The organism is Streptomyces sp. NPDC059247 (assembly GCF_042754005.1).
Lineage (GTDB): Bacteria > Actinomycetota > Actinomycetes > Streptomycetales > Streptomycetaceae > Streptomyces.
On the sequence record NZ_JBHYZW010000012.1, the window covers coordinates 54894 to 112564 of the forward strand.

General features: G+C 73.6%; 47 protein-coding genes, 4 tRNA genes and 1 pseudogene (2 of these 52 cut by a window edge). 26 read left to right on the top strand and 26 right to left on the bottom strand.

Annotated features, from left to right (window positions below; all coding sequences use genetic code 11):
- The 9 genes from ACFXGN_RS21730 to ACFXGN_RS21770 all read left to right on the top strand — a co-directional run.
- Positions 1–142 carry the final stretch of an ABC transporter ATP-binding protein gene (locus tag ACFXGN_RS21730; protein WP_384861579.1) on the top strand. It extends 911 nt beyond the left edge of the window, so the window shows 142 of its 1053 coding nt (coding positions 912–1053); its start codon lies off the left edge, out of view; it ends in the stop codon at positions 140–142.
- Positions 135–1097 carry a 2-aminoethylphosphonate ABC transporter permease subunit gene (locus ACFXGN_RS21735; protein WP_384861582.1) on the top strand — a complete coding sequence of 321 codons (963 nt, stop codon included), beginning with the start codon at positions 135–137 and terminating at the stop codon, positions 1095–1097. Before ACFXGN_RS21730 ends, ACFXGN_RS21735 begins: the two co-directional genes overlap by 8 nt.
- Positions 1084–1881: an ABC transporter permease gene (locus tag ACFXGN_RS21740; RefSeq protein WP_384861585.1), complete on the top strand. Its 798-nt coding sequence runs from the start codon at positions 1084–1086 to the stop codon at positions 1879–1881. The genes ACFXGN_RS21735 and ACFXGN_RS21740 overlap by 14 nt, the downstream gene beginning before the upstream one ends.
- Positions 1882–2006: 125 nt before the next feature.
- The gene (locus ACFXGN_RS21745; protein WP_384861588.1) at positions 2007–3065 is read left to right on the top strand and encodes a 2-aminoethylphosphonate ABC transporter substrate-binding protein; all 1059 of its coding nucleotides are present in this window, start codon (positions 2007–2009) and stop codon (positions 3063–3065) included.
- A gap of 249 nt (positions 3066–3314) precedes the next feature.
- A complete protein-coding gene (locus tag ACFXGN_RS21750; protein ID WP_384861590.1) occupies positions 3315–4853 on the top strand; it encodes an alkaline phosphatase family protein in 1539 nt (512 codons plus the stop codon).
- A gap of 143 nt (positions 4854–4996) precedes the next feature.
- Positions 4997–5776: an HAD-IIA family hydrolase gene (locus ACFXGN_RS21755; RefSeq protein WP_351782623.1), complete on the top strand. Its 780-nt coding sequence runs from the start codon at positions 4997–4999 to the stop codon at positions 5774–5776.
- A gap of 73 nt (positions 5777–5849) precedes the next feature.
- On the top strand, positions 5850–6449 hold the full coding sequence (locus ACFXGN_RS21760; protein WP_384861593.1) for a hypothetical protein: 600 nt from the start codon (positions 5850–5852) through the stop codon (positions 6447–6449).
- Positions 6446–7129 carry a class F sortase gene (locus ACFXGN_RS21765; protein ID WP_384861596.1) on the top strand — a complete coding sequence of 228 codons (684 nt, stop codon included), beginning with the start codon at positions 6446–6448 and terminating at the stop codon, positions 7127–7129. The genes ACFXGN_RS21760 and ACFXGN_RS21765 overlap by 4 nt, the downstream gene beginning before the upstream one ends.
- Positions 7130–7433: 304 nt before the next feature.
- Positions 7434–8474, top strand: a complete 1041-nt coding sequence (locus tag ACFXGN_RS21770; RefSeq protein ID WP_384861598.1) for a glycoside hydrolase family 6 protein — start codon at positions 7434–7436, stop codon at positions 8472–8474.
- 70 nt (positions 8475–8544) lie between these two features.
- Here the strand turns inward: ACFXGN_RS21770 and ACFXGN_RS21775 are convergent.
- Positions 8545–8618, bottom strand: a tRNA-Lys gene (locus tag ACFXGN_RS21775).
- Positions 8619–8801: 183 nt separating this feature from the next.
- Here ACFXGN_RS21775 and ACFXGN_RS21780 point away from each other — a divergent pair.
- The 6 genes and pseudogenes from ACFXGN_RS21780 (at position 8802) to ACFXGN_RS21805 (ending at position 18787) form a co-directional block, all read left to right on the top strand.
- Positions 8802–10316, top strand: a complete 1515-nt coding sequence (locus ACFXGN_RS21780; protein ID WP_384861601.1) for a peptidoglycan-binding protein — start codon at positions 8802–8804, stop codon at positions 10314–10316.
- Between the two features lie 2323 nt (positions 10317–12639).
- A pseudogene (locus tag ACFXGN_RS21785) lies at positions 12640–14049 on the top strand (SPFH domain-containing protein); the annotation flags it as partial.
- A gap of 151 nt (positions 14050–14200) precedes the next feature.
- The gene (locus ACFXGN_RS21790; protein WP_366441093.1) at positions 14201–14794 is read left to right on the top strand and encodes a lytic polysaccharide monooxygenase; all 594 of its coding nucleotides are present in this window, start codon (positions 14201–14203) and stop codon (positions 14792–14794) included.
- Between the two features lie 63 nt (positions 14795–14857).
- A complete protein-coding gene (locus ACFXGN_RS21795) occupies positions 14858–16522 on the top strand; it encodes an AMP-binding protein (RefSeq protein WP_384861604.1) in 1665 nt (554 codons plus the stop codon).
- 370 nt (positions 16523–16892) lie between these two features.
- On the top strand, positions 16893–18194 hold the full coding sequence (locus ACFXGN_RS21800; protein WP_384861607.1) for a sensor domain-containing protein: 1302 nt from the start codon (positions 16893–16895) through the stop codon (positions 18192–18194).
- Entirely contained in the window at positions 18125–18787 is a 663-nt protein-coding gene (locus tag ACFXGN_RS21805; protein ID WP_384861610.1) for a response regulator, read from the top strand. Before ACFXGN_RS21800 ends, ACFXGN_RS21805 begins: the two co-directional genes overlap by 70 nt.
- A gap of 80 nt (positions 18788–18867) precedes the next feature.
- On the opposite strand, the gene ACFXGN_RS21810 is transcribed toward ACFXGN_RS21805, so the two are convergent.
- Positions 18868–18941: transfer RNA gene (locus ACFXGN_RS21810), tRNA-Lys, on the bottom strand.
- A 107-nt stretch (positions 18942–19048) separates the two neighbouring features.
- Positions 19049–19807: an IclR family transcriptional regulator gene (locus tag ACFXGN_RS21815; RefSeq protein WP_384861613.1), complete on the bottom strand. Its 759-nt coding sequence runs from the start codon at positions 19805–19807 to the stop codon at positions 19049–19051.
- A gap of 346 nt (positions 19808–20153) precedes the next feature.
- Between ACFXGN_RS21815 and ACFXGN_RS21820 the strand changes: the two genes are divergently transcribed.
- Both ACFXGN_RS21820 and ACFXGN_RS21825 read left to right on the top strand, forming a co-directional pair.
- Positions 20154–21248 (top strand): LLM class flavin-dependent oxidoreductase, encoded by a 1095-nt coding sequence (locus ACFXGN_RS21820; protein ID WP_384861616.1) that lies wholly within the window; start codon positions 20154–20156, stop codon positions 21246–21248.
- A 298-nt stretch (positions 21249–21546) separates the two neighbouring features.
- Positions 21547–23217, top strand: coding sequence for a glycosyl hydrolase family 18 protein (locus tag ACFXGN_RS21825; RefSeq protein ID WP_384861619.1), 1671 nt, complete (start codon positions 21547–21549; stop codon positions 23215–23217).
- Between the two features lie 134 nt (positions 23218–23351).
- Here the strand turns inward: ACFXGN_RS21825 and ACFXGN_RS21830 are convergent, their stop codons facing one another.
- On the bottom strand, positions 23352–25292 hold the full coding sequence (locus ACFXGN_RS21830) for a putative bifunctional diguanylate cyclase/phosphodiesterase (protein WP_384861622.1): 1941 nt from the start codon (positions 25290–25292) through the stop codon (positions 23352–23354).
- A 356-nt stretch (positions 25293–25648) separates the two neighbouring features.
- Here ACFXGN_RS21830 and ACFXGN_RS21835 point away from each other — a divergent pair, with 356 nt between their 5' ends.
- Positions 25649–26899, top strand: coding sequence for a M6 family metalloprotease domain-containing protein (locus tag ACFXGN_RS21835; protein WP_384861624.1), 1251 nt, complete (start codon positions 25649–25651; stop codon positions 26897–26899).
- Positions 26900–27043: 144 nt separating this feature from the next.
- Here the strand turns inward: ACFXGN_RS21835 and ACFXGN_RS21840 are convergent.
- From ACFXGN_RS21840 to ACFXGN_RS21870, 7 genes are all read right to left on the bottom strand, one after another.
- Positions 27044–27117, bottom strand: a tRNA-Lys gene (locus tag ACFXGN_RS21840).
- Positions 27108–27725, bottom strand: coding sequence for a bifunctional DNA primase/polymerase (locus ACFXGN_RS21845; protein ID WP_384861626.1), 618 nt, complete (start codon positions 27723–27725; stop codon positions 27108–27110). Before ACFXGN_RS21845 ends, ACFXGN_RS21840 begins: the two co-directional genes overlap by 10 nt.
- A gap of 543 nt (positions 27726–28268) precedes the next feature.
- The gene (locus ACFXGN_RS21850; protein ID WP_384861628.1) at positions 28269–28625 is read right to left on the bottom strand and encodes a hypothetical protein; all 357 of its coding nucleotides are present in this window, start codon (positions 28623–28625) and stop codon (positions 28269–28271) included.
- 113 nt (positions 28626–28738) lie between these two features.
- Positions 28739–30106: an AAA family ATPase gene (locus ACFXGN_RS21855; RefSeq protein WP_384861630.1), complete on the bottom strand. Its 1368-nt coding sequence runs from the start codon at positions 30104–30106 to the stop codon at positions 28739–28741.
- Positions 30103–31692, bottom strand: coding sequence for a hypothetical protein (locus ACFXGN_RS21860; protein WP_384861633.1), 1590 nt, complete (start codon positions 31690–31692; stop codon positions 30103–30105). The genes ACFXGN_RS21855 and ACFXGN_RS21860 overlap by 4 nt, the downstream gene beginning before the upstream one ends.
- Positions 31692–32906 carry a hypothetical protein gene (locus ACFXGN_RS21865; RefSeq protein WP_384861636.1) on the bottom strand — a complete coding sequence of 405 codons (1215 nt, stop codon included), beginning with the start codon at positions 32904–32906 and terminating at the stop codon, positions 31692–31694. The genes ACFXGN_RS21860 and ACFXGN_RS21865 overlap by 1 nt, the downstream gene beginning before the upstream one ends.
- Positions 32803–33678 carry a phosphatase PAP2 family protein gene (locus ACFXGN_RS21870; RefSeq protein ID WP_384861638.1) on the bottom strand — a complete coding sequence of 292 codons (876 nt, stop codon included), beginning with the start codon at positions 33676–33678 and terminating at the stop codon, positions 32803–32805. Before ACFXGN_RS21870 ends, ACFXGN_RS21865 begins: the two co-directional genes overlap by 104 nt.
- A 142-nt stretch (positions 33679–33820) precedes the next feature.
- Between ACFXGN_RS21870 and ACFXGN_RS21875 the strand changes: the two genes are divergently transcribed.
- Positions 33821–34417, top strand: coding sequence for a histidine phosphatase family protein (locus tag ACFXGN_RS21875; RefSeq protein WP_384861641.1), 597 nt, complete (start codon positions 33821–33823; stop codon positions 34415–34417).
- A 287-nt stretch (positions 34418–34704) separates the two neighbouring features.
- Here the strand turns inward: ACFXGN_RS21875 and ACFXGN_RS21880 are convergent, their stop codons facing one another.
- Positions 34705–36006, bottom strand: coding sequence for a tetratricopeptide repeat protein (locus tag ACFXGN_RS21880; protein ID WP_384861642.1), 1302 nt, complete (start codon positions 36004–36006; stop codon positions 34705–34707).
- 225 nt (positions 36007–36231) lie between these two features.
- Here ACFXGN_RS21880 and ACFXGN_RS21885 point away from each other — a divergent pair, with 225 nt between their 5' ends.
- Positions 36232–36675 carry a hypothetical protein gene (locus ACFXGN_RS21885; protein WP_384861645.1) on the top strand — a complete coding sequence of 148 codons (444 nt, stop codon included), beginning with the start codon at positions 36232–36234 and terminating at the stop codon, positions 36673–36675.
- Between the two features lie 204 nt (positions 36676–36879).
- Positions 36880–37749 (top strand): spermidine synthase, encoded by an 870-nt coding sequence (locus ACFXGN_RS21890; RefSeq protein WP_384861647.1) that lies wholly within the window; start codon positions 36880–36882, stop codon positions 37747–37749.
- A gap of 21 nt (positions 37750–37770) precedes the next feature.
- Here ACFXGN_RS21890 and ACFXGN_RS21895 read toward each other — a convergent pair whose 3' ends face one another.
- Positions 37771–38340, bottom strand: coding sequence for a hypothetical protein (locus tag ACFXGN_RS21895; RefSeq protein ID WP_384861649.1), 570 nt, complete (start codon positions 38338–38340; stop codon positions 37771–37773).
- Between the two features lie 87 nt (positions 38341–38427).
- Between ACFXGN_RS21895 and ACFXGN_RS21900 the strand changes: the two genes are divergently transcribed.
- On the top strand, positions 38428–39129 hold the full coding sequence (locus ACFXGN_RS21900; RefSeq protein WP_384861652.1) for a response regulator transcription factor: 702 nt from the start codon (positions 38428–38430) through the stop codon (positions 39127–39129).
- Positions 39126–40529, top strand: a complete 1404-nt coding sequence (locus tag ACFXGN_RS21905; RefSeq protein ID WP_384861654.1) for an ATP-binding protein — start codon at positions 39126–39128, stop codon at positions 40527–40529. Before ACFXGN_RS21900 ends, ACFXGN_RS21905 begins: the two co-directional genes overlap by 4 nt.
- Before the next feature lie 222 nt (positions 40530–40751).
- On the opposite strand, the gene ACFXGN_RS21910 is transcribed toward ACFXGN_RS21905, so the two are convergent.
- The 11 genes from ACFXGN_RS21910 to ACFXGN_RS21960 all read right to left on the bottom strand — a co-directional run bounded on the left by ACFXGN_RS21910 (position 40752) and on the right by ACFXGN_RS21960 (position 53276).
- Positions 40752–42401: a bifunctional aspartate transaminase/aspartate 4-decarboxylase gene (locus ACFXGN_RS21910; RefSeq protein WP_384861657.1), complete on the bottom strand. Its 1650-nt coding sequence runs from the start codon at positions 42399–42401 to the stop codon at positions 40752–40754.
- Between the two features lie 44 nt (positions 42402–42445).
- The gene (gene aspT, locus ACFXGN_RS21915; RefSeq protein WP_384861659.1) at positions 42446–44149 is read right to left on the bottom strand and encodes an aspartate-alanine antiporter; all 1704 of its coding nucleotides are present in this window, start codon (positions 44147–44149) and stop codon (positions 42446–42448) included.
- A gap of 4 nt (positions 44150–44153) precedes the next feature.
- Positions 44154–45836 carry an aspartate-alanine antiporter gene (gene aspT / locus ACFXGN_RS21920; protein ID WP_384861661.1) on the bottom strand — a complete coding sequence of 561 codons (1683 nt, stop codon included), beginning with the start codon at positions 45834–45836 and terminating at the stop codon, positions 44154–44156.
- A gap of 348 nt (positions 45837–46184) precedes the next feature.
- On the bottom strand, positions 46185–47009 hold the full coding sequence (locus tag ACFXGN_RS21925) for a carbohydrate ABC transporter permease (protein WP_384861663.1): 825 nt from the start codon (positions 47007–47009) through the stop codon (positions 46185–46187).
- Positions 47009–48004 carry a carbohydrate ABC transporter permease gene (locus ACFXGN_RS21930; protein WP_384861880.1) on the bottom strand — a complete coding sequence of 332 codons (996 nt, stop codon included), beginning with the start codon at positions 48002–48004 and terminating at the stop codon, positions 47009–47011. Before ACFXGN_RS21930 ends, ACFXGN_RS21925 begins: the two co-directional genes overlap by 1 nt.
- Positions 48005–48195: 191 nt before the next feature.
- Complete coding sequence (locus ACFXGN_RS21935; RefSeq protein ID WP_384861665.1) at positions 48196–49533, bottom strand: ABC transporter substrate-binding protein; 1338 nt, start codon at positions 49531–49533, stop codon at positions 48196–48198.
- A gap of 269 nt (positions 49534–49802) precedes the next feature.
- On the bottom strand, positions 49803–50243 hold the full coding sequence (locus ACFXGN_RS21940; RefSeq protein ID WP_384861667.1) for a hypothetical protein: 441 nt from the start codon (positions 50241–50243) through the stop codon (positions 49803–49805).
- A gap of 113 nt (positions 50244–50356) precedes the next feature.
- Positions 50357–50429, bottom strand: a tRNA-His gene (locus tag ACFXGN_RS21945).
- Positions 50430–50558: 129 nt separating this feature from the next.
- Positions 50559–51161: an oligoribonuclease gene (orn, locus tag ACFXGN_RS21950; protein WP_384861670.1), complete on the bottom strand. Its 603-nt coding sequence runs from the start codon at positions 51159–51161 to the stop codon at positions 50559–50561.
- 116 nt (positions 51162–51277) lie between these two features.
- On the bottom strand, positions 51278–52441 hold the full coding sequence (locus ACFXGN_RS21955) for a helix-turn-helix domain-containing protein (RefSeq protein WP_384861672.1): 1164 nt from the start codon (positions 52439–52441) through the stop codon (positions 51278–51280).
- Between the two features lie 451 nt (positions 52442–52892).
- Positions 52893–53276, bottom strand: a complete 384-nt coding sequence (locus tag ACFXGN_RS21960) for a hypothetical protein (protein ID WP_384861675.1) — start codon at positions 53274–53276, stop codon at positions 52893–52895.
- A 340-nt stretch (positions 53277–53616) separates the two neighbouring features.
- On the opposite strand from ACFXGN_RS21960, the gene ACFXGN_RS21965 reads away from it, so the two are divergent.
- A complete protein-coding gene (locus ACFXGN_RS21965; RefSeq protein WP_384861677.1) occupies positions 53617–54138 on the top strand; it encodes a universal stress protein in 522 nt (173 codons plus the stop codon).
- A gap of 178 nt (positions 54139–54316) precedes the next feature.
- Complete coding sequence (locus tag ACFXGN_RS21970; RefSeq protein ID WP_384861680.1) at positions 54317–54880, top strand: GPR1/FUN34/YaaH family transporter; 564 nt, start codon at positions 54317–54319, stop codon at positions 54878–54880.
- 122 nt (positions 54881–55002) lie between these two features.
- On the opposite strand, the gene glmS is transcribed toward ACFXGN_RS21970, so the two are convergent.
- Both glmS and ACFXGN_RS21980 read right to left on the bottom strand, forming a co-directional pair.
- Complete coding sequence (glmS, locus tag ACFXGN_RS21975) at positions 55003–56820, bottom strand: glutamine--fructose-6-phosphate transaminase (isomerizing) (protein ID WP_384861683.1); 1818 nt, start codon at positions 56818–56820, stop codon at positions 55003–55005.
- A 33-nt stretch (positions 56821–56853) separates the two neighbouring features.
- Positions 56854–57129: a hypothetical protein gene (locus ACFXGN_RS21980; RefSeq protein ID WP_384861686.1), complete on the bottom strand. Its 276-nt coding sequence runs from the start codon at positions 57127–57129 to the stop codon at positions 56854–56856.
- 193 nt (positions 57130–57322) lie between these two features.
- On the opposite strand from ACFXGN_RS21980, the gene ACFXGN_RS21985 reads away from it, so the two are divergent.
- Positions 57323–57671, top strand: partial view of a beta-N-acetylhexosaminidase gene (locus ACFXGN_RS21985; RefSeq protein WP_384861688.1) — the start only. Its footprint extends 1292 nt past the window's final position; the window shows 349 of its 1641 coding nt (coding positions 1–349); it begins with the start codon at positions 57323–57325; the stop codon falls past the right edge of the window.

Below are 57671 nucleotides of genomic sequence, written 5' to 3' on the forward strand. Positions count from 1 at the left end.
CCTGTACGCGGAGGTGGCCGGGCACCGGATCAAGGCGGACGTCCGCGAACTGCGGGAGACCCCGCCGCCGGGCACCGAGGTCACCCTGCACTTCGCGCCCGAGGACGCGGTGCTGCTGGGCGCGGGGGTGTCCGATGGCTAGCCGCACGGGCCTGACCGGGAACCGGACCCCGGCGACGGCGCCGACACCCGTACACGCCCCGGCCCCGGAACCCGTACCCACCCCGGCCCCGGCGTCCGGGTCCGGGTCCGGCCCCGCACCGGGGTCCGGATCCGCGCCCGCCCCCGGAGCGCGGCGGGCGGTCCCCGGCTGGGTCTGGGCCCTGCCGCCCGTCGCCGTGCTCGCCGTCGCCTTCCTCTACCCGCTGGCCCTGGTCGTCCGGGAGTCGCTGGCCCCGGGGGCGTACGCCGACGTCCTCGCCTCGGCGTCCTTCCGCGAGGCGCTGGTCACCACGGTCTGGCTGGCCGTCGCCTCGACCGCGGGCTGTCTCGTCCTCGGCTTCGTCCTCGCGGTGGTGATCGCGTTCGTGCCGTTCCCCGGCGGGAGGGCGGTGGCCAGGTCCATCGACGTCTTCCTCTCCTTCCCCTCGTTCCTGATCACCCTCGCCCTGCTGTTCCTCTACGGCAGGGTCGGCATGGCCAACGGCCTCTGGACGGACGTCACCGGCGAACCCACCGGGCCCTTCCGGTTCCTCACCACCCCGTGGGGCGTCCTCCTCGCCGAGATCACGTACTTCACCCCGTTCGTGATGCGGCCCCTGCTCGCCGCCTTCTCCCAACTGGAGACCGCGCAACTGGAGGTGGCGTCCTCGCTGGGCGCCCGCCCGTCGAGGATCGTCCGGCAGGTGATCCTGCCCGAGGCGCTGCCCGCGCTCGCGGCGGGCGGCAGCCTCGTCCTCGTCCTTTGCCTCAACGAGTTCGGCATCGTCCTCTTCACCGGGGCCAAGGGCGTCACGACCCTCCCGACGCTCGTCTACGGCAAGGCGATCCTGGAGTCCGACTACGCCGCCGCCTGTGTCGTCGCCGTCGTCAACATCGCCCTCTCCGTCGGCCTGTACACCCTCTACCGGGGGGTGAGCCGCCGTGCTGGTGCATAGCCGCACGGGCCGCCGGGCGGTCTGGGCCGTCTTCGCGGTCCTCTTCGTCCCGCTCTTCGCCCTGCCCCTCCTCGTCATCCTCACCGCCTCCTTCGCCACCCACTGGTCCGGCGCCCTCCCCTCGGGACCCACCACCGCCCACTACGCGGCGGCCGTCCGGGGCGAATCCCTCCGGGCGCTCACCACCAGCCTGGTCACGGCCGTCACCGCCAGCCTGGTCGCGCTGACCGTCGGCACCTGGGCCGCGCTCGCCGGAGCCGCCCTCGGCAGGAAGGGCCGCAAGGTCCTCGACGCCCTGTTCATGCTGCCGGTGGCGGTGCCCTCGGTGGTCGTCGGCCTCGCCGTCCTCGTCGCCTTCTCCCAGCCGCCGGTGCTCCTCAACGGCACCCGCTGGATCGTGCTCCTCGCCCACACGGTGCTCGTCACCGCCTTCGCCCACCAGTCGGTGTCGGCCGCGATCCGGCGGCTCGACCCGATGTACGAGCAGGCGGCGGCCAGCCTCGGCGCCCGCCCCTCGTACGTCCTGTTCCGGGTCAGGCTCCCGCTGCTCCTGCCGTCCCTGACCGCGGCGGCCGGGCTCTGCTTCGCCCTGTCCATGGGGGAGCTGAGCGCCACGATGATGCTCTACCCGCCGGACTGGGTCCCGCTGCCGGTGCTCGTCTTCACCTCCACCGACCGGGGTTCGCTGTTCACCGGCTCGGCACTGGCCGTGGTCCTCATGACCGCGACCCTGCTGGCCCTGCTCGCCGTCTCCCGCGTCCGCACCAGAGCCTCGTACCGCTGAGGCTTCCGGCCCCCTTCCCGCCCGAGCTTCCGGCAGGGCTTCCGCCGGAGCTTCCGGCAGGGCTTCCGCCGGTCCCTTCCCGACCTTCCTTCCGAGTCCACCCTCCCCAGGAGAAGACGAACGTCATGCGTACGTACGCCAAGCCGATCGCCGCCCTCACCTGCTCCCTCGCCCTCGCCGCCGGGCTCACCGCCTGCGGCGGTTCCTCCGCCGCCTCCGACGAGAAGGCCGTCACCGTCTACAGCGCCGACGGCCTCAAGGGCGAGGCGGGCGACGGCTGGTACGACAAGGTCTTCGCCGACTTCGAGAAGAAGACCGGCATCAAGGTGAAGTACGTCGAGGGCGGCTCCGGCGAGATGGTGCAGCGCGCCCTCCGCGAGAAGAGCAACACCCAGGCCGACGTCCTCGTCACCCTGCCCCCGTTCATCCAGCAGGCCGGTTCCAAGGGACTGCTCCAGAAGTACGTGCCGCGGGGCGCGGACCGGGTCGGCGGCGCCGACAAGGCGTCCGACGGCACCTGGACCTCCGTCGTCAACAACTACTTCGGGTTCGTCCACAACAAGAAGGAGCTGCCGTCCGCCCCGAAGAGCTGGGAGGAACTGCTCGACGCCAAGTACCGCGACCGGCTCCAGTACTCCACCCCCGGCGTCGCGGGCGACGGCACCGCCGTCCTCATCAAGGCCGTGCACGACTTCGGGGGCAAGGACGCGGCCATGGCGTACCTGAAGAAGCTCCAGGCCAACAACGTCGGCCCGTCCTCCTCCACCTCCAAGCTCGCCCCCAAGGTCGACAAGGGCGAACTCCTCGTCGCCAACGGCGACGTGCAGATGAACTTCGCCCAGTCCGTGTCCATGCCGAACCTCGGCATCTGGTTCCCGGCCAAGGGCGACGGCAGGCCGACCACCTTCGCCCTGCCGTACGCGGCGGGCCTGGTCGCGGGGGCCCCGCACAGCGAGAACGGCAGGAAGCTCCTCGACTTCCTGCTGAGCGAGGACGCCCAGCGGCAGGTCAGCGCCGTCGGCGGTGGCTTCCCCGCACGCGAGGACGTCAAGCCCACCGACGCCAACGCCGTCGCCCTGGCCAAGATCATGGCGGGCGTCGAGATCTTCGAGCCGGACTGGGCCGACATCGACCGGAACCTCACGTCGTACGTGGACGCCTGGAAGTCCGCCACCGGAAGCTGACGGCCCGCCGCCGGAAGCCGCCGCCCCACCGCCGGAAGCCGACGGCCCCGCCACGGGATGCCGACGCCGCCGGGCGCGCGCCACGACCGACCGGCGTACCACCGCCCGGCACCAAGAGTTCACCGCACGACCCCTGGCCGCCCTCCGCGCATCGCGGAAGGATAACGGGTACGGACCAACTCTCTTGAAGCATAAGGGAGTTCGGTCCGTACCCGCCCCGCTCCACGGACTTCCACGGAGGACTCCGACATGCCGCTGCCCGGCATCTCCCGCCGCACCGTGCTCGCCGCCGCCGGTGCCACCGCCGCCGTCGCCGCCACCGGGATCACCACCGCCCCCGCCGCCCGCGCCGCCGCCGGGCCCGTGCTCCCCGACGGCACCAGCGAGGACAAGGTCCTCGTCGTCGGCATGGACGGCCTGCGGTACGACCGGATCGACGCCGCCAGGGCCCCGCACCTCAAGTCCCTGATGGCGACCGGCACCTACGGCCGCTCCCTGCTGTACGCCCAGCCGATGGCCGCGACCTCCTCCGGCCCCGGCTGGTCCACGATCTCCACCGGCGTCTGGCCCGACAAGCACGGCGTCAAGGACAACACCTTCACCGGCAAGGACTACGGCCGCTACCCCGGCTTCCTCGCCCGTCTCCACCAGATCCGCCCGGAGCTCTCCCTCTTCGCCGCCGTCGACTGGCCCGAGCTCGACACCCACGGCACCGTGACCGCCGGCGCCGACGCCAAGCTGGTCTACGCCAACGACTACGCGGTCAACGACAAGGTGATCACCGACCTCACCGAGGGCGTCCTGCGCGACCAGAACCCCGACGTCCTCTTCGTCTACTTCGGCGAGACCGACGAGATCGGCCACTCCTACGGCGCCGCCCACCCGAAGTACCTCGACGCCATCGACGTCCAGGACGGCTATCTGGGCCGTCTCCTCGCCGCGATCGAGGCCCGGCCCACGTACGCCTCCGAGCGCTGGACCGTCATCGTCGCCACCGACCACGGCCACACCGACGGGGGCGGCCACGGCGGCTCCAGCGTCGAGGAGCGCCGCACCTTCGTCCTCGCCAGGGGCCCCGGCATCGCCGCCGGTGCCCGCCCGGCCGACACCCGGCTCGTCGATGTCGCCGCCACGGTCTTCCACCAGCTCGGCATCGTCCCCGACCCGGCGTGGGGCCTGGACGGCAGACCGGTCCAGGAGCGCTCCACCGACCCGTTCGACACCCTGTACCCCGCGCTGACCGGCCGCGTCGACGAGACCGGCATCCCCGCCGGGGTCCTCGGCTTCACCCGCACCCCGCCCCCCGGCTGGTCGGTCATCAACAGCGCCATGGGCACCGGCGGGGTGACCGAGTGGCGCGGCTGGTCCTTCGCCACCGACGAGTTCTGGTCCCGCTCCCAGCGCGACCAGTCCCGTGAGCTGAACGTACGGGCCCGGGGCGTCTTCGCCGTCGCCGACTCCGACGAGTGGGCCGACAAGGCGTTCTCCGGCACGTACGACTCCACCCTGGTCACCCCGGCGCACGACGTCTCCGGGGCGTCCCGGGTGACCCTGGGCTTCACCACCCTCTACCGCCAGGAGGGCGCCCAGACCGCCCAGGTCCTGGTGAGCTTCAACGGCGGCACCCCGACCCCGGTCAAGAGCTACACCGCCGACGTCCTCTCCCAGCCGCAGTCCCTCACGGTCGCCGTCCCCGCCGGTGCCTCCAGCGTGAGCTTCCGCTTCCGCTACACCGGGTCGAACAACTGGTACTGGACCGTCGACGGAGTCAGGATCACGGCTTCCTGACCGGGGAGCGTCCCGCCGGTCGGGCCGGGCCCCGGTGAGCCCGGACCGATCGGCGGGACACCCCCTAGGCTGGGGGGCGTCGCCACAGTGCTGTCGCGACGTCCCCAGCACACGCGTGTCCGTACGGCAGGAGTCCCGCACCCATGGCAGAGCGCAAGCCGATCGAATCCTGGCTCACCGACATGGACGGCGTCCTCATCCACGAGGGCGTGCCGATCCCCGGCGCCGACGCGTTCATCAAGAAGCTGCGGGAGACCGGGAAGCCGTTCCTGGTCCTCACCAACAACTCCATGTACACCGCCCGCGACCTGCACGCCCGGCTCGCCCGGATGGGCCTGGAGGTCCCCGTCGAGAACATCTGGACCTCGGCGCTCGCCACCGCCAAGTTCCTCGACGACCAGCGCCCCGGCGGCACCGCGTACGTCATCGGCGAGGCCGGTCTCACCACCGCGCTGCACGACATCGGCTACGTCCTCACCGACCACGACCCGGACTACGTGGTCCTCGGCGAGACCCGCACGTACTCCTTCGAGGCGATGACCAAGGCGGTTCGGCTGATCAACGCCGGGGCCCGGTTCATCTGCACCAACCCCGACGAGACCGGCCCGTCCCTGGAGGGCCCGCTCCCGGCCACCGGCTCCGTCGCCGCCCTCATCACCAAGGCCACCGGCAAGGAGCCGTACTTCGCGGGCAAGCCCAATCCGCTGATGATGCGCACCGGGCTCAACGCGATCGGCGCCCACTCCGAGTCCAGCGCCATGATCGGCGACCGGATGGACACCGACATCCTGGCCGGTCTCGAAGCGGGTATGCAGACCTTCCTGGTGCTGACCGGGCTGACCGGCAGGGCCGAGATCGACCGCTTCCCGTTCCGTCCCTCGAAGGTCGTGGACTCGATCGCGGACATCGTCGACCGCGTGTAGCGGCCCGCCGCCGTACCCCTGCGGATGCGGAGCGGACCGATCCGGGTGACCCTGCCAGTACCAGGAGGTCACGATGCGTTCAGGTCCCATTGCTCTCCGTGCCGCAGGGGCGGCCCTGCTGCTGGTCCTCGCGCCCACGGCGGGCAGCGCGTACGCCCACGACGGGGTCAAGGCCACCGTCACCCCGTTCAACGCCTCGCCCGGCGCCGACGTCGACGTCCGCGTCGAGGGCTGCGGGGGCACGACCGGCGCCGCGAAGTCCCAGGCGTTCGTCGCCGACGCGGAACTCACCGGGCGGGACGGCGGCAGGTCCCCGCTGTACGGCGACACCACCGTCAGGTCCGGACTCGAAGAGGGCACGTACAAGGTCAGCGTGACCTGCGACGGCCACGACCATCCGGACGTCGGCGCCGTGGAGGTCCGTCACCACCGGCCGACCCATGAGCCGAGCCACCACCCGAGCCCGGTCGCCCCGGTCCACGCGGGCGGCGGCGGCACCGCCGCGTACGCCGCCCCGGCGGCCCCCGGTGTCGCCCAGACCGCCACCGAGAGCGGCCTCGGCACCCCGTACACCCTGCTCGGCCTCGGCATGGCCGCCGTCGCCGCCGTCGCGGTCGCCTTCCGCAGCTCCCGCCGCCGGGCGGGCGGGCCCTCGGGTACCGGCGGGGAGTGACGGTGCGGTCCGGCTCCCGCCCGGCGGGCACCGGGCGGCTGGTCACCGGCGTCGCCTGGGCGGTGCTGCTGCTCGGGCTCTGGCTCTGGGGCCACGAGGCCGCCGAGGGCTTCGGGGGCGCCTCGGGGCCGACGACCGGCGACATGGCGGCGGTGGGCCGCCCGCTGAGCGTGGAGCTGCCCCCGGCGCACGACCCGATCGCCGCCGCCGAGCCCCGGCGGGTGGAGGTCCCCTCGCTCGGCATCGCCGCGCCCGTCGTGGCCCGGGGGCTGGACGCGTCCGGCGCGATCGACCCGCCGCCGTTCGAGATGTCGCACACCGTGGGCTGGTTCGGCCCCGGCACCCGGCCGGGCGCCGCCGGGGCTGCCCTCCTCGTCGGCCACGTCGACACGGACCGCCGCCCGGCCGTCTTCTACGGCCTGAGCGCGGCACGCCCCGGGGAGAAGGTCCGGATCACCCGGACGGACGGTTCGGTCGCCGAATTCACCGTCGACGACGTGCAGGTCCACCCCCGGGACGACTTCGACCCGAGCAAGGTCTACGGGCCCCGCGACCCGCGCCGCGCGGAACTCCGCCTGATCACCTGCGGCGGCACGTTCGACCGCGCGGCGGGCACGTACACGGCGAACGTGGTGGTCTCCGCCTATCTGACGGCGACGGAGCCCCCCAAGAGCCCTTGAGCCGCCCACGGGGCCGGGCGGGCGACGGCCCCGCGGCGCGGGCGGCGGGACCCGTGGCGGGCGAGGCGGGACCCGTGGCGCGGGCGGCGGCCACGCCGGACCTGGCTCCGGCCGGCGGGGCGCGTCCGGGCCGCCGCCGACCGGGCCGGTCCTCGACCGGGGGGCTCGCGGGCGCGGGAAGGGCCCGGTGCCGCCCCGGGAGGTCGGGGTCGCGGCCACTGTAGGGGCCCTGCCTCGCCCGGCCCAGGGGAACGACGTGCCACGATGACCCCGACCGTTCCGCACGTGTCCGAGGGGCCCCGAATTGTCCGCACGTCCGTCCGCGTGCCGCGCCGGTTTCGTCCTCCCGGCCGCCGTGTTCCTGCTCCTGCTGCCCGCCCTCTCCGGCTGTACGTCCCCGGCTCCGCGCCCCGCGGGCTCGGTGGCCGCGCCCGGAGCCCGGGGCCCGAGCACCGGCCCGGCCGCCGCCCCCGTCCCCTACTGGGTGAACCCCGACGGCAGGGCCGCCCGCGCGGTCGCCGAGCACCTCGCGGCGGGCCGCACCGCCGAGGCCGAACTGCTGCGGAGGATCTCCTCCCGGCCGCAGGCCGAGTGGATCGGCCCCGACCGGCCCGAGGAGGACGCCCGCGCGGTGACCGAAGCAGCCGACCGGGCCGGGAGCGAGGCCCTCCTCGTCCTGTACGACATCCCGAACCGCGACTGCGGCCAGCACTCGGCGGGCGGCGCGCCGGACGCCGCCGCCTACCGGGACTGGGTCGACGCGGTCGCCCGGGGCATCGGCGACCGGCGGGCCACCGTCGTCCTGGAGCCGGACGCGGTGATGCACGTCGTGGACGGCTGCACCGAGCGGCGGCACCACGTCGAGCGGTACGAGCTGCTCAGGGCGGCCGTCCAGCGGCTGAAACGGCAGCCGTCCGTCACCGTGCACCTGGACGCGGGCAACGCGGGCTGGGGCAGGCCGGAGCAGCTCGCGGGCCCGCTGAAGGAGGCCGGGATCGAGGACGCCGACGGCTTCGCGGTGAACGTCTCGAACTTCCGGACGACCGAGGAGAGCACCGCGTACGGCAGGCAGCTCTCCGCCCTGGTCGGCGGCAAGCCCTTCGTGATCGACACGAGCCGCAACGGGGACGGGCCCTGGGCGGAGGGGGACCCCGTCGACAGCTGGTGCAACCCGCCGGGCCGGTCCCTCGGCGCCGTGCCCACCCGGGACACCGGGGACCCGCTGGTGTCGGCGTACCTGTGGATCAAGCGCCCGGGGGAGTCGGACGGCGAGTGCCGGGGCGGCCCGAAGGCGGGGGAGTGGTTCGACGCGTACGCCCGCGAACTCGCGCGCGACGCACGGTAGTCCGGCCGGAAAGAGCCCCGGAGGAACGGCAAGACCCCCTCACCGATGGTGAGGGGGTCTTGACTGTGCGTGCGCCGCCAGGGACTCGAACCCCGGACCCGCTGATTAAGAGTCAGCTGCTCTAACCAACTGAGCTAGCGGCGCCTGCTGACAGAGAGAACTCTACCCGACCTGCGGGCGTGCTCCCGACCAATACCGGTCGCTCCCGGCCTGTCGGATGGTCGTATCAGGCCTTCGATCCGTCAAAATGCGATTTGTCCAGACAGTTGAGACACTGGCGCCCGAAACAAGGGTCAAAAGATCTTGACGAGTGTGGAGGGGAATCGCATGAGCGTGCCGGTCTTCGAGGAGTTCGAACCCGCGGCCGACTGCGGCTGCCCGGGGTGCGCCCGGCAGCGGCGCGACCTCGCGCTTGGCCTGCCCGTCCGGTCCGGCGGTCACCCCGCCGCCCACGGCGCCCGCCGCGCCCTGGTCCTGGTGACGGCGGCGGGCGTGGTGCTCGGCGGCGGCGGGGCGGGAGCGACGGCGGCCCTGTCGCCCCCGCCGGGCCCGTTCACCCCGGCGGACGCGGGGCCGGTGGCGACGGGCCCCGGGACGGTGGCATCGGGGGCGGTGGCGTCCGGGGCGGTGGCCCCGGAGGCGCGGTCCGGCCTCGCCGACACGGTGGAGGCGGCGCCGGACGGGACGGTACGGGGAGCGGCGGGCGGGTCAGTACGAGGAGCGGCGGGCGAGACGGTACGGGCGGTGGCGGCGGCCCCCGGGCCCGACACCCCGCAGGGCGGACGCGCACCCCTGCACGGCGCTCCCGGCCCGGGGCCCTCCCCGCTGGCCACCCCCACCACCGCCCAGGTCTCCGCCGGAGCTCTCCGGCGGACCACCCGCGCCGACATCATCAACCGCGCCAAGCTGTGGGTGGCGGCCCAGGTCCCGTACTCCATGGACAAGTACTGGTCGGACGGCTACCGCCAGGACTGCTCCGGCTACATCTCGATGGCCTGGAACCTGCGCAGCAACGAGTGGACCGGCAGCCTCGACCGCTTCGCGGACCGGATCGACCGCGCCGACCTCCAGCCCGGCGACATCCTCCTCTTCCACAACCCGGCCGACCCGACGCGCGGCTCGCACGTGACGATCTTCGGCGGCTGGACCGACTACACCCACACCTCGTACATCGCGTACGAGCAGACCAGACCGCGCACCCGCAAGCAGGCGACGCCGATGGCGTACTGGGAGAACTCCGGCCGGTACGTGGGCTACCGCTACAAGGGCGTGATCAGCGGCAGCGGTACCGGCGGCGGTACGACCTCGGCGCCGACGCCGTACCCCGGGTCGGCCATGTTCGGGCCGGGCGCCGACAACGCGTACGTCACCCAGCTCGGCGGGCTCCTCGTCGAGCGGGGCGGCAAGAAGTACTACGACCAGGGCCCCGGCCCGAAGTGGGGCGAGGCGGACCGGCGCGCGACGCAGGCGTTCCAGCGGGCGCAGGGCTGGAAGGGCGCGGAGGCGGACGGTCTGCCCGGCCCCCAGACCTGGCGGCTCCTCGTCACCGGCGGCGGCAAGGACATCGGCGGTTCGAGTGGTTCGAGCGGCCCGAGCGCGTCTGTGACGGACTTTCCCGGGCGTGGCGTCTTCCGTCCGGGCCGATCCAGCGCATATGTGGAGAAGCTGGGCGAACAACTGGTGAAGCGGGGCTTCGGCAAGCACTACCTGTCGGGACCCGGTCCGCGCTGGACGGAGGCGGACCGCCGCAACGTCGAGGCGTTCCAGCGGGCGCAGGGCTGGCGCGGCGCGGCGGCCGACGGCTACCCGGGCCCGGAGACCTGGCGGCGCTTGTTCCGATGACCCCGAGAGCATGAGGTGGACCCGAATGACGGCATCGACCCCGAACCCCGCGGACTCCGGCGCGGCGGCCTCACGTGACGCGGCCCGCACGGCGAGACGCCTGACGGACGGCACGCTCCCGAGGACGTCCGCGTCCCACGGGCCCCGGACGACGGGAACGCCACCGCCGAACGGCCCGAGCCCGGTGCGCCCCCCGACCCCCACCGAGCCCGTGTCCCCCGCCCCCCACCCGACGCCCCCGGAGCCCACGGGACCGGGGGCGATGCCTGACCGGGGGTCGACCCCTGGACCTGGGGCGATGCCTGGGCTGGAGCTGACTCCTGGGGCGGGAGCGACTCCCGGGCCCGGGGCGACCCTCGGCCCGGAGCGGACTCCTTGGCCGAGGGTGACCCCTGGACCGGAGGCGGCCCCCGAGCCGAGGACGGCCCTCGGGCCGGAGGCGCTTTCCGGGCCGGGGACGGCTCCGGGGCCGAGAGCGGCTGACGGGCCGGAGGCGGCCCCTGGGCAAGGGGTGACTTCCCGGCCGGGGCTGGCTTCCGAGCCCGGGGCGACCCTCGGGTCGGGGGAGACCCTTGGGTCGGGAGGGACCCTTGGGTCGGGAGGGACCCTTGGGTTTGGGACGGTCCTCGGGCCGGAGGTGACTTCCGGGCCTGGGGCGGCTCCCAGGCTCGGGGCGCCCCTCGGGTCGGGGGGGACTTCCGGGCCTGGGGTGGCTCCCGGGCCGGAGACGGCCTTCAGGCCGAGGACGACTTCTGGGCCGGAGGAGGTCACGGGGCTGAGGGCGACTTCTGGGCCGGAAGCGGCCCCTGGGCCGGGGCTGGCTCCCGGGCCGGGAGCCGTCGCGGAGGCTCCCGCTCCTGGCGGGTCCGCCACCGGGAACGCGCCGACGCGTGCACCGGGCGTCACCGCGTCGTCCTCTGAGGCCGCCGCGCGGTCCGACGTACATCCGGATCACCCGGATCACCCGGACCGCCCGGACCACCCAAATCATCCGGACCACCACGGAGCCCGCTCCGGCCCGCCGTCCGGCGGCGCCGCCCGGGAAGGGGACTCCGGGGCCGGACCTTCCTCCCGTACGAGGTCCACCCCGCCCACCACGACGGGAGCCCCTCCGGCCTACGGGGCGGGGCCCGCCACCACGGGAACCCCTCCGGTCCACGGGGCAGAGCCCACCGCGTCGGACACCCTCCCGGCCCCGGCCGGGGGACCCGTCACCCCGGGGGGCCTTTCCACGCGCGAGGGAGGGCGGGCGGCCAGGGGCGCGTTCTCCGGTTCCGGCGGAGGCCCCGCGACCCCGGGAACCCTGTCCGCTCCCGGCGGGGGACCTCTCGCCTCGGGCCCGCGTCCCGCTCGCGGGGGAGAAGCCGCCACCGCGTCCGGCCTTCCGGCCCCGGCCGGGGGGCCTGTCGCCTCCGGAGGCCTTCCCGCTCATGGGGGAAGGCTGACGGCCGCAGGCGTCTCCCCCGGTCCTGACGGAGGGTCCGCCACCTCGCTGCCCGCTCCGGGCGGGGGTGCCTCCGCCTCGCGCCCGCTCTCCGCCGACGCGGGCGAGACCCCCGCCGCCGCTTACGGAGGAGGAACCCCCCTCTCCGGAGACCGTTCCGCTCACGGGCGGGAGGGCGCCACCGCTTCCGGCGGGGAGACCGCCGCCACGGGGGGACCGCCGACTCGCGGGGGAGCGGCGGCGGCCACGGGCACCTTCTCCGGCCACGACGGAGGCCCCACCGCCCAGGTCGGACTTCCGGCCTCGGGCGGAGGGTCCGGCGTCCAGGTCGGGCTTCCCGCCCTGGGCGGAAGGCCCACCTCCCCGGGCACGCTTCCGGCCTCGGGCGGAAGGTCCGGCACTCCGGGTGCGCTTCCGGCCCCGGGCGGAGGGCCCGTCTCCCCGGGCGTGCTTCCCGCCCCGGGTTCTCTTCCCGCCCCGGGCGGAAGGCCCGCCTCCCCGGGTGCTCTTCCAGTTCGCGGGGGAGAGCGCACTCCGGATGTTCTTCCTCCCTCCGGCGGGGAGACCGCCGTCCCAGGGGGAGAAGCCGCCGTCCCGGGCGGAAGGTCCGGCGCCCCGGGCGCCCTCTCCGCTCCCGGTGGCGGGTCCGTCGCCACCGGCGCGTCCGCCCCCGGTGAGGCTCCGGGCGCCTCCTCCAGGGAGGCCCTGACCGCCGACGCGCTTCCCGCCCCGGGGCCTGGCGTCGGCCGGTCCGGTGCTCCCGCGCCGCTTCCCGGTCGGCCCGCCCGCCCGGTGGGCCGGTCCGGCCCGGACGCCCAGGTCCGTACGCGACCGACCACTGCCGTGACGCCTCCGTCCCCGGCGGAACCAGCGGCACCGGCGGTACCGGCGGCACCGGAGGCGCAAGCGGCGCGAGCCGCGCAAGCCGCACCCCCGGCCCCGCCCCGCCCCGGTCCCGTACCCCCCGTGGGGCCGGACACCGGTGGGCTCGACTTCGAACGGATCGCCGGGGTCCGGGTGGGCGCCCTCGCCGTGCCCGTCGCCGCCGTCGTGCGGGTGACGCGGCGGAAGAACGTGATCGGGACCGAGACCACCGGGTCCATCCCGGTGCACCTGCTCTTCCGCGACGAACCGGAGGGCCTGGTGCTCCCGGTGCCGGGAGACGACGACGGCGGCCCCGACACCGTCGCCATGGCCGCGCCCACCCCCGTACGGAAGGGCCGGGGCCCCGCCATCCCGGCGCCGTCGAAGGTCGAGCCGTCGCCCGGGACGCGGCCCGGCGACCGGGTCGGCGAACGGCGCTCCCAGGCCCGGGCCCTGGCGGAACGCGACCGGGCGCGGCACACCGCTCCGGCGGCGCCCGCCCGCCCCGCGCCCACCGCCGATCCGGCGCTCGTGGAACGGCCGGGGCCGGTGCTGCCGGGCTGGGTCGGGGTACTGGGCGGCGCGCTCGCCCTCACCGGATGCGCGGCGGTCGTGTGGTGGGCCGGGGCGGTCCCGGAGGAGGCCGCGCGGATGCTGCGGCTGCCGGTGCGCCCGTACCACGGCATCCCCCTCGGCCAGTGGGCGCTCCTGGCGCTCGGCGTGGTCCTCACCCTGTTCGCGCTCGGCGGGCTCGGCAGGGGCCGGGTCGGCTACGCGTGGGTCCTGACCCTGTTCGGCGACTACCGGGGCACGGTCCGCCGTACCGGGCTGGTGTGGGTGAGCCCGCTGCTGCTGCGCCGCAGGGTGGACGTACGGCTCCGGCACTGGCGGAGCGAGCCGCTGCCGGCGGTGGACGCGAAGGGCACGGCGCTGGACGTGACCGTGCTCGTGGTGTGGCGGGTGCGGGACACGGTCCGGGCGGCGCTCGGGATCGACGGGCACGAGGAGTACCTGCGGGAGCAGGTGGAGGCGGCGATGGCCCGGGTGCTCTCGCAGCTTCCGGCGGACGCGTTCCACGAGGACGCGCCGACCCTGCGGGACGCGGAAGCGGTCGGCGAGGCGCTGACGCGGATGCTGTCGGCGGAGTGCGCCCCGGTCGGGGTGGACGTGTTCTCGGCGCAGCCGACGCGGATCGAGTACGCGCCGGAGGTGGCGGCGGCGATGCGGCGGCGGCGGATCGCGGCGATCGACGCGAAGCACCGGGACAGCGTGCTGACGTCGGTGGTGGACGCGGTGGACGACGTGGTCCACCGGCTGACCAGTCGTGGTCTGGTGGAACTGGACGACTACGAGCGCAAAGCGCTGGTCAAGGACCTGACGGTGGCGTTCTACACCGGACGGACAGGTCCGGTGGAGGGCGCGTGAAGGGATGGACAGGTTCAACTTCCGTCCATACCTTGGTAGTTGGTCCAGACCACAAATGAGGCAGCGCGGTACGGCTCCCCGGCCGTGCCGCGTCCCGCACCCGTGCAGCACGGCTCGACGGAACTCCCCCACGTTCTCCAGGAGCGACAGTATGCGCAAAAACTCAGTAGGGGCGGCGGTGGTGGCGCTCGGCGTCGCCGGTGTCACCTTCCTCTCCACGGGCAGCGCCGGAAGCCACGGCTACACCGACGCGCCGATCAGCCGCCAGAAGCTCTGCGCCAACGGCACCGTGACCAACTGCGGCAACATCCAGTGGGAGCCGCAGTCGGTCGAGGGCCCGAAGGGCTTCCCGTCCGGCGGTCCCGCCGACAGCAAGATCTGTTCGGGCGGACTCTCGCAGTTCGCCCAGCTCGACGACCCCAGGAACGGCGCGTGGCCCGCGACCCAGCTCACGGCCGGACAGAGCTACAGCTTCCGCTGGCAGTTCACGGCCCGGCACGCCACCACCGACTTCAAGTACTACATCACCAAGAACGGCTGGAACCCGAACCAGAAGCTGACCCGGGCCGCCCTCGACCCCCAGCCGTTCCTGACCGTCCCCTACAACAACCAGCAGCCGCCGTCGACCCTCTCGCACTCCGGGACGATCCCGGCGGGCAAGACGGGCCGCCATCTGATCCTGGCCGTGTGGACGATCGCGGACACCGGGAACGCCTTCTACGCCTGCTCGGACGTCAAGTTCTGACGGACGCACGGCATCCGGTCACGGCCGTTCAGTTCTGACGTTCCGTCAGTTACAGTCCGCCGCATGAGGGGTGCGGACACCGTCGCGGAACTCGTACGGCGCCAGTGGGACGACCACCGGATCGGGCTGAGGGACGAGCACCACACCCTCACCCACCACCAGGTCGCCGCAGGCGCCGCCGCGCGGGCCGCCCTGCTCGTGGACCTGATGCCACCCCGGCCGGGGTGCGAGCCGCACCTCGGCCTGCTGCTCGACAACACACCGGAATACCCGCTCTGGCTCAGCGCGGCGGCCCTCGCGGGGGCCGCCGTCGCCGGGATCAACCCCACCCGGCGCGGCGCCGAACTCGCCCGGGACATCCGCCACACCGACTGCCGGGTCCTGGTCACCCAGCGCGCCCACCTGCCGCTCCTCGACGGGCTGCCGCTGCCCGGACTCCGGGTCCTGGTCACCGACACCGACGCCTACCGGGAACTCCTCGTCCCCTACGGGTCCGCCCGGCCGGGGGACGCCCGGCTCGGTCCGGTCCGCCCCGGCAGCCGCTTCCTGCTCTCCTTCACCTCCGGTTCCACGGGCGCGCCCAAGGCCGCGCTCTGCAGCCAGGGCCGCCTCGCCGCCGCGGGAGCCTCGCTCGTCGCCCACTTCGGGGTGCGGCGGGACGACGTCCACTACGTCTGTATGCCGATGTTCCACGGCAACGCGGTGATCGCGGACTGGGCGCCCGCGCTCGCCGCCGGGGCGGGCGTGGCGCTCCGGGCCCGGTTCTCCGCCTCCCGGTTCCTGCCGGACGTCCGCCGCTTCGGAGCCACCTACTTCACCTATGTGGGGCGGGCCGTGCAGTACCTGCTCGCCACCCCGCCGGACCCGGACGACCGCGCGCACCCGCTCCGCCTCGGCTTCGGCACCGAGGCGGGCGCGGCGGACGCGGCCCGTTTCCGGGAGCGCTTCGGGGTGCCGCTCGTCGAGGGGTACGGCTCCTCCGAGGGCGGCGCGGCGATCCAGCGGACCCCGGACACCCCGGCGGGCGCGGTCGGGCGGGCCGCGCCCGGCGACGATCTGGCGGTGGTGGACGCGGAGACCGGCGCCGAGTGCCCGCCCGCCCGGTTCGCGGCCACCGGCGGGCTCCTCAACGCGGCCGAGGCGGTCGGCGAACTGGTCAACCGGGGCCGGTCGTCCTTCGAGGGCTACTGGCGCAACCCGGCGGCGGAGGCGGCCCGGCTGCGCGGCGGCTGGTACTGGACGGGGGACCTCTTCTACCGCGACGCGGACGGCCACCTCTACTTCGCGGGCCGTACGGACGACCGGCTGCGGGTCGACAGCGAGAACCTGGCGGCGGCGATGATCGAGCGGATCCTGGCCCGCTGGGACCGGGCGGCGGGGGTCGCGGTGTACGCGGTGCCGGACCCGGTCGCGGGGGACCAGGTGATGGCGGCGCTCGCCCTGCGCGAGGGGGCCGTCTTCGACCCGGAGGCGTTCGGGGCCTTCCTCGCGGCCCAGCCGGACCTGGGCACCAAGATGCCGCCGAGGTTCGTGCGCGTGATGCCGGAGCTGCCGCTGACCGCCACCAACAAGGTCCATCGGGTGGGCCTGCGCGGGGCCGCCTTCCTCTGCGAGGACCCGGTCTGGTGGCGCCCGTCCCCCGGCACGCCGTACGAACCCCTCACCCCGGAGGCGAAGGCCGGGCTACGGCGGGAGTACGCCCGCCACGACCGCTCCCCGACCCCCTGACACCCCCGGCCCCGAGGCCCACGACCGCCACCCCGGGGCCCCGGGGCCCTGGCGGTACCGCCGAGAGACGGACCCGTACGGTCCCGAGGCGAGCCCCCGCTCGTACGGGCCCGTTCCGGGCGAACACCCGAGCCCCCGCAGGGGCCCCCGCCACGACCGCTCCCCGACGCCCTCGCTCGTATGGGCCCGAGGCGAGCCCCCGCCTCCACGGGCCCGTACCGGGGGAACACCCGAGACGTCCCCCGTAGCGGACCGCCCCGCCGACCTCCCCGCGTACCCCCGCCCCCGGAGGGGGTAGTCCCAGCCCCACCCCCTCCGCACCCCCCACCCCCATGGCCCCCCGCCGGGCCCCGCGCCTACCGTGGCGCGCATGGAAGCCCGTACGCCCTGGCAGGCGCTCACCCGGCCCCGGTTCCCGTGCGGTCCCTGGCCGTGGCGCGCCCTCGGGTACCTGCTGTCCGGGGGGCTCCTGGGGGCCGTCGTCTGCGGTGCGTTCCTGCTTCTCGGGGTGTTCTCGCTGGTCCTCGTGGGGCTGCCGCCGCTGCTGCTCTCCGGGCTCGCCCTCGGCGGGATCGAGCGCCGCCGCCTCCGGCTCGTCGACCTGGACCCCGCCCCCGACCCGCACCGTCCCCCCACCGCCCCCGGACCGCTCGCCTGGCTCCGGCTCCGGGCGGGGGAGCGGGCGACCTGGCGGGAACTGGCGTACGCGCTGCTGCTCGCCACCGTCCTGTGGCCGCTGGACCTGCTGGCCGTCGCCGTCGCGGCGGGCCTGCCGCTGGCACTGCTCGGCGCCCCGGTCCAGCTGGCGGCGGACGGCCACGAGACCAAGGTCGTCAAGGCGTACCTGGTGACCTCCTACCCCGAGGCGTTCGCGGCGGCGCTGCTCGGCGCGCTGCTCCTGGTCGCCCTGGCCTATCCGCTGGCGGCGTTCGCCGGGGCCCGCGCGGCGCTCGCCCGCGCCCTGCTCGCCCCGCGCGCGGCGGCGGGGGAGGACAGGATCGGGGAGGTCATCGCCTCCCGGGCGCGGCTGGTCGACGCCTTCGAGGCGGAGCGGCGCCGGATCGAGCGCGATCTGCACGACGGCGCCCAGCAGCGGCTCGTCGCCCTCGCGATGACCCTGGGCCTGGCCCGTCTCGACGCGCCGCCTGGCCCGCTCGCCGAGCAACTGGCGAAGGCGCACGCGGAGGCGGGCCGGGTCCTGACGGAGCTGCGGGAACTGATCCACGGCATCCGCCCGCAGGTCCTCGCCGACTACGGTCTGGGCGAGGCGCTCGCCGACGCCGCCGACCGGTCCGCCGTCCCCGTCGCCCTGGACGTCGAGCTGCCCCGGCTGCCGGAGGCGGTGGAGAGCGCCGGGTACTTCGCGGGCTGCGAGGCGCTCGCGAACGTCGCCCGGCACAGCGGCGCCTCCCGGGCGCGGCTCACCGCCCGGCTGACGGCGGGGACGCTGCGGCTCGACGTCGAGGACGACGGGCGCGGCGGCGCCGACCCGGCCGGGGGCACCGGGCTGACCGGTCTCGCCGACCGGATCGCCGTCCTGGACGGCACACTGACGATCACGAGCCCGCGGGGCGGGCCGACCCTGCTGAGAGTGGAGATCCCTTGTCCCGTACGGTCCGCAAGCTCCGTGTCGTCCTCGCCGAGGACGGCGTCCTCCTCCGGGAGGGCCTGATCGGGCTGCTGGCCCGGTTCGGTCACGAGGTCGTCGCCGCGGTCGGGGACGCGGACGCGCTGCGGGCGGCGGTCGCCGCGCACGACCCGGACGTCGTGGTGACGGACGTGCGGATGCCGCCGGGCTTCCAGGACGAGGGGCTGCGGGCGGCGGTCGCGCTCCGCGCCGAGCGGCCCGCCCTGCCGGTCCTCGTCCTCAGCCAGTACGTGCAGCGCAGCTACGCCGCCGATCTCCTCGACGCGGGGGACGGCACCGGCGTCGGCTATCTGCTGAAGGACCGGGTGGGGCAGGTGGAGGAGTTCCTGGACGCCCTGGCCCGGGTCGCGGACGGCGGGACGGTCGTCGATCCGGAGGTCGTACGGCAGCTGCTGCGGCGGCACCGCGATCCGCTGGCGGCGCTGACCCCGCGCGAGCGGGAGGTCCTCGGGCTCGTCGCCGAGGGCAGGTCGAACGGGTCGATCGCCCGGCACCTGGTGGTGACGGAGGCGGCCGTGGGCAAGCACATCGGCAACATCCTGGCGAAGCTGGACCTGCCGCCGGCCGACGACACCCACCGCCGGGTCCTCGCCGTCCTCACCTATCTGCGGGCCTGAGGGCCCACCGCGGCCCCCGGGCCCGTACGGGAGACGACGAGAAGGGCCCCTCGCTCTCGCGAGGGGCCCTTCTCCGTCTGTGCGCCGCCAGGGACTCGAACCCCGGACCCGCTGATTAAGAGTCAGCTGCTCTAACCAACTGAGCTAGCGGCGCCTGTTGACAGAGAAAATACTACCTGGTCCCGGCGGGTGCTCCTGACCACCCCGGGGGAGGGCGGCCCGGACCGTCCCGGGGGCCCCGACCGTCCCCGGGGAGGGCGGTCAGATCGCCAGGGAGAGGACGACCGGGGCGGCCCTGCGGTTCAGGGTGTCGGCGGCCGAGCGCAGCCGGTGGGCGTGCTCGATCGGGAGGGAGAGCGCCAGGCAGCCCACGGCGGAGCCCGCCGTCAGCGGGACGGCCGCGCAGACCGTGCCCACCGCGTACTCCTGGAGGTCGAGCACCGGGACGGTGGCCGGCTGGCTGTCGAGCTTGGAGAAGAGGACCCGCTCGTTGGTGATGGTCCGGGAGGTCAGCCGGGCGATCTTGTGGCGGGAGAGGTGGTCCCGCCGTCCGTTCTGGTCGAGCTGGGTGAGCAGGCACTTGCCGACCGCGCTGGCGTGCGCCGCCGAGCGGAAGTCGACCCATTCGTTGACCTTGGGCGTGCGCGGCCCGTCGGCGAACTGGGTGATCTTCACCTCGCCGTCGATGTACCGGCTGATGTAGACGGCCGCTCCGACGGAGTCGCGCAGCTCGGTCAGGGTCTCCTGGAGCTTGGCCTGCAGCGCCTCGCGGCGGGTCATGCCGGAGCCGAGGAGGACGAGCGAGTCCCCGATCACGTACGCGCCGTCGGCGACCTGCTCGACGTACCCCTCGCGGCGGAGCATGAGGAGCATCGAGGAGAGGTGGGCGACGGGCAGCCCGGTCTCGCGCGCGATCTGGACGTCGGTCACTCCGCCGCCGTGCCGCGAGATCGTCTCGAGGACGCGCAGGGCGTATTGCACCGAGTGGAACGGCGCGGTGGGCTCGGGCTTCAGCGCCACGGTTTCCCCCTACCAGGTTGTGACCGCAAGCTTTCGTCCCACGATAGCCGCCAAGCGCCCTCCACGGGACGGCTGTTGGCGAGAAGGGTGCGGAGCATCCCGGCCGTACGCTGGGCCGTACCACTCTGGCATATGCCCTTGTCATGAAATGGGCGCAGATCCTCAGGTCAGGGCGGTGTCCCGGAGTCCTCGGGCATACGTTCGGCCGGTGGCGGACGGGGGATTTCCCGGCGGAAGCGGAAGGCGGGGAGACCCCTCCGGCCGGGAAGTGACGGAATAAACGGAGCCGCCCTCCTGTTGTCGTCGAGTCCCAGCAGAACCACGAGTCCGTGCGCGTTCCGTACGGATGCCGAGGAGGATCCCGAAGGTGACCGACGCCATCCGAGGAGAGGCGCGGGGCTCCGCGCCCGTGCCGCTGTCCGTGCTCGACCTGGTCACGGTGGGGGCGGGCCGGACCGCGACCCAGGCGCTCGCCACCAGCGTCGAGCTGAGCCGGCTCGCCGAGCGGCGCGGTTTCCACCGGCACTGGGTGGCCGAACACCACTCCATGCCCGGGGTCGCCTCCTCCTCCCCCGCGGTGATCCTCGCCCACCTCGCGGCCCACACCCGGCGCATCCGCCTCGGCTCCGGCGGCGTCATGCTGCCCAACCACGCCCCGCTCGTGGTGGCCGAGCAGTTCGGCACCCTGGAGGCGTTCGCGCCCGGCCGGATCGACCTCGGTCTCGGCCGCGCCCCCGGCACGGACGGCGCCACGGCCGCCGCCCTGCGCAGGACCACCACCCTGAACGAAGGGGCGGACGACTTCCCCGAGCAGCTCGCCGAGCTGACCCGGTTCCTCGACGACGACTTCCCCGACGGGCACCCCTACGCCCGGATCCACGCCGTGCCCGGCCCGGTGCAGGGCCCGAAGGGACGCCCGCCGGTCTGGCTGCTCGGCTCCTCCGGCTTCAGCGCCCGGCTCGCCGGACTGCTCGGGCTGCCCTTCTCCTTCGCCCACCACTTCTCCGCCCGGAACACGATCCCGGCGCTCGACCTCTACCGGGACTCGTTCCGCCCGTCGGCGGTCCTCGACGCCCCCTACGCGATGATCGGCGTCTCCGCGCTGGCCGCCGACGAGGCGGCGCAGGCGCGCCGCCAGGTGCTGGCCGGGGCGCTCGCGATGCTGCGGCTGCGCACCGGACGGCCGGGCCTGGTGCCGACGCCGGAGGAGGCGGAGACGTACGGATACAGCTCCGCCGAGCGCGAGTTCGTGGACGGCTGGCTGGCGAACGTCGTGTACGGGACCCCGGACGAGGTCCGCACGGGCCTGGAGGACCTGCGCAAGCGGACCGGCGCCGACGAGCTGATCATCACGGCGAACGCGCACGGCGGGGACGCCCGGCTGCGGAGCTACGAACTGATCGCGGACGCCTTCGAACTGCCCGAACTCGAAGGGGAGTAGCGGGGGCGGTCCGGGGCCGGGCCCCTGCCGGGGGAGGAAAAAACCGGGCTCCACAAGCGGGTTGGTTCATTCCCCAACCATCCGCGCGACCGCCCTAAGCAGACCTTAAACCGCTCGTCACCGATGGTGGCGAGCGGTTCTTTTTTGTGCTGCGCGTCCCTGACAAGGCCTTTCTTCCGCGAATTGGTCTAGTCCTCAATCTGGTTCAGACCATTGACGCGGTGTTCATGAGCCGGTTATCACTTCTCCAACTCCAGTACGGCACCACCCAGTACTCCCCCCACATCGGAGGCCGCACGTGCACCCCCGTAAGCCATTGATCGCCGCGCTGCTCAGCACGGCCCTCGCCGCAGGCGCCCTCGCCGCCACCGTCGGCCTCGGTTCCGCCCAGGCGGCCGGCACGTCGACCGCCGCCTCCACGGGCGGCGTGCGCATCGCGTACTACGACCAGTGGAGCGTCTACGGAAACGCGTTCTACCCCAAGCACCTGGACACCCGTGGCATCGCGGGCCAGCTGGACGTCATCAACTACTCGTTCGGCAACATCCACCCCACCAACCTCACCTGTTTCATGGCCAACAAGGCCGCGGGTGACGACAACAACCCCAACGCGGGTGACGGTGCGGGCGACTCGTACGCCGACTACCAGAAGTCCTTCAGCGCGGCGGACAGCGTCGACGGCGTCGCCGACAAGTGGGACCAGCCGATCGTGGGCGTCTTCAACCAGTTCAAGGAACTGAAGGCGAAGTACCCCCACCTGAAGATCAACATCTCCCTCGGCGGCTGGACCTACTCCAAGTACTTCAGCGACGCGGCCAAGACGGACGCGAGCCGCAAGAAGCTCGTCTCCTCCTGCGTCGACCAGTACATCAAGGGCAACCTGCCCGTCGACGCGGGCTTCGGCGGCGTCGGCTCCGCGGCCGGGATCTTCGACGGCATCGACGTCGACTGGGAGTACCCCGGTTCCAACGGCGGCCACCTGGGCAACCACTACGCCCCCGAGGACAAGCAGAACTTCACGCTGCTCCTCGCCGAGTTCCGCAAGCAGCTCGACGCGTACGGCACGGCCAACGGCGGCAAGAAGTACCTCCTGACCGCGGCCCTCCCGGCCGGCCAGGACAAGATCAAGTACATCGAGACGGACAAGATCGGCGCGTACCTCGACTACGCGAACATCATGACGTACGACATGCACGGCGCCTGGGACGGCGACGGGCCGACGTACCACCAGTCCCCGCTGTACTCCGGCACCAACGACCCGACGGACCCGATCGCCCCGGGCACCGAGAAGTACTCGGTCGACGCCGCGATCGACTCCTGGATCGACGGCAAGCCCGCCTACGGCATCGCGGGCGGCTTCCCCGCCAACAAGCTGACCCTGGGCTACGAGTTCTACTACCGTGGCTGGAAGGGCGTCCCCGCCGGGACCGCCAACGGCCTCGCGCAGCCCGCCACCGGCGGCTCCGCCGCCCGTCCGCTCAGCCAGGCGGCCGGCATCGCGCACTACAAGGAGCTCGGCGGCATCGTCGACAACGCGGCGACGACCTTCTGGGACGACCAGGCCAAGGCCTCGTACTTCTACAAGAACGGCGAGTTCTTCACCGGTCTCGACCAGAAGTCCATCCAGGCGCGGGTGGACTACGCCAAGCAGCGCGGCCTCGGCGGCGCGATGATGTACTCGCTCCTCGGTCTGGACGAGAACGCCACCCTGCTGAAGCAGATCAACACCGCGCTCGGCGGCACCAACATCCCGCCCACCACGCCTCCGACGACTCCTCCGACCACGCCTCCGACGACCCCGCCCACGGGCTGCGGCTCGCTCCCGGCCTACGTCGCCGGATCGGTCACCAACGCGAACGCCCAGGTCTCCCACAACGGCCGCAAGTGGAAGGCCAAGTGGTGGACCCAGAACGAGGCCCCCGGCACCACCGGCGAGTGGGGCGTCTGGCAGGACCTCGGCGCCTGCTGAGCGCCTGACCCGGCGGACGCCTGAACCGCCGAACCCCTCATGAACCGCTGCCCCCGCCCGGAATGTCCCTCCGGCCGGGGGCAGTTCCATGCCCGCCGCCCCGCCGCCCCGCCGCCCCGCCGCCCCTCAGGCACTCAGACCCTCAGCGTCTCCGCGTCGATCAGTTCGGCGATCCGCTCCGGGGCCACCGCCCGCGAGTACAGCCAGCCCTGACCGGTGTCGCAGCCGATCCGCCGCAGCCTGCTCGCCTGCCCCGCGGTCTCCACGCACTCCGCGGTCACCGTCAGGCCCAGCCGGTGCGCCAGTTGCACCAGCGCCTCCACGATCAGCTCGTCCGCCGGGTTGGCGTGCTCCTCGTCCTGGAAGCCGCGGACGAACGAACCGTCCAGCTTCAGCACCGAGACCGGCAGCCTGCTCAGATAGGCCAGGTTCGAGTAGCCGGTGCCGAAGTCGTCGATCGCGATCCGCACCCCCATGTCGCTCAGCGCCTGGAGCGCCTGCAGCGGACGCCCCGCCGAACCCATCACGGCCGACTCCGTCAGCTCCAGCTGGAGCAGGTGCGGGGCGAGTCCGGTCTCGGCGAGGATGCCCGCCACGTCCCCGACCAGATCGGAGTCCCACACCTGCCGGACCGCCACGTTGACGCTCACGAAGATCGGGCGCTCGCGCGGATGGTCCCGCTGCCACTGCCGGGCCTGACGGCAGGCCGTGGCCAGCACCCACCGGCCCAGCTCCACGATCGAGCCGTCCTCCTCCGCGATGCCGACGAACCGATTCGGCGCCAGACGGCCGAACCGCGGGTGGTCCCAGCGCACCAGCGCCTCCACCCCGCGCAGCGCCCCGCCGGCCAGGTCCACCAGCGGCTGGTACTCCAGGGTGAACTCCCCGCGCTCCACGGCGGGCCGCAGCGTGGAGGAGAGCGCCTGCCGGGTCATCCGGTGCGCGTTGCGCTCCGGGTCGAAGAGGTTCCAGCGGCCCTTGCCGTCGGCCTTCGCCCAGTACAGCGTGGTGTCCGCCGCCTGCATGAGCGCGGTCGCCGTGGTGCCCTGCCCGGAGCGCTCGACCACCCCGATCGAGGCGGAGACCGAGAGCCGCTGCCCGCCCAGGTCGAAGGGGCGCTGGAGCGCGTCGAGGACCGAGCGCGCCAGATCGGCCAGCTGCTCCGTGCCGGTGGAGTCCTCGACCAGGATCGCGAACTCGTCGCCGCCGAGCCGCGCCACGAGATGGCCGCCGCTGCGGGTGTAGCCGTCGCTGTCCGCGCACTCCGTCAGCCGGGCGGCGACGGCGGCGAGCAGCCGGTCGCCGACCCGGTGGCCGAGGGTGTCGTTGACCGCCTTGAACCCGTCGAGGTCGAGGTAGCAGAGACCGATCCGCCCTGTTCTGCCATACCCGTACGATCCGTACGACTCGTAGGAAGAGCTGACCGGCTCCGGGTCCCCGCCGGTCTCGGAGAAGTCCCTGGCCGGGTCCTCCAGCGCCGCCGAGAGACGCTCGAAGAACAGCGCGCGGTTGGGCAGCCGGGTCACCGGGTCGTGCATCTGGAGGTGACGCAGCCGCGCCTGGAGCTCGCGCCGCTCGCTGACGTCCGCGATCGACAGCAGGACCCGCCCGCTGCCCGGCACCGGGGCGACGGTGACCTCGGCCCACAGCGAGCGCCCGTCGGCGTGCTTGAGGCGGCGGGTGCAGCGGAAGCGGGAGCGCCGCCCGCGCAGCACCTCGTGGTACGCGTGCCAGGTGCGCCCGTCGGAGGCGAGGTCCACCAGGTCGGCCGCCGCCTGCTCGCGCAGTGCCCGGGGGTCGCTGCCGAGGAGGGTCCCGAAGGACTCGTTGGCGGTGACGACGACGCCGTCCCGATCGACGACGGCCATGGCGAGCTGGGCGGCGCGGAAGGCGGCGCCGTGGTCGCGGAGTTCGGCGGCGCTGCGGTCCTCGGCGGTGCCGGTGCGGGGGCGGCCGTCCGTCTCCCGGGGGAGGGCCCCGCCGTGCTCCTCGGCGTGACGCTCCGTGATGGCGTCGTCCGCCGCGTACGTCTCCGGCGGTTCCGCGTGCACCGGTCCTTCGGGGGTTCCGCTCACCGCTGGCTCCCGTAGTGCGGTCGGGCCGGTCACATGTGGTCGGGGCGGCCGGCCGGGGACGAGTGAGCCGATCATAGGGCCAGGGCGGGGGAGCGTTCCAGCTCCGGGGCGCTCTCGGCGGCCTTCCGGAGCGGCGGAGCCGACCGCTGTACGACTCTGACCGACCGTTTCTGCGCGGGTGTGACACGGACCGATGCCGCCGTGACCGAATATGACTTTACGTGAGCTTCGGTGCGCCCGTGTCGCGTCGGTCCGGAGGGACCCGCTCACCCGACCGGGGCAGTGGAAACATGCGAAACACCGCAAACCATCACAAGGTGGGTGGGGTGTCCCGCATTCCCGATCCGGAGGTCCACGTGAGGGGTCAGCTGCCACCCGGGGGAGTGGAGCGAGCACGGCTGCGCTCCGGGGCGGCGGCCTTCACCTCGCTCGCCGCCCTCGCCGCCACCGGGCTCGTCGCGGGCCCCGCCGTCGGAGCCCCGTCGGCCGGACCCTGCGTCCTGCCCCGTACGGCCGCCCATCACTCGCTCGGCCTCGACACCTGGAACAGGTCGTATCCGCGTCCCGACCGCACCCTCGACGCGGTCATGATCTTCCTGTCGTTCCCGGACGCCGAGCCGCTCACCGAACCCGCCGCCCTGGCCGCCGACCACTTCCCGGCCACCACCGACTTCTTCACCCGGGCGTCCTACGGGCGGTTCACCCTGCGCCCGCACCCCCAGCGCGGCTGGACCCGGATGCCGAAGCCGTCGACCGCGTACGACATACGGCGGGACTGGGACGCTGGGCAGCGCGCCGCCTATCTGCGCGACGCGATCGCCGCCGCCGACGCGGGCGTCGACTTCTCCCGCTACGACGTCGTCTACCTGGTCGCCGACCCGGACGCGCCCGGGGTGGACTCCGACGCGACGAAGGTCGTCAACCTGGAGCACCCCCTGGAGGCGGACGGTACCGAGATCAGGCGGGTCGTGACCGTCTTCGAGCGGCACCCGCCCGACCGCAACGTCCTCGCCCACGAGACCGGGCACGTCTTCGACCTGCCCGATCTCTACCACCGTCCGGAGGACGGCAGGGGCGACTGGGACACCCATGTGGGTGACTGGGACGTCATGGGCAGCCAGTTCGGGCTCGCCCCCGACCTGTTCGGCTGGCACAAGTGGAAGCTCGGCTGGCTCTCCCGCGACCAGGTGGCCTGTGTCCAGGGGGCCGACCCCCGCACGGTCACCCTGGAGCCGACCGACGCCCCCGTCCCGCCGGGCGGCACGCTCGGCACCCGGCTCGCGGTGGTCCGCACCGGGCCCGACGACGTCCTCGCCGTCGAGGCGCGGAGCCGCGCGGGCAACGACACCGGCACCTGCGCCGAGGGCGTCCTCGTCTACCGGGTCCAGGGCGGCGCGGCCTCCGGCGACGGGCCGGTCCAGGTGGTCGACGCGCACCCGCGCACCGGCGCCTGCTGGGACCGGTCCGTCTATCCGCCGCTCGCCGACGCCCCCCTCGGTGAGGGCGAGACCTTCACGGTGCCGGGGACGGGGGTGCGCGTGGAGGTCGTGGACCGGACGCCGACGGGTTCCTGGACGGTACGGGTCACCCCGCCGTCCGTACGCTGAACGGGCCGCCCGGCCGGGACGGGTCCCGGGCCGGTCCGGGAGCCGTACGGTGACGGTCCGGGGCTGTCCGGGTCGTCCGGGTCGTCCGGGTCGTCCGTGAGCACGAAGAAGCCCCCCGCTTCCGCGAGGGGCTTCTTCTGTCGGTGCGCCGCCAGGGACTCGAACCCCGGACCCGCTGATTAAGAGTCAGCTGCTCTAACCAACTGAGCTAGCGGCGCCTGCTGACGTCGTAGACATTAGCACCCGTCCGGGCGGGAGGAAAAATCGATACCCGCACGTCGGCGGCGGACAGCGACCTGGCGGCCCGCACACAGGCCCAGAGCATCACCTCGGGCCCCGGCAGCCAGGGGGCGCGGGTGTCGGGCGCCACCAGCCAGCGCGGACCCGGCGCCCCGGACGGTACGAGCGGCGGCACGGTCACCGCGTCCCCGACGCCGTGGCAGAGCGGCCGGGGAACGCCCTCCTCCCAGTCGAGGAGGGCGGGCAGCCGCTGGGCGGTGCCCGGCGCGGCGAAGAGCATCATCCGGCCCCGGTGCACGGCGACCGGCCCCGACCCGGGGCCCTCCGCCCACATCCGGTCCAGCATCCGGCGGCCGAAGACCTGGTCGACGCCGACGACGTCGAAGGCCGTGCCGCAGGGCAGCGTGGCCGGGACGTCCGGCCGGGACTCCCAGCGGGTCAGCGAGGACTCGCGGTCACCGGTGGCCGTGGTGAGCCAGGCGGCCCCGTCGGCGGTCACCCGGGCCGTCTGGTGCCGTCCCTCGTCGCTCTCCCGGAGGAACCGGAAGACGTCGTACGGGGTCTCGTCGCGCAGCCAGGTCGTCATGGCTCCAGATCTACCCGGCGTCACGGACCGGTCGCTCAGTGTCCGCGAATCCCGGACAGGACCGGCACCCGAGGGGTATCGTGCCCCCCTCGGCATATGCCAGAGGGCGATTCCCGGCCACCACCGTCCGGGCCCTGGCCACTCTGTCCGCTGCTGGCGGCCCCCTGGCCACCCTGGCTGACCATCGGCTACTGCTGGCCACCTTGGCCACCTTGGCCACCTTGGCCACCTTGGCCACCTTGGCCACCTTGGCCACCTTGGCCACCTTGGCCACCGCCCGGCCACCGCCCGGTCCCTGCTGGCCGACCCCGGCCACCCTGACCGACCCCCGGCCACCGCCCGGCCGACCCCCGGCCGCCCGAGATCACCACCGCCGATCGAGGTCCGCCACAGGGCCGGATCATCACCCGTCCAGCCCCTCCGCCGACCGCAGGCCGCCACCGGGTCCGGCGTGCGCTGCCGGACCCGCCCGCTCGTCGGCCGCGGACCCTGCCGTCGGCCAGCGGACCCCGCCGTCGGGCGCGACCGCCCCGGACCCGGTCCTCAGTCCTCCGGGGGGCGGCCGTTCGCGCGGATCAGGTCATGGCCGAACTCGATCATCTTCCGTGCGTAGTCCTCGGTCCACTGCGCGCGGTCGGCGACGTCCGCCACCGTCAGCCGGTCGAAGCGGCGCGGGTCCGCCAGCTGCGCCGCCGCCATCGCCTGGAACTCCGTCGCCCGGTCCGCCGCGGCGCGGAACGCCAGCGTCAGCTCCGTCGCGCGGGCCAGCAGCTCCCGGGGGTCCTCCAACGACTCCAGGTCGAAGAAGTGCTCCGGGTCGGCGGTCGCCTCGGCAGGCTCGAACACCAGCGGGGCAGGCCTGAGCCGCCGCCGCACGTCCCGTTCCGCGGATTCCGCCATCGTCCTGCTCCTCCTCTGCGCAGACACGGCCCGGACTCCCGGACCGCCTTCCATTGTCCCGTGCCCCGCAAGAGCGCGAACCCTTCCCCGCGCGCGCCCCCGGCCACCACCGCTCACGGCGTCCAGCGCACCCGGTGCCCCTCCAGGTGCGAGAGGACCGTGTGGTTCGCCTCCCAGCCGTCCGGGAACGACACCGCCGCCCCCAGTCGCACCGGGTCCGTCGACGGATGCGCGTCCAGGAGGTCCGCCACGCCCTCGCGGCAGACCACCACACAGGCGTGCCGGTGCCGGGAGGCGAGCACGCACAGCCGGCCCGTCTCCAGATGGAAGGCCGTGGCGTCCGGACGGCCCGACAACGGGTGCAGGACGACCGTCACGTCGTACTCCCGGCCCTGGAGCCGGTTCGCGGTGTCCACCGTCACCCCCGTCACGCCGAGGTCCGCGAGCGCCGCCCGGACCGCCGCCGCCTGGTCCCGGTGCGCGGTGCCGACCGCGATCCGGTCCGGGGTCAGGGGGACGGGAGCCTCCGAACGCTCCGAGACCGCCGTGCCCTCCCGGTCCAGGAACCGCCGCACCACGAGCGCGACCGCGCCGACCGCCTCGGGATCGGTGCGCGGGGTGTGCCCTGCGGGCAGTTCGAGCAGACCCCAGCCCGACTCCGCCGCCTCGTCCAGGACCCGGTCGGGCCCCGAGCCGTCCGACGCCACCCCGAACGACAGCCTCCGGTCCCCGTGCCCGGTCCCGCTGCGGAACGGCGTGTACGGGTAGAAGGCGTCCGAGACCAGCGGCGCCGCCGACGCGGGCAGCCGCCACGACACCGGCAGCCGGTGCTGCGGCAGTTCCGGATTGTGCGCGAGCAGGGTGGCGACCGCGCTCGCCGACGGGTCGTACGACAGCCCCGCCCACTGCTCCGCGCCCACCACCGAGAACGGGTCCAACTGCCCCGGGTCGCCCACGAACAGCGCCCGCTCGAACAGCCCCGCCACGGCGAGCAGCGCGTCCGAACGCATCTGGTACGCCTCGTCGACGATCGCGTGCGACCACGGCCCGACGTTCTTCACGTGCCCCCACTTGGCGGCCGTGGACAGCACCACCGGCAGCCCGGCCAGGTCCCCCGCCTTCGCCGACTTCCGTACGTTCTCCAGGGCGTCCAGCGCCCGGTCGTAGGGGTCGCCGTCGTTGGAGTGCAGCCGCCCCACCTCAAGCCCGGGCTCCTTCTCGGCGAGCCGCAGCACCAGATCGTCCACCTGCGCGTTCGTCTGCGCCACCACCATCAGGGGCCGCCCGGCGGCGGCCAGTTCGAGCGCGGCCCGCACCACGAGCGTCGACTTCCCCGCACCCGGCGGCGAGTCCACCACGACACCGCGCGCGGAGCCGTGCAGGGTGTCCGCCAGGATGCCGTCCGTCGCCCGGCCCGCCGCCACCGACGGATCGAGGGCCGACGGATCGAGGACCGGCGGGTCGAGGGTCTCGGGGGTCACAGCACGTCCTCCTCGGTCACGGCGTCCGGCAGTTCCACGGCGCCCGTCCCCGGCGGACCGCCGTGCGTCCAGGGGGTGTCCTCCGCCTCCGGGAGCTGCGGCCCGACCCGCTGCTCGTGCTCGAACAGCGTCCAGGCGATCCGCTCGCCCTTCTCCGGCACCGAGCCCTCGGCGGGGTCCTTGCCCCGTCCCATCCGGTCGAGCAGCCGCAGCAGCAGCGCCCCGTCCTCCTCGTAGCGCACGAACTCGGCCGCCTGCGGCTTCCCGTCGAGCGAGCGGTACACCCGCAGCCGTTCGCCCAGGTGCGGCCGGTCCTCCGTGCGGACCGCGAGCAGCGGGCGCGGCGCGGGCCGCTTCGACTCCGTCCACGCCATCACCACCTCCACCACCTCCGCCGTGAACGCCTCGCCCGCGAGCCGCCGCCCGGCCAGCACCAGCGGATCGTCCAGGGCCTCCTGCGCCTCCAACTGCCCTTGCGCCTGCTCGCGGACCGCGAGCTTCCGGGCCGCCGTGACGGCGTCGTCCCGGCGCGGCTGCGGCGGCTCACCGGCCGCGACCCGGTCCCGGTGGGCGGTGAACGACCAGCGGTCCCTGGTCCACCGGTCCGGCACCCTGGCACCCTCGGGCAGCTCCCTGAGCAGGCCGATCGCCTGCCAGACCGCGTCCCAGGTCGGCTTCAGCCGGGAGACGACGAGCCGCCGCACCTCCCGTTCGGCCGCGTGCAGCTCACCGAGGCCGGTGTCGGCGGCCCCGCCGTCCTCGGCCGCGCCGACCGCCTGCCGGGCCCGGTCGTACCGTTCGATCGCGGGCGCGAGGAGCCGGTTGTCGAACGCCGGATCGGTGGCGGGCCCGGCGGGCGGGCAGAACAACTGGCCCTGGGAGTCCCGGCCCGCCTCGGCCCGCAGCGCCGCCGCCGCGCCCGGCTCCCCGTCGTACGGGTCGATCCAGGCGAGCAGCGCCCCCAGGTGCTGGTCCTCCAGGGCGGACTGGCCGGTCGCCCAGTGCCGGTTGAGGAGGTCGGTCGCGGCGAGCAGCAGCGAGGAGCCGGGCACCAGGGCCCGGTCACCGAAGTGCGTCAGCCAGCGCCCGAGCAACGGCACCCGGGGCGGCGCGGGGAACGGGGTCTCCGGATCCTGCTCGGCCGTCCGCCGGAACCGCGTGGACCGCCCGAGCAGCCGGACGTACTCCACGCCCGCCCGGCTCGGCACGATCAGCTGCGGCGCGTCCGTGCACAGCTCCGCCTCGGCCTTCACCTTCTTGCCGGTCGCGGGGTCCGTCTCGGTGCGCTCCACGGCCTCCACGGCGCCGGTGAACGAGTCGACGTACGGCAGGACCACCTCCGCCAGGTCGGCGAGGAACGCGAACCGCAGGTCCCGGTCCCGGGGCTGCGGCACCACCAGGAGCCGGGGCTCCTCGGAGTCGGTGCCGACGAGGGCACCCAGCGGGGCGCCCGCCTCACCTGCCGTCGTCAGCGGTACGAGCACCAGGGGCCGCTCGGACAGCCGCCGGTGCCGTACGGTCGCCAGCGGCTGGGCCCGGCCCGCCTCGACGGCCTCCATCCGGGCCAGGGTGGAGATCAGCGACATCAGAGGACCCCTTCCGTCTCCGCGGCGGCCGTCCCCGCGGTCGCGCGGGCCGTGGCCAGTGCCTCCTCGCGCAGCGCCCGCGCCCGGCGCAGCGCCACCACCGCGGGGTCCGGCGGACCGTCCGTCCCGGGGCAGGACGCCCCGTCCTCGCCGCGCGCCGCCGCGAGGACCGCGCCGACCGTCGTCAGACCGCCCAGCTCGCCCCGGACCGCACGGCCCAGGGTCTCCACCGCGCCCGTCTCCCGGGCCCGCGACCGGCAGTGGAAGGCCAGCTCGCAGGCGGCCAGGCACTCCGGCGCGTACTGGTGGGGGACCGCCTCCACGGAGGCGGCCAGCTCCGCCGCCGAGCGCTCCGCCACATCGAAGCTGACGCCCTCCGGCAGGGCCTCCGCGATCTCGTCGATCCGGGTCAGCCGGTCCAGCTGCCGCCGGGTGACCGCCCGCTGTTTCCGTACGTCGACGAGCGAGGCCGTCGGTACGTTCGAGAAGTCCTTCGGGCAGACCAGGAGCACCGAGGGCGAGACCCGCGCCCCCGGCGTCCGCTCCGCGACCCGCTCCAGGGCCAGCACGTACACCGCCGCCTGCCGGGCCGCCGCCCCGACCTTCGAGGCGTCGGCCGCGCCGTCGACCATCGGGAACGACTTGATCTCCACGACCGTCCAGCCGCCGCCGGGCCGGACCACCACCGCGTCCGGCTCCAGATAGACCGGCGAGCCCGCCACCTCCAGGGCGAGCAGCGGATGGTCGAGCAGCGTCCAGCGGTCCGCGCCGGTCGCCTCCCGCAGCGCGAGCGCCGTGCGGGCCACCCGCCCCTCGGGTCCGGCCGCCGCCAGCTCGGGCACCGCCACCGTGCCGGGCTCCTCGACCCCGATCAGCCGCAGCAGCTCCCGGCCGCCGTCCGCCTTGACCTTCGCCTCGAACGAGTTGCCCCGCACGATCGCGAACTGCGACTGCCCGAAGGGCGCGGGGGCCCCGAGCTTCGCGGCGAGCGCGGACTTGTCGACGCCCGCGCCGTCGAGCAGGGCCCGTCGTCGGCAGCCGGGGTTGGCGGCCAGCGCGGCGAGGGCCCGCGCGTCCAGGGGACGGGGGACGGTGGCGGGTCCGCGCAGCTCAGCGAGCGTCTCCCGGGCTCTTTGCCTCGCTCGGGTCGGGGCGGCTCCGGGCCGAGGTGTCTGCGGGGGTCCGGGCGGACCGCTGTCCAGGGATGCGCTCACCCGCGGAAGTCTCGCATCCGCCACTGACAACGGGGGGCGCTTCCGTCGTCCCGCGCAGCCGCCCGGCGCCCCGCAGCACGTACGGGGTGAGCAGCAGCCCCAGGCCCATGACGGCCGCCCCGGCGACCGCGTCGAGCAGATAGTGGTTGGCGGTACCCAGGACCACCACCGTCGTGACCAGCGGATACGCCAGCCCGGCGGCCTTCGCGGCGGGGCCGCGCCCGTACCGCCACAGCATCGCCCCGCACCACAGCGCCCAGCCGACGTGCAGGCTCGGCATCGCCGCGAACTGGTTCGTCAGACCGCCGAGGCCGCGCGGCGCGCTGGCCTCGCCGCCCCACCAGCCGTACGCGCTGTACCGGGCCATGGTGTCGGTGAAGCCGTACACCGGGTCGAGTAGCCGGGGCGGGCAGGTGGGCAGCAGGGTGAAGCCGACGAGACCGAGGAGGGTGGCGGTCATCAGCCAGGTGCGGGCGGCCCGGTAGTGCGCCGGGCGGCGCCGGAACAGCCACACCAGGATCGCCGGGGTCACCAGGTAGTGCAGGGAGGCGTACGCGAAGTCCGCCGGTATCCCGAGCGCGGGCAGGTCGGTGAAGAGCCGGTTCAGCGGGTGTTCGGCGTCGGCCCCGAGGCGTTCCTCGAACCGCAGGATCGCCAGACCGTGGCCGACGGCCGTGGCCTCGTCGCCCCGCGCGAGCAGCCGCCCGCCGGAGTAGGCCGCGTACACGAGCCCGATCAGGGCCGACTCGGCCCACCAGCGCGGCTTGCCCATGCGAAAGCTTCCCCCCGACGTGTCCGGCCCGGGAAGGGGGACGCGGGGCGGCGCCCGGCGGTTGCCCGGACGTCACCCCGAATCCGTCTGCGCGATGATGGGAGAGGCACGTCCGCACCGTGAAACCTGGAGAGTCCTTCCCATGGCACCGCGCATCCTCCTCGCCCGGCACGGCCAGACCGAGTGGTCGCTCCTCGGCCGGCACACCGGCAGGACCGACATCCCGCTGCTCGACGAGGGGCGGCGCGGCGCGAAGCTGCTCGGTGAGCGCCTGCACCGGGGCCCCTGGGAGGGCCTGCCCGGCGTGGAGATCCGCACCAGTCCCCTGGTCCGCGCGAGCGAGACCTGCGAACTCGCGGGCTTCGGCGACCGGGCCGAGCCCTGGGACGCGCTGATGGAGTGGGACTACGGGGCGTACGAGGGGCTGACCCCGCCGCAGATCCAGGACATCCGGCCCGGCTGGTTCATCTGGCGGGACGGCGTCCCGGACGGCGAGTCCCTGGCGCGGCTCTCGGACCGCGCCGACGAGATCGTGCACTGGGCCCGGTCCGCCGACCGGGACGTCCTCGTCTTCGCGCACGGGCACATCCTGCGGTCGATCGGCGCCCGCTGGCTCGGAGAGGACGTCTCCTTCGCGGCCCGCGTCCGGCTCGACCCGACGAGCCTGTCGGTCCTCGGCTGGGCGTACGGCGCCCCGGCGATCGAGCGCTGGAACGACACCGGGCACCTGGAGCGGTAGCCGGACCCGGCAGGCCGACGGGTCCGGCCGGTAGCCGAACCCGGCCGGTCGGCACGGGTCCGTTCGTCGGGCACGGGTCCTTCGGCGGGCGCCGCCGTCGCGGACCGGCCGACGGGGGCCCGCCGTCGCGGCCAGGCCGACGGAGGCCCGTCGTCGCGGGCCGGGCGGCGAGCCCGGCCCGAGGTCGCGGCCCCGGGCGCCCACCGGCCCCGCCAGCGCCCTGACCCCGGCGTACTGCCCCCGTCAGAGCCCGGACCTCAGTCGCGCGGTTCTCAGGCGCGCGGTTCTCAGCGCCGGGTCCGGCGGCGCGCGGTGAGGACCCGGCGGGTCTCCGCGAGCATCGCCCGGATCCGGGCGGACGCGACCCCGGCGAGGGACTCCGTCACCCGCCGTGCCTCCGTCGCCGCCTCCTCCAGACGCCCCGCGTACGCCAGGTCCTTCGCCAGATGGGCCCGGTAGAGCGCCAGGTTCCGGGCGAAGTGCGGGTTCTGCAGGACCACGGCCCGGTGGGCGTGCCGGGCGGCCCGCCCCCATTCGCCGAGCGCCGACCAGCACTGGGACTCCAGGGCCTCCCGCTCCGGCTCCCCGAAGAACGACATCCACTCGGGGTCGCCGTCCGAGGGGCCCCGGTCGAAGAAGCCGTGTGCCCGGCCGAGGGCCCGCTCGCACGCCGAACGGTCGCCGAGCCCCGCCCAGGCGCCCGCCTCCCGCAGCGAGAGCAGCGCGGGCAGCCGGGCCGAGTCCACCGACCGGGCCGCCCGCAGTCCGGCCTGCGCCGCGCGCAGCGCCTCCCGGAACCGGCCGCCGTCCCGGGCCAGGAACGAGGTGTTGCAGAAGGCGTGCGCCTCCAGGGCCGCGTTCCCCGCCATGCGCGCGGTGGCGAGGGCCTCGGCGTAGTGCGAGCGGGCGTCCTCGTGGCGGCCGGAGTCGTGCGCCAGCCAGCCGACGGACAGCGAGAGTTCCCCCGTGCCCGCGTGCAGCCGGTCCTCGGTGGAGCGGCGGGCGGCGGTCCCCGCGTCCAGCAGCGCGTACGCGGCGCGCAGCGGCTGGGCGGCGGCCCGGTAGAGCCCGTCGGCGCCGTACCGGTCGTCCAGCAGCCGGATCTCCCGTACGGCGTCCTCGACGGCCCGCACCTCCGCCTCGCCGACGCGGTGGGGCCCACGGGGGGCCGGGATCGCGACGGCGGGGCCGCCGAGTCCCAGCGACACGGCCGCCAGCGTGGCGGAGCCGCTCGTCATGAATGCGCGACGTAGCACGTCGCTCTCCTCATCGTTCCGGGTCGTGATGGCGGCGGCGGGCACGTCCCCCTCGGGATCGGCCTGCCGCCTGCCGCGCACCGTCTCCCGCGCGGAGAAACCCAGGTCGGTGAGGCCGAGACCCGGGAACATGTGCAGGAAGACCCGCTCGTACGCGTAGTTGGGACAGCGGATCTCGCCCGCCTCGACACGCCCGACGTAGCGCGCGTCGCAGGCGACCTGTTCGCCGATCTCCCGCGCCGCGCGGCGGACCGCCGCCGCGAACTCCGCCGGTGAGTGCCGACCCCGGAGGCGCCGGAAGGCGAGATTGGGAACTGCCCGTGACATCGTCATGGCCGAGCCCTCTCCTGGTGCTGCCGGGTGGTCCGGCGGCAAGAACGTACCCGCTGCCACCGATCGCTCATGCCGAGTTTGGCTACAAATCGGATATCTCGCCTTCCATCTGCCATGAACTGCCATCCTTTGCGGCGGGAAACCGCCGTAGCCGTTGACGCGCGCGGGCGTTGAACCGGTAGAGGAGAGACGGCACGTGTCTCCTCAGGAGCGAGGAGGGGTCCCATGACGGAGATCGGTTCGCAGTCGGCCACGTGGCACGCGCCCGCCCCGGAGGCCACCGGGGCGCCGTCCGCCGCCGAGCCCTGGGACCTGGTGACCGTCCCGGTCCGGCAGGGGCTGGAGGCCGTGGACATCCTCCGGCGCGGCGCCACCCCCGCCGTCGGCCCCGTCGTCCACGACGGGACCTGCGCCACCCTGGGCTTCCTGGTCCCGCCCGGCACCGCCGCCGCCTGGGACCTGCCCGGCAGCGCCTGTACGAGGACCTCCGGGCGCGGGCTGCGCCTCCCGGAGCTGCCCGAACTGCCCGAACCGGCCGGGGACGCGCCCCGCCCCGCGGGCTGGCTGCTGCCCCCGGGGGAGGCCGACCAGGTCACCGACCCCGCGGTGCTCCGCGCGGCCCTCGGCGAGGCGGCCCGGCTCATCGAGGCGGCCGACGGCTGCCACTGACGGCTGCCGCCGCCCGTCCGCCGCCGCCCGTCTGCCCCGACTGTCCGCCGTCGGCCGATCACCGCTCCTGCCTGATCGCCGTCTGCCGTCTGCCGTCTGTTCTCCGCTCCCTGTTCTCTGTTCTCTGTTCTCTGTTCTCTGCTCTCTGTCGTCTGCCGACCGTCCGCCGGGCCCCGGCTCCGGGCGGCAGTCGATAATGGGTCCGTGGCCAGGAACAACAAGCAGCGCGACCGGGCGGCGGCTGCCGCCCCCGTCGTCGAGACCGTCGACGGCGGAGTCGCCGAACTCGTGCCCGACCGGGACCGGCCCCGGGCCTGGACGCTGCTGATCGACGGCGCCCCGCAGTCCCACGTGGACCTCGACGACCCGGCCCGCCTCACCTTCGAGTACCAGCGGCGGCTCGGTCACGTCATCGACCTCGTCGCCCCGCCGAACCGGCCGCTCCAGGTGGTCCACCTCGGCGGCGGCGCCTTCACCCTCGCCCGCTACGTCGCCGCGACCCGGCCCCGCTCCACCCAGCAGATCGTGGAGCTCGACGCGCGTCTGGTGCAGTTCGTCCGGCGGGAACTCCCGCTGGACGCCGGGGCCCGCATCCGGGTCCGCTCCGCCGACGCCCGCGCCGGGCTCGGCAAGGTCCAGGACGGCTGGGCCGACCTCGTGGTCGCCGATGTGTTCGGCGGGGCCCGTACCCCGGCCCATCTGACCAGCACCGAGTTCCTCACCGAAGTGCGGCGGGTGCTGCGGCCGGACGGCTGCTACGCGGCCAACCTGGCCGACGGCCCGCCCCTGAGCCATCTGCGCGGCCAGATCGCCACCGCCGCCGCCGTCTTCCCCGAACTCGCGCTCACCGCCGATCCGACCGTGCTGCGCGGACGCCGGTTCGGCAACGCGGTGCTGCTGGCCTCGGACCGGGAACTGCCGGTCGCCGAGCTGACCCGCCGGGTCGCCACCGATCCGCACCCCGGCCGGGTCGAACACGGCCGGGCGCTCGCCGACTTCGCCGGGGGAGCGGTGCCGGTCACCGACGCGGTCGCCAAGCCCTCGCCCGTACCGCCGCCGTCCGCGTTCCACTGACGGCGGCGTCCCGCCACCGGCTCAGACGGCCCGTTCCTCGATCTGCACCCGGGGCGCGGTGTCGTGCCAGAGGCAGAAGACGGACAGTTCGCGCCCGCCGGAGGTGAAGGTGACCCGGATCCAGGTGGCGTCCTTCCACACCTGCATCTGCCAGCCGGACGCGGGGGTCGCCGAGACGAGTTCGGCCGAGGTCTTCCCGAGGTCGAAGGCGACCCGGCCGCCGTCCACGGTGTAGCTCTTCACGTTCGAGCCGGATTCCGCCCCGGTGGTGGCGGGCGGCGGGGCCACGGGCTCGGTCGTCCGCGCGGGCGTCGTCGCGGGGGCGACGGCCGTGCCCGTGGAGCCGCCGTCAGGGGCGTACCGGGAGGGAGCGGGCGTGGACGGCGGGGTGGTGTCGGGCCGTCGGGTCGAGGAGGACGACAGCTCCTCGGCCGCCGGGGGCTCCTCGACGGGACCGGCGGGCAGGGGCAGCGCGCGCGGCGGGTCGTACACCGTGCCGGACAGCACCGTGTGCACCCCCCACCAGGACAGGGTTCCCGCCGCGCCGGTGGCGAGCGACCAGGCCAGGGCGTGAACGAGTCCTCTTCGCACCGGGCCATAGTGCACCACCGGCCACGGGGTTGGGCCAGAGGGTGGAGATTGTCAGATGATCCTCTCGAATGGCGTACGGTGCGGCCCATGGCAAGTGTGCTCGTGGTCGAGGACGACCAGTTCGTGCGCTCCGCCCTCATCCGTCGGCTGTCCGAGGCCTCCCACACGGTGCGGAGCGTCGGCACGGCTCTGGAGGCGTTGCGCGAGGTCGCCCATTTCCGCTTCGACGTCGTGATCCTGGACCTCGGTCTGCCGGATCTCGACGGGTCCGAGGCCCTCAAGATGCTGCGCGGGATCACCGACGTACCGGTGATCATCGCGACCGCCCGGGACGACGAGGCGGAGATCGTCCGGCTGCTCCACGCGGGCGCCGACGACTACCTCGTGAAGCCCTTCTCGGTCGACCACCTGTCGGCCCGGATGGCCGCGGTCCTGCGCCGGGCGCGGTCGGCGGTGGGGGAGGCGCCGCCGTCCCGGGTGATCCGGGTCGGCGGGCTCACCGTCGATCCGTTGCGCCGTCAGGCGGAGCTGGACGGGGCGCCGCTGGACCTCACCCGGCGCGAGTTCGACCTGCTCGCCTTCCTCGCCGGGCGGCCCGGGGTCGTCGTGCCCCGCAAGGAGCTGCTCGCCGAGGTCTGGCAGCAGTCGTACGGGGACGACCAGACCATCGACGTACATTTGTCATGGCTGCGGCGGAAGTTGGGGGAGGCGGCCGCCCGGCCCCGCTATCTGCACACCCTGCGCGGGGTCGGCGTGAAACTGGAGCCGCCCCGGGAGCCGACGCCGTGAGGTGGGCGCTCGTCAAGGTGTCCCTCGCGGTCACCGCCATGGTCGTCTTCGCCTTCGCCGTGCCCCTCGCGCTGGTCGTCAAGGAGATGGCCCGCGACCGGGCGTTCTCCAACGCCGAGCGGCGGGCCGCCGGGCTCGCCCCCGTCCTCGCCATCACCACCGACCGCGACGAGCTGGAGAAGGCCGTCGCCAGCACCGAGGAGGGGGCCGCCGGGCGGCTCGCCATCCACATCCCCGCCGCCGGGGCCGACGGCGAACGGCTGGAGATCGGTACCCGCCGGGTCAGCGAGAAGGACCTCGCGGTCACCCGCAGGATCAACCGGGTGTCCATCGCCGAGGTCCCCGGCGGCTTCGTCCTGCTCCAGCCCACCGCCATCAGCAGCGCCCAGGTCGCCTACGTCGAGATCTTCGTCCCCGAGGGGGACGTGTCCAACGGCGTCACCACCGCCTGGCTGGTGCTCGCCGGGGTCGGCCTCGCCCTGGTCGTCGGCTCGGTCGCCGTCGCGGACCGGCTCGGGGTGCGGATGGTCCAGCCCGCCCAGCGGCTCGCGGGCGCCGCCCACGAGCTCGGCGAGGGCAGGCTCGGCGTCCGGGTCCCCGAGGAGGGTCCGGCCGAACTCAAGTCGGCCGCCGTCGCGTTCAACTCGATGGCCGACCAGGTCGTGCAGCTCCTCGCCAACGAGCGGGAGCTGGCCGCCGACCTCTCCCACCGGCTCCGCACCCCGCTCACCGTGCTGCGCCTCAACGCGGCCTCGCTCGGCTCGGGGCCGGTCGCCGAGCAGACCCGGGCGGCCGTCGAGCAGCTGGAGCGCGAGGTCGACATCATCATCCGTACGGCCCGGGAGGCGAAGCCGCAGACCCAGGCCGCCGGACCCGGCGCGGGCTGCGACGCGGCCGAAGTGGTGCGCCAGCGGATGGACTTCTGGTCCGCGCTCGCCGAGGACGAGGGCCGCCCGGTCCGGGTCGCGGGCGTCGAGCGGCCGGTCCGCATCCCGGTCGCCCGGCCCGAACTGGTGGCCGCGCTCGACGCGCTGCTCGGCAACGTCTTCCGGCACACCCCCGAGGGCACGGCCTTCTCGATCGACGTCCACAACGGCGACGACGCCGTCATCGTCCTGGTCTCCGACGCGGGCCCCGGCATCGAGAACCCCGCCGCCGCGCTCGCCCGGGGCAACAGCGGGGCCCGGGACGGCTCCACGGGCCTCGGCCTCGACATCGCGCGGCGGCTGGCGGAGGCCACCGGCGGCGATGTGCGCATCGGGCGGTCGGTCCTCGGCGGCACGGAGGTCCGGGTGTGGATCGGGCTCGGCGGACGCGGTACGGGCTCGGCGTCCCGGGCGTCCCGCCCGCCCCGCCGCCGCCGAGGGGGCACGGGCACCCGCAGGGCGGGCGTCGGCTGACGTGGGGGTCGGCCGGTTCAAGCCCCCTCGGCCGGGTCCGTTCGGCAACCTTTGCTGGTTCCGATGCCTTCCTTAAGCACGCCTTAAGGAAGGCCGCCGATGTCCCCGTACTCCCCTTTGTCCGTTTCCGGGGCGCTAGCGTCTGTCGTGCTACCCCCTCCCCCCACAAGGCGCGCCCCGGCCCGCAGACCCCCTACCCCGGCCGGGGCGCGCACCCCCCACTCAGACCGTGGCGGCCTTCCACTCCTCGGCGTAGTCGTTGAAGATCGCCCGCAGGTGGTGGCCGATCTTCAGGTAGTCCAGGTCGTCGAGGTTGGCCAGGGAGACCCGGACCGACCACTCGGGACCGTCGAAGCCGCCGCCGTTCAGGAGGACGACGCTGGTCTGCTCGGCGAGCCGGAACAGCGGGTCCACCGGCTCGTAGTTCTTCTCCAGGAAGTCCGCGAAGTCCTTCCCGTGCACCCGCTCGGCCTCCGCGAGCAGGTCCAGCTCGATGTAGTACCCGGCCCGCTTCGGATCGTCGGCGATCTTCATCTGGGCGCCTTCGAGGAGCAGTTCCAGACGCTGGCGCACGATGCCCCGGATCCGCTCCTTGTACGCCTGTCCCTCGGGCAGCAGGTCGAAGAGCGAGAACAGCGACATCATGACCTGCTGGGGCAGCGACAGTCCGGCCGTGTGGTTGAGCGCGACCTGACGGGAGTCGGCGACCAGCCGGTCGATGAACCGGATCTTCTCCGGGTCCAGGGTGAGCGTGCCGTACCGCTTGTTCAGGCGGTCCGTCTCCTCCCGGGGCAGCTTCTTGATCATCTCGTCGATGACGTTGTCGTCGTAGAGGCCGATCACGCCGAGCCGGTGGCCCGTGCAGCCGTAGTGCTTGGAGTACGAGTACACGAGGAGGGTGTTGCGGGGCAGGTCCGCGGCGAGCGAGCGGAAGCCCTCGACGAACGTGCCGTACACGTCGTCCGTGACGATCAGCAGGTTCGGGTTGGCCGTGGCGACGATGTCCTTGATCTGGTCCGTGACCCGCTCGCTCAGCGCCAGCGACGGCGGGTTCGACGGGTTGACGACACAGACCATCTTCACCGACGGGTCGGCCAGCTTGGCGACCTCCTCGGTCGGGTAGCGCCACTGGCGCACCCCGGTCTCCGTGAAGAGGCTCGCGTTGACGTTGACGACGTCGAAGCCGTACGTGTCGAGTTCGGGGATCTCGATGTACGGGGTGAAGACCGGGACCATCAGGGCGATCCGGTCGCCCTTCTTCAGGATCCCGTTCTTCATCAGGGAGTCGAAGATGTAGCACATGGCGGCCGTGCCGCCCTCGGTGGTGAACAGCGACATGTTCCCGGCGGGCGGCTTTCCGCCGAACATCTCGTCGTCCAGGTAGCCCCGTACGATCTGCTCGGTGTGCGGCAGGATGCGGCCCGGCACCGGGTAGTTGTCGCCGATCGTGCTGTCGGTCAGCTCGTGCACGAAGGCGTCCTTGTCGAAGCCGAAGCGTTCGACGGCGTACTCCACACAGCTCTGGAGGAGTTCGATGCCGGGCAGGTCGGGGTGCTGCCGGACGAAGGTGTCGAAGCGGGCGCCGGAGCCCGCGACCTCGGGCATCCCGCCGAGGTCGTCGGCGGTCCAGACGCGGCGCGACTCGGAGAGCGAGAAGTAGCCGAGCGCGAAGTACGCCTCGCGGGGGCCGGTGGCGACCCAGTTCGGGTTGCCCCGGCCCGCGTTGAGCATCTGCGTCTGCGACTTCTCCTTCTGTCCGGGCTTGTCGGCCTGCGCCTCCTGCGCGATCCGGATGAACTTGTCCTTCAGTTCGAACGGCGAGAGCTGTGCGAAGGACTGGATCTCCGCACGGGTGAAGGTGGTCTTGGGCACGGCGGGCACTCACTTCCGTCAGCGGTCGGGGCGGTGGTTCCGGGTCAGTGGTTGAGGATGACGATCACGGCGCCCCAGATGGTCAGCAGGACGTTGCCCACCGCGTAGGGGATCGTGTAGCCGAGGGTGGGGATCTGGGACTTGGACTGTTCGTTGATCGCGCCGATCGCCGCGGTCGTCGTCTGGCCGCCGGCCAGCACGCCCATCAGGATCGGGAAGCGGATCTTCTGTACGTAGTGGCCGACCAGGAAGCCCACGATCAGGGGGATCAGGGTCGCCACCGCGCCCCAGATCAGCAGCCCCCAGCCGGCCGTGGACAGGCCGCTGGTGAAGCTCGGCCCGGCGTTGATCCCGACGACCGCGACGAAGAGGCAGAGCCCCAGGGTGTCCATGAACCACTGGGCGCCGGGCGGCACGTTGCCGTACGTCGGGTACTTGCCCCGGATCCAGCCGAAGACCAGACCCATGATCAGGGCGCCGCCGGAGGTGGAGAGCGAGATCGGCACGCCCGACACGGTCAGCGCGGGGATGCCGATGCAGCCGCCGAGGAAGATCCCGAGGCCGACCCAGAGCATGTCGGTGGCGAAGGAGGTCGGCACCGGCTTGCCGATCGCCTTGCCCGCCGGGCCCACCAGCCGCTTGGGCCCGGTCAGGATCACCGTGTCGCCGCGCTCCACCTTGGTGGAGAGGCGGTACGGGTACTCCGCGCCCGCCCGGTAGATCTTGTCGATGTACACGCCGACCATGAAGGGCTCGCGGCGCAGGTCCGCGACGGTCCTGCCCATCTGCTCCTTGTTCGAGGCGACCACGTGCAGGGTCTCGGTCTCGTAGCCGAGCAGTTCCACGTCGTCGGTCTCGGGTCCGATGTTCGTCCGGGCGTCGAAGTCGACGAGCGAGCCCCGCAGCGCGCTGACCGCGACCACGTCCCCGGTGCGCAGCACCAGGTCCTGGTCGTGCGGGAGGAGCTGGCCGTCGCGCCGCACCCGGGTGAGGTAGATGCGGTGTCCCAGCTCCTTCTGCTGGTTCTCGAAGTCGTCGACGGTCCTGCCGACCAGCGGCGAGTGCTCGATCCGGTACGCGCGCAGCACGACCTCGTAGTAGCCCTCCGCGAGGTCCGGGTTGTCGCCCGGGGCGTCCAGCTCCTTGGCGAGCTGCGCGGACTCGGCGGCCAGGTCCCGCTTGTAGAGCCTGGGCAGGACGTTGGCGAGGAGCATCGCGCAGAGGATGGTGCCGAGCGGGTACGTGACGGCGTAGCCGATCGCGACCAGGTTCTCCTCGGTCTTCATCTGGTCGGCGGAGAGCCCCGGCAGGTTGCCGATGGCGTCCTGGGCGACACCGATGACCGCCGACTGGGTGAGCGCCCCGCCGAGCAGACCGGCGGAGAGCCCGGGACCGTACCCCAGCATCACGGCGAAGCCCCAGGAGACGAGCAGACCCGTCACACAGACCAGGACCGCGTTGAGGACCTGGGGAAGGCCGTCCTTCCGCAGCCCCCGGAAGAACTGCGGGCCGACCTTGTAGCCGAGGGCGAAGAGGAACATGGTGAAGAAGAGGTTCTTCACCGTGCCGTCGATCGTCACCTTGAACTGCGCGCCGAGCAGCAGCCCGGCCACCAGGCACCCCGTCACCGCGCCCAGCGCGATGGCCTTGTAGCGGAGCTTGCCGAAGAGGAAGCCGAGCGCGACGGTGATGAAGACCAGCAGCTCGGGGTGGGGCTGGAAGATGTTCCGGTTGAGGAAGTCGATCATGACCTCACGCCCCGAGGACACCGACGAGCAGGGGGCCCGTCAGCGGCAGCAGGAAGTTCGAGAGCGTGTACGTGATCGTGTAACCGAGCATCGGCACCGAACTCTTCGCGACCTGGGTGATCGAGGTGATCGCCGGGGTCGAACACTGCTGGCCCGCGATGGCGCCGATGAGCAGCGGTTTCTCGATCTTCAGCAGCTTCCGTCCGATGACCAGCGAGAGCGTCGCGGGCACCAGGACCATCGCGATGCCCGCGAACGGCAGCAGCAGGCCGTACTCCTTGAGCAGCGGCCAGGCCTGCGGGCCCGACACCAGACCGGTGCAGGCGATGAAGATCGCCAGGCCCATGTCCTTGAGGGTGGAGGCCGCCTGGGGCGGGAAGGCGCCGAAGGTCTGCGTCCGGGAACGGAACCAGCCGAAGAGCAGACCGGAGATCAGACAGCCGCCGCCGGTGCCCAGCGACATCGGGACGTCGCCGAAGCGGACCACGATCTGGCCGAGCAGCGAACCGCAGACGATGCCGAGGCCCAGGTAGATGAAGTCGGTGGCGTCGTTCTTCACGACCGAGCCGATCTTCGACGCCAGCTTGCCGAGCCCCGAGCGGGCGCCGACCAGGGTGAGCACGTCACCCCGGGCGACGACGGTCTCCGGGGTCGCGGGCAGGTGCTGGTCGTTGCGCAGCACGTCCGTCACGTACACCCCGCCGGAGGTGAACTCCGGGTGCTCCTTCGCCAGGGTGTCCAGGGACTTGCCCACCGTGTTCTGGGCGGTCAGCGAGACCTGGGTGGTGGCCAGCGGGGTGTCCAGCCCGGGGATCGCCGGGGTCTCGGGGCCGATGACCCGGCCCGCCTCGATGATGTTGGCCCGCCGTCCCACCGTGAGGACCAGGTCGGAGAGGGTCAGCTCGAAGTCGGGCGGGGGAGGGGTGAGGACCTTGCTGCCCCGCTTCACCGCCTCGACGGTGACCCGGCGGTCCAGCGACCGTTCCAGGTCGCCGACCTTGCTGCCGTCGGCGTGGGTGACGAGGAAGGTCCGGCCGACCATGCCGGGGAGCGCCTCGCGCTCGTCGGACTCCAGACCGCCGCCGCTGCCGCGCATCTTCTCCCAGAGCGCGCGGGAGGCGTCACGGAGGTCGATGCGGAGCATCATCGGCATGATCTGGCTGGTGTAGATGACGATGGTGACGAGCCCGAAGAGGTAGCAGACCGTGTACGCGGTGGCCACGTGCCCCTGGTACTCGGTGATCTGCGCCTGGGTCAGGTCGGAGAGCTTGGCGATGGCCTCGGTGGCCGTGCCGACGACCGCCGACTCGGTGGCGGCGCCCGCGAGGATGCCGGCGGCGGTGCCGACGTCCAGGTCGAAGCCCTTGGCGAGACCGAAGGCGATGCCGACGACGCAGACGACCTCGATGAGGCAGAGCGCGAAGAAGCGCAGGCTCTTGCGGTTGAGGTTGGCGAAGAACTGCGGGCCCGCCATGTAGCCGAGCGAGAAGATGAAGAGCGCGAAGAAGACCGTCTTCACGTCGTCCGAGATGGTGACCTTGGTCCAGGCGCCGAGCAGCAGCGAGACGATCAGGGTGCCGCAGATGCCGCCGAGGGTGATGGGCCCGACCCGGAGCTTGCCGACCAGGTATCCGGCCGCGAGGCAGAGGAAGAGGGCGAGTTCGGGATGGTCACGCAGGACTCCCATTCAGCCTCACCTCGCCCAAAATCTCTGAAATGCGAGCATGTTGGACATAAGGGGAAGTTAACAGGAGGAGGTCGAAGAGGATCGCCGTCGCGCCCGAACGAGTGGCGGAATCCGGAAGGACGATTCCCCGGCGGCGGGACGCCCGGGAGGGCCCCGCGCGGGACGCGTTCGCGCGCCCCGGGCCGGACGCCACGGGGGCACCCCGGCCCGGACACCACGGGACGGGTCCCGGCTCCGACGCGTCCGGGGTCCGATGTGCGCTGGGTCCGCCCCCAGCCGGACGCCACGGGGCGCGCCCCCTCACCCCTTCAGCCCTCCACCCCTCCGTCGTTTCCTCCCTCCACCCCTTCACCCCTTCACCGCGCCCCGCATCACCCCGCCCACGATGTGCCGCCCGAACAGCGCGAGCACCACCAGCAGCGGCAGCGTCCCGAGCAGCGCCCCCGCCATCACCACCGACGGGTCCGGCACGTACCCCCGTCCCAGGCCGGTGAGCGCCACCTGGACCGTCGGGTTCCCCGTCTGCGTCAGCGCCAGGACCGGCCAGAAGAAGTCGTTCCAGGAGGCCACGAAGGACAGCATCGCGAGCACCGCCATCGCGGGCCGCGCCGCCGGGAGCACCACGTGCCACAGCGTCCGTACCGTCCCCGCCCCGTCCGTCCGGGCCGCTTCGAGCAGCTCGGAGGGCAGCGCCCGCACGAGGTGCTGGCGCATGAAGAACACCCCGAAGGCCGACACCAGCGAGGGCAGCACCACCGCCTGGAGCTCGTCCGTCCAGCGCAGCCGGGCGATCAGCAGATAGAGCGGGACCACCCCCAGCTGCGGCGGGATCAGCATCGTCCCGGCCACGAGGAGCAGCAGGACGCCCCGGAACCGGAACCGCAGCTTGGCGAAGGCGAAACCGGCGAGGGTCGCGCACACCACCGTCCCCGTGGCGACCGTCCCGGCCACCAGCGCGGTGTTGAGGAGCGCCTCGCCGAGCCGGGCGTCGGTCCAGGCGATCTCCAGGTTCCGCGCCAGGTTCCGGCCGAAGCGGAACGGGGGCGGGGTCGCCGCGAGCCGCGTACCGGTCCGGGAGGCGGCGACCGCCGTCCAGAGGAGCGGGAAGAGGGAGACGAGGGTGAACAGCGCGAGCAGCGCGTACGTGCCCGCCCCGGCGCGCCCGGTCCGCATCAGCCCGCCCTCCGCGCCGTGCGCCCCCGCAGGACGGCGGGGAGCAGCCGGGCCGCCCCGCAGACCGCGACCAGGATCAGCAGCATGGTCCAGGCGAGGGCGGCGGCCCGCCCCAGGTGCAGGTTCACCCAGCCCTGCTCGTACAGGTAGAGGCCCAGCGTCTGGAACTGGCGGTCCGCCCCGCCCGAGGCGCCCGCCCCGCTGCCGAACAGCAGCGGCTCCCCGAACAGCTGGGTCGCGCCGATCGTCGACACGAGCCCGGTGAACGCGAGCGCGGGCCGCAGCCCCGGCAGCGTCACGTGCAGGAACTGGCGCCACCGGGAGGCCCCGTCGAGCGCCGCCGCCTCGTACAGCTCACGGGGGACGGTCTGTATGGCCGCGAGGTAGATCAGCGCGTTGTAGCCGGTCCAGCGCCAGATCACGATCGACGCCACGGCGGACTTCGCGGCCCAGGACCCGTTCTGCCAGTCCACCGGGCCCGCTCCGAGGCCCGTCAGGACCCAGTTGGCCATCCCGTGGTCCCGTCCGAAGAACAGGGCGAAGACCAGGGTCGCGGCGGCCACGGAGGTGGCGTACGGGGCCAGGGCGACGACCCGGAAGAACCCCCGGCCGCGCAGCCGCACGTCCAGCAGATGGGCCACGCCGAGCGCGAGCAGCAGTTGGGGGACGGTGGCGAGGACGCCGATGGCGACGGTGTTGCCGAGGGCGTTCCAGAAGAACTCGTCCCCGGCGAGCCGGGTGTAGTTCCGCAGCCCCACCCACTCGGCCCGCTCGGGCGCGGTCAGCTCGACCCGGTGCAGGGAGGCCCAGGCGGTGGCGACCAGCGGAAAGACACCGAAGGCCCCGAAGAGCACGAAGAAGGGGGAGAGGAGGGCGTACGGAGCCCAGGACCGCCGCCGCCCTCCCGCCCGCCCCCACCGGCCGCGCGCGGGTCCGGCCCCCGGGCCGGGCGGAGAAGCGGACGCCGCCGGGGACGGGACCGCGCGGGGGAGCACGGGGAGGGGCGCGGGAACGGAAGCCGTCACGGCGCCGGGCGCCGGAGGGCCGGGCGCGGGACCAGGCGCGGGGCCCGGCGCGAGGTCCGGTGCGGGGGGTGGGGGTCCCGGTGCCGCCGCTCCCGCGCCCGTGGTTCCGGGCGGGTCCCCGCCGCCCGGCTCCCGGGGGTCCGTCAGGTCCGGCACCGGTGTCACCGGTCCAGCGCGTTGTCGAGGGCCTTCATCGTGGCCCGCCAGGCGTCGTCCGGGTCCCGGCCCGTCTGGTCGATCTGGAGCATCCCGGTGTCGGCCAGGGTCTGGGTGATCAGCCCGTCCTTGGGGCCCACCGGGGCGCGGGGGACGCCCCGGGCCGCCTCGGCGAAGAGGGCGCCGACCGGTGCGCCGCCGAAGTACGCGGCGCGGGCCTCCGCCACCGCCGGGAGCGGGTACGCGGCCGAGGCGCTCGGGAAGCTCCCGCGCCGGGCGAAGAGCCGTGCCTGCTGGGCCGGGGCGGTCAGCCAGGCCGCCAGCCGGGCGGCTTCGGCGCGGTGCCGCCCGGCGGCGGGCACGACGAGGAAGGAGCCGCCCCAGTTGCCGGGCCGGGGGGCCGCCGCCACGTCCCAGCGCCCGCGGCCCGAGGGGCCCGTCTTGTCCTGGATGTAGCCGAGCATCCAGGCGGGACAGGTGACGGTGGCGAAGGCTCCGTGGGCGAAGGCCTGGTCCCAGCCGGGGGTGAACTGCTGGAGCCGGGCGGTCAGTCCCCGCCGGGCGAACGAGGCGGCGAGGTCCCAGGCCTCCCGCACGGCGGGGTTGTCGGCCACCACGAGGGCGCCCCGCCCGTCGTAGTGGCGCACGGGCGCGCCCGCCATGACCGCCGCCAGCACCCCGGACGCGGAGTCCGTGAACGCGGTGCCCTTCGGCGCGCGTTCGCGGTAGCGGAGCCCCGCGGCCAGGTACCGGCGCCAGTCCCCGGCCCACAGCCGCCCGACCGCGTCCCGCCCGGTGGGCAGTCCGGCCTTCGCGAAGAGGTCCTTGCGGTAGCAGACGGCCTGCGGGCCGATGTCGGTGCCGAGGGCGAGGACGCGCCCGTCGGGGCCGGTGCCCTGCGCCCACTTCCACGGCAGGAAGGCCCGCCGGTCCACCCCGGGGGCGGTGCCGAGCTCGACGAGCCGGTCGGCCTGGGTGGTGATCACCTCGGCGATGTTGCCGACCTCGACGGCCTGGACGTCGGCGAGCCCGGACCCGGCGGTGAGATGGGTCAGGAGCTGCGGGTAGTAGACGTCGTTGCGGGTGAGGGAGGTCTGCCGGACGGCCACGTCGGGACGGAGCCGCATGTACGCGTCGTAGAGCCCGGCCTCCTGGAGGCCGAAGGTGCCGAACACCCCGACGGTGAGGGTGACGGGCCGGGACCCGCCGTCCCCGGCCCGGTGCGCCCGCGCCGGGGAGGGCCCCTCGGGGTCGGTGGCGCAGCCCCCGGAGAGGAGGGCGGACAGGAGGAGCAGGACCAGCGCGGTCCCGTACGCGCCCGTGCCCCTCCGCCCGCTCCACATGGGCCCCGACCGTAGTGCGGCCCCGTCCGGCGGCCCGGCGGCAGCTCGCGGGGCGCCCCGGAACTCACCCGCACGGCCCGCACCGGCCCGCCCGTGACCGCCTCGGAGAGGAACAGGACCCCCGGCCCCCGGACGGTCGGCCTGATCGGGCTGGTCAGCCCGGTCGGCCTGATCAGCCCGGTAGGGCCGCTCCGGTCCCGGTCCGTCAGCCCGGCCCGGGTCCGGCGCCCCCCGGTCCGGCGCCCCCCGGTCCGGCGCCCCCCGGTCCGTCAGCCCTCGGCCGTCCGGCTCCCGGTCGGTGTCCTTCCGGCCGGGGCGCGCAGTCCCCGGACGCACGCGGCGGTGGCGACCAGCGCGCACAGCACCATGAGCGCGTTGAGCACGGCGTCGGGTTCGAGTCCCTGGTCCAGGGCGTTGGCCGCCGCGCCCCGGACGACGTACAGCTGGAGGGCGGCCGTGCCGACGAGCACCACGGCCCGGGTCCACCGGGGGACCCTCTTCATGAGGGCGGGCAGTCCGAGGAGGGCCGCGGCCCAGAGCAGCAGGACGACGGCCGCCGCCATCACCGCGAGGAAGGCGCCGGGACCGGACCGGTCGGGCTCGGGACTGTCCACGGCGAGGAGGACGGAGGCCAGCTGTAGGAGCAGGAGGTAGCAGACCTCCAGGACGAGGACGGACGCCCCGGCCCGCCGGAGGGAGAGGGAGGTCACAGGCGCTCCTCGACGGAAGTGGGGAGGGGAAGGAGGGGCGCGGTCGCGGACCGCCCCGGCGCCGTGGAACGACTCAGGCCCCGGTTCGGATGAACCGGGGCCTGAGTCTTCAGGGTGAGTAACGGGACTTGAACCCGCGACATCCTGGACCACAACCAGGTGCTCTGCCAGCTGAGCTATACCCACCATGACCAGCGGTCTTCCCGAAGGTTTCCCTGACCGGCCGAGAAGAAGTCTACAGGGTCCCGGAGGGTGCTCGCGCCCGCCTTTTCCGAGGCGGGTTCCGGGGGCGCGAGCGGCCCTGCGGGAAGGGGGTCATTCGGACGGGACGACGTGCCGCGCGGCGATCCGCTTCGCGGTCTCCGAGTCGGGGCCGGGCTGCGGGACGAAGACCGCCTCGCGGTAGTAGCGCAGTTCCGCGATGGACTCGCGGATGTCGGCGAGCGCGCGGTGGTTGCCGTTCTTCTCCGGGCTGTTGAAGTACGCCCTCGGGTACCAGCGCCGGGCCAGTTCCTTGACCGAGGAGACATCGACGATCCGGTAGTGCAGGTGGCCCTCCAGGGCGGGCATGTCCCGGGCGAGGAAGCCCCGGTCGGTGGAGACCGAGTTCCCGCACAGGGGCGCCTTGCCCGGTTCCTTGACGTGCTCGCGGATGTACGCGAGGACCTGGGCCTCCGCGTCGGCGAGCGTGGTGCCGTCGGCGAGCGCGTCGAGCAGGCCCGAGGACGTGTGCATCCGGCGCACGACCTCCGGCATGGTCTCCAGGGCCGCGTCCGGCGGGCGGATCACGATGTCCACCCCGTCGCCGAGTACGTTCAGTTCCGAGTCGGTGACCAGTGCGGCCACCTCGATGAGTGCGTCGTCCGTCAGCGAGAGCCCGGTCATCTCGCAGTCGATCCACACCATGCGATCGTTCATGCGTCCTACCTTAGGGGGCTTCCGGCTCTCCGAGCAGGCCGACGGGCGCCCGGGAGAGGTCTCCCGGGCGCCCGTGGGTCCCGCGCGGCGCGGCCGGTGGCCGCGCCGCTCCTTCGTTACGGCGCGCTGCGCTGGCCCGGGAGCGCGGGGCGCCCGGGTGCGTAGGCGTCGGAGTGCGGCTTGCCCGGTTCCAGCCCGGACCCGGGCCGCCGGGCCCCGACCTGGGCGGGCACCATCGGGTCGAGCACCGCCGTGCTGGTGTCGCTCTGCGGTCGCCTGGCGCGGTACGCCGCCCGGTAGGCAGCCGGCGAGGAGCCGAGCTGCCGCCGGAAGTGGCCGCGCAGCGCCACCGGGGAGCGGAAGCCGCACCTGCCCGCCACCTCGTCGACCGAGTAGTCGGAGGTTTCGAGCAGCCGCTGCGCCTGCAGCACCCGCTGGGTGATCAGCCACTGGAGCGGGGCGGATCCGGTCAGCGAGCGGAACCGGCGGTCGAAGGTCCGCCGTGACATGTAGGCGCGGGCGGCGAGGGTCTCCACGTCGAACTGCTCGTGGAGGTGCTCCAGCGCCCAGGCGACGACCTCGGCCAGCGGGTCGGCGCCGATCTCCTCAGGTAAAGACCTGTCGAGGTAGCGCTCCTGACCGCCGCTGCGCCGCGGCGGGACGACCAGCCGGCGCGCCAGGGCGCCCGCGGCCTCCGTGCCGTGGTCGGTCCGCACGATGTGCAGACACAGATCGATTCCGGCCGCCGTTCCGGCGGACGTCAGGACGTCCCCGTCGTCGACGAAGAGCTCCCGGGGGTCCACGTGGACCGACGGGTAGCGCTTGGCGAGCGTCGGCGCGTACATCCAATGCGTGGTCGCCGGGCGGCCGTCCAGGAGTCCGGCCGCGGCGAGGACGAACGCCCCCGTGCACAGGCCGACGATCCTGGCGCCCTCCTCGTGCGCCCTGCGCAGTGCTTCGAGCGCCTCCGGCGGTGGCGGCGAGGTGATCGACCGCCAGGCCGGGACGACTACGGTGCCCGCGCGGCTGATGGCCTCCAGGCCGTAGGGCGCGGTCAGTTCGAGTCCACCGGTGGTCCTCAGCGGGCCGTCCTCGCCCGCGCAGACGAGCAGCCGGTAGCGAGGCACTCCGGCGTCCTGCCGGTCGATCCCGAACACCGAGAGCGGAATGGAGCTCTCGAAGATGGGGCCGCCACTGAACAGCAGCACCGCGACGACTTCGCGACGACGGCGTCCGGTCAGTTTCCGTGCGGCCTCCGGTACGGCGGAGTCCTGGCTCATGACGCTAAGCCCCCCTCGGTGTTCGCGTCTCCCTGGTCGTGTCGCACCTGCACGTTTCCCCTCGGTTCTGCACGAGACCCCAGTCTTCGGTACCCATGATCGAATCTACTGCGTCCGATGGCACCGGCGTGACAAGTTCTCCATCCGGTGGATTGTCGACAAGGCCACTTGGCGTGAAGCGATCGATCGCGGAGACTTCCCGGGTGAGGGCGCCCGGGAAGGGCCGGTGCGGGAAACAGCCCCGTACGCGGGGGGTGCGGGCCCCTGGGGCGGGGCATTCCCGGGTGTCGGCACCGGGGTTGGACAACCGTTTCGCCAAGGGCTCACCGATGGCTGGAAGTTGGCTGAAAACATATGGGTTCGGTTGTACGAACCTGTCAACTCGAAGAGGAGCGGACGGAAGCGGGGACCGATTTCCGTCCCGTTCCGTCCCGGTTCGCCCCCGGCCGGTTCAGCCCCGCCGGGAGCCGTGGGCGCCCTCGCCGCGCAGTCCGCGCTCCGCGCGGCGCAGCAGCAGCCGGCAGGCGGCCGTCACCGAGACCAGTCCGCACGCGGTTCCGGCCGCCCCCGCGAGGGAGGAGCCGTAGACGAGGAGGACCACCGGTACGAGCGCGCAGCAGAAGACCGCCCACCGGACGACGTCCCCCGTCTGGTCCGCCGGACCCGCTCCCGTGCCCGCACCCGGTCCCGTCGCGGCCTCCGGTCCGGCGTCCGGCGTCCCCGCGCCCGGCTCCCGCACGGCCGGGGGCGCGGGCCGCCGCCGCCCGCGCGGCGCGGAGAGGAGGGGAGCGGGCGCGATGGGGGTCTGGCCGGTGGCGGTCGATGGTGCGGGCACGGGCGTTCTCCCTGCGACGGTGGCTGGACCTGTGGCAACGAGGAACGGAACGGTCCGGTCACTCTCGGCGACGTCCGTTTGGCCCCCGTACGGACACCTGTAGGGCACATCCGGCATTGCCAGATCCCGAACCGCTCGTGCATGCTCCCTGGAACGCCGTGCGCGAGCCGCGGCGCACCGGGTGCGGCACGGCGGACTCTGGGCAGGAGAGGAGTGTCGCCGTACCCTTGGGGGTATGGGCTTGGGAAGATGATTCCCGGACACAGCTCCGCCGTCACCCGTCGTTCGTCCCCTCCGTTCCCCGTCCCTTCCCACGAGGACCTTCTTCGCCGAGACACCGATGGCCGGTCACGAATTCTCCGAACCCGCGGACCGCGAGCGCGTCGCCGACTCCACGGTCGACCCCCTCGCGGTGGAACAGACACGTCACGCCTGCGATCCGGCCTTCCGGCACGGGGTCGTCGTCGGCTTCGACGGCTCCACGTCCAGCGAGCGCGCCCTCGCCTACGCCATCGGCATGGCCAGGCGCTCCGGCTCGGGCCTGATCATCGTGCACGTGGCCAACCGGCTGCCCACCACGGTCTGGGCCGGGTGCGAGCCGCCCGTCTTCGTCGACGTGCCCGACCACCGCACCGAGGTCCTCGGCCTCGAGCTGGCGTGCGCCGAGCACCTCTCGGAGGTGCCGTGGATCCTCGTCGAGCGCGGCGGGGACATCTGCCACGAACTGGAGGAGGTCGGGCGGGAGTACTCGGCCGACGCCATCGTGGTCGGCTCCACGCACGGCATCGTCGGCCGGATCTTCGGCTCCGTCGCCGGGCGCCTCGCGCGCCGCGCGCAGCGGCCCGTGATCGTCATCCCGTAAGCCCCGCGCGGCACGTGCCGTCGTCACTCACGACCCGTCAGATGACTGGGTCAACTGCTGTTCTCCGGCCATAATTTCGGCCTTCCTCAGGTGAATTGCGCGCTTGTGAAGGGTACATAAGGGTCACCGGATCACAGCAGCTCACGCAGCATGACTGCGCACCTGAAGGGAGCCCGCCGTGAGCAACGACATCGCCGCGGGAAACACCACCTCGACTCTCGGACACCTCGCCCTCGGACTCACCCTGCTGGCCTTCGGCCTGGGTGGCACGGGCGTCATCGACCACGTCACGGCAGCCGATGCCGCGGGCCTCGCCACCTGGGTCGGCGGGGTGACGCTCTTCCTCGTCGGGCTGCTCGCGCTGCGCGCGGGCGACAAGGCCGGGGGCACGGCACACACGGCGCTCGGCGCCTTCTGGTTCACCTGGGGGATCGGGGCGGGCGGCGACGCCTCGGCCGACGCCGCCGGGGTCTTCCTGCTCCTGTGGGCGCTCCTGGTGCTCACCCTGACGCTGGCCGCCTCGGGCAGCGGACCGTTCGGACAGGGCGTGTACGGGCTGCTGTTCGTCGCGCTGGTGCTGCTGGGCACGGGCGCGCTCGCGGACAACGGCACGCTGGGCAAGGTGGGCGGCTGGGTCGCCGCGGTCGCCGGTCTCGCCGCCTGGTACGGCGCCACGGCGGCCGTCGCGGGCTGGCCGACGGCCCTCGGCCGGGCGAACCGGAGCGCGGTCCCGGCGGCCTGAGCGGGCGGGAAGGGGAGCGGCCCCCGGTGCGAAGGCACCGGGGGCCGCTCTGGTGTCAGGCGAGCCGCCGGGGGACAGGCCCGGCGGGCGCGGCGGGTCCGGGGGACAGGCCCGGACGGCCGCTACTCGACCGTGACGGACTTGGCCAGGTTGCGCGGCTTGTCGATGTCGCGGCCCATGGCGAGCGCCGTGTGGTAGGCGAGGAGCTGGAGCGGGATGCCCATCAGGATGGGGTCCAGCTCGTCCTCGTTCTTCGGTACGACGATGGTGTGGTCGGCCTTCGCCTGCGGCTGGTGCGCCACCGCGAGGATGCGGCCGCTGCGGGCCTTGATCTCCTCCAGGGCGGCGCGGTTCTTCTCCAGGAGGTCGTCGTCGGGGACGATCGCGACCGTCGGCAGGGCGGGCTCGATGAGGGCGAGCGGGCCGTGCTTCAGCTCGGAGGCGGGGTAGGCCTCGGCGTGGATGTAGGAGATCTCCTTCAGCTTGAGGGAGGCCTCCAGGGCGACCGGGTAGCCCCGGACGCGGCCGATGAACATCATCGACTGGGCGCCCGCGTACTCCGCGGCGATCTTCTTGATCTCGTCCTCGGTCTCCAGGATCTCGCTGATCTGCGCGGGGAGCCTGCGCAGCCCCTCGATGATCCGCTTGCCGTCGGTGACGGACAGGTCCCGGATGCGGCCCAGGTGCAGGGCGAGCAGCGCGAAGGCGGTGACCGTGTTGGTGAAGCACTTGGTGGAGACGACGCAGACCTCGGGGCCGGCGTGGACGTACACGCCGCCGTCGGCCTCCCGGGCGATGGCGGAGCCGACCACGTTGACCACGCCGAGGACGCGGGCGCCCTTGCGCTTCAGCTCCTGGACGGCGGCGAGCACGTCGTAGGTCTCGCCGGACTGGGAGACGGCGATGTAGAGGGTGTCGGGGTCCACGACCGGGTTGCGGTAGCGGAACTCCGAGGCGGGCTCGGCGTCGGCGGGGATGCGGGCCAGGGACTCGATGAGCCCGGCGCCGATGAGACCGGCGTGGTACGAGGTGCCGCAGCCGAGGATCTTGATCCGGCGGATGGTGCGGGCCTCGCGGGCGTCCAGGTTCAGACCGCCGAGGTGCACGGTGGAGAAGCGGTCGTCGATCCGGCCGCGCAGCACCCGGTCGACCGCGTCGGGCTGCTCGGAGATCTCCTTGTGCATGTACGTGTCGTGACCGCCCATGTCGTACGAGGCGGCCTCCCACTCGACGGTCTCGGGGGTGGCGGTGGTGGTGGTGCCGGAGACCGTGTAGGTGCGGAAGTCGTCGGCCTTGAGGGTGGCCATCTCGCCGTCGTCGAGGGTGACGACCTGACGGGTGTGGGCGATCAGCGCGGCGACGTCGGAGGCGACGAGCATCTCCTTCTCGCCGATGCCGAGGATGACCGGGGAGCCGTTGCGGGCGACGACGATGCGGTCGTTGAAGTCGGCGTGCATCACGGCGATGCCGTAGGTGCCCTCGATGACCTTGAGCGCCTCGCGGACCTTCTCCTCCAGGGAGTCGGCCCGGGAGCGGGCGATGAGGTGGGTGATGACCTCGGTGTCCGTCTCGGAGGCGAAGACGACGCCCTCGGCCTCCAGCTTGGCGCGGAGCTCCTGGGCGTTGTCGACGATGCCGTTGTGGACGACGGCGACCTTGTTCTCCGGGTCCAGGTGCGGGTGCGAGTTGACGTCGCTCGGCGCGCCGTGGGTGGCCCAGCGGGTGTGGGCGATGCCGGTGGTGCCGGTGAAGCGCTTGGGGACCTTGGCCTCCAGGTCGCGGACCCGGCCCTTGGCCTTCACCATCTTCAGGCCGGAGGCCTTCGGGCTGGTGATGACGATGCCCGCCGAGTCGTATCCCCGGTACTCCAGGCGCTGAAGGCCCTCCAGGAGCAGCGGGGCGACGTCACGCTTACCGATGTAACCGACAATTCCGCACATAAAGGTGAAACCCCTCCAGGTTGACGAGTGTGCTCAGCCGTAGACGATGCGGCGCAGCTGCCGGAGCGAGAGCTCCTGGGGCGCCACGGCCCGGTGCGGGAGTTCCGCCGCGATCCGTTCGAAGATCTCGGCGTTCACGGAGCCGCCGGACTGCAGCTCGCGGTGGCGGCGCCGGACGAACTCCTCGGTCGTCTCGTCGAAGTACGCCAGCACGTCGAGGATCACCCGGACCGCCTCGCCGCGCTGGAGCGCGGTGCTGCGCACCAGGTGGTCGATGAGGTCGTCGTGTGACGGGCGGCGTTCGAGCACCCATGAATACTGCGGGGTACACAAGGGCCTTTGCAAGAATCCTGCCCGATATCGGGCAGGAGGCTCATGATCCAGGCAAGGAAAAGGTGGTTTGGTCCAGACCTTGACCGTTCGGACCCTCAGCGGTACGCATGGTGAAGGTTCGGATATAGAACTCCACAGACGTGTCCAACGCCTGAAGGGGACCCAGCCCGTGAAACAGCGCCGAAGGATTCCACGCCTGATCGGATCCCTCCTCCTGGTCGCCGCAGCCGGAGTCGGCTGCGGCGAGGCCGCCGCCGACGGCCGCACCACCGACGGCAAGCGCGGCGGCCGGTCCGCCGTCGAGCCCGAGGTCCGCCCGCTCGGCCGGATCGTGCCCGTACCCGCCTCCGTCTCCCCCAAGGGCGAGCCGTACACCCTGACCCGCGCCACCCGCATCGGCGTCGACACCGGCTCCGCCGAGTCCAAGGCCCTCGGCCAGTACCTCGCCGGACTCCTGCGCCCCGCCACCGGCTTCCCGCTGCCCGTCGTCGACGACCGGGCCGCCGACGGCGGCATCC

Coding starts and splice junctions, on each gene's coding strand:
- ACFXGN_RS21870 (WP_384861638.1), bottom strand. CDS start 33,678: ATGGGCAAGCCGCGCTGGTGGGCCGAGTCGGCCCTGATCGGGCTCGTG.
- ACFXGN_RS21735 (WP_384861582.1), top strand. CDS start 135: ATGGCTAGCCGCACGGGCCTGACCGGGAACCGGACCCCGGCGACGGCG.
- ACFXGN_RS21795 (WP_384861604.1), top strand. CDS start 14,858: ATGAGGGGTGCGGACACCGTCGCGGAACTCGTACGGCGCCAGTGGGAC.
- aspT (WP_384861661.1), bottom strand. CDS start 45,836: ATGGGAGTCCTGCGTGACCATCCCGAACTCGCCCTCTTCCTCTGCCTC.
- ACFXGN_RS21750 (WP_384861590.1), top strand. CDS start 3,315: ATGCCGCTGCCCGGCATCTCCCGCCGCACCGTGCTCGCCGCCGCCGGT.
- orn (WP_384861670.1), bottom strand. CDS start 51,161: ATGAACGATCGCATGGTGTGGATCGACTGCGAGATGACCGGGCTCTCG.
- ACFXGN_RS21790 (WP_366441093.1), top strand. CDS start 14,201: ATGCGCAAAAACTCAGTAGGGGCGGCGGTGGTGGCGCTCGGCGTCGCC.
- ACFXGN_RS21875 (WP_384861641.1), top strand. CDS start 33,821: ATGGCACCGCGCATCCTCCTCGCCCGGCACGGCCAGACCGAGTGGTCG.
- ACFXGN_RS21745 (WP_384861588.1), top strand. CDS start 2,007: ATGCGTACGTACGCCAAGCCGATCGCCGCCCTCACCTGCTCCCTCGCC.
- ACFXGN_RS21800 (WP_384861607.1), top strand. CDS start 16,893: ATGGAAGCCCGTACGCCCTGGCAGGCGCTCACCCGGCCCCGGTTCCCG.
- ACFXGN_RS21935 (WP_384861665.1), bottom strand. CDS start 49,533: ATGTGGAGCGGGCGGAGGGGCACGGGCGCGTACGGGACCGCGCTGGTC.
- ACFXGN_RS21880 (WP_384861642.1), bottom strand. CDS start 36,006: ATGACGATGTCACGGGCAGTTCCCAATCTCGCCTTCCGGCGCCTCCGG.
- ACFXGN_RS21965 (WP_384861677.1), top strand. CDS start 53,617: ATGGCCGGTCACGAATTCTCCGAACCCGCGGACCGCGAGCGCGTCGCC.
- ACFXGN_RS21780 (WP_384861601.1), top strand. CDS start 8,802: ATGAGCGTGCCGGTCTTCGAGGAGTTCGAACCCGCGGCCGACTGCGGC.
- ACFXGN_RS21850 (WP_384861628.1), bottom strand. CDS start 28,625: ATGGCGGAATCCGCGGAACGGGACGTGCGGCGGCGGCTCAGGCCTGCC.
- ACFXGN_RS21760 (WP_384861593.1), top strand. CDS start 5,850: ATGCGTTCAGGTCCCATTGCTCTCCGTGCCGCAGGGGCGGCCCTGCTG.
- aspT (WP_384861659.1), bottom strand. CDS start 44,149: ATGATCGACTTCCTCAACCGGAACATCTTCCAGCCCCACCCCGAGCTG.
- ACFXGN_RS21820 (WP_384861616.1), top strand. CDS start 20,154: ATGCCGAGGAGGATCCCGAAGGTGACCGACGCCATCCGAGGAGAGGCG.
- ACFXGN_RS21900 (WP_384861652.1), top strand. CDS start 38,428: ATGGCAAGTGTGCTCGTGGTCGAGGACGACCAGTTCGTGCGCTCCGCC.
- ACFXGN_RS21755 (WP_351782623.1), top strand. CDS start 4,997: ATGGCAGAGCGCAAGCCGATCGAATCCTGGCTCACCGACATGGACGGC.
- ACFXGN_RS21845 (WP_384861626.1), bottom strand. CDS start 27,725: ATGACGACCTGGCTGCGCGACGAGACCCCGTACGACGTCTTCCGGTTC.
- glmS (WP_384861683.1), bottom strand. CDS start 56,820: ATGTGCGGAATTGTCGGTTACATCGGTAAGCGTGACGTCGCCCCGCTG.
- ACFXGN_RS21860 (WP_384861633.1), bottom strand. CDS start 31,692: ATGTCGCTGATCTCCACCCTGGCCCGGATGGAGGCCGTCGAGGCGGGC.
- ACFXGN_RS21955 (WP_384861672.1), bottom strand. CDS start 52,441: ATGAGCCAGGACTCCGCCGTACCGGAGGCCGCACGGAAACTGACCGGA.
- ACFXGN_RS21885 (WP_384861645.1), top strand. CDS start 36,232: ATGACGGAGATCGGTTCGCAGTCGGCCACGTGGCACGCGCCCGCCCCG.
- ACFXGN_RS21925 (WP_384861663.1), bottom strand. CDS start 47,009: ATGCGGACCGGGCGCGCCGGGGCGGGCACGTACGCGCTGCTCGCGCTG.